Genomic DNA, 44,598 nt, shown 5'->3' with positions numbered 1-44,598 from the left:
CGGGGATGTCAACATATCTGGCGTTGACTTTTGGCACGCTGTTGAGTTCTCAAGGAACGGACGCTTCCTTCGCAGCCACTTCCGTGGCCCCTCCGGGCTTCGTTCTTTCGTGTTTCCAGCTTACCAGATGTTTTCCGTTCCGTTTCCGGCCCCGGCTTCCATCCGACTCGCTTTCGGCGCTTCCGACCCTACCAGGTCCTCCGCACCGCTTCGGCCTCAAGAGGCCTTCGCCGTACCGGACCTGACGGCCCGTCCGACGTGTTGAACTTTAGCCCAACCCCGCTCCGAAAAGCGAATCCAGGCCCACCCGCACCGGAGCAACCGAATTACCGGCACAGCAAAACAGACCGGCTCATAAAGTGCGCGAAAATCCGCGCGCCCAAAGCCGGACGTCGTACCGAGTGGTGGTGTTCCAGGAGAGTGGCCGCCCCGGGACCGTCCGCGCAGACGCGTGTCCGGTGCTCCCTGCCGAGCGACTAGGACACGCTACGCCCTTCGGGGCCGGCATGCAAACGGCGGATGAACCGGTTCCCGCCCGCCGGACACCCTGGCGACAGACGCCGCCGGCCGGTCCCCCTGGTGCGGAGGACCGGCCGGCGGCGCGGTGGAGCGGCGGCTCCCGGTCAGCTGTTGGTCGGGAACCCGAGGTTGATGCCCCCGTGCGAGGGGTCGAGCCAGCGCTGGGTGACCGCCTTGCCCCGGGTGAAGAACTGCACGCCGTCCGGGCCGTACGCGTGGGTGTCGCCGAACAGCGAGGCCTTCCAGCCGCCGAACGAGTAGTAGGCCACCGGCACCGGGATCGGCACGTTGATGCCGACCATGCCGACCTCCACCTCGTGCTGGAAGCGCCGGGCCGCGCCGCCGTCGTTGGTGAAGATGGCCGTGCCGTTGCCGTAGGGGTTGGCGTTGATCAGCTCCAGCCCCTCCTCGTAGGAGGCGACCCGGACCACCGAGAGCACCGGGCCGAAGATCTCGTCGTTGTAGACGGACATGCCCGGCTTCACGTGGTCGAAGAGGGTCGGACCGAGCCAGAAGCCGTCCGCGGTGTCCTGGCCGGCCACGTCCTGGCCGGCGATCGGGTGCTTGCGGCCGTCGACCGCCAGCTCCGCACCGTCCGCGAGGCCGGACTCCACGTAGGAGACCACCTTGTCGCGGTGCTGACCGGTGACCAGCGGGCCCATCTCGCTGTCGCCGTTGCAGCCCGGACCGACCCTCAGCGCGGCCATCCGCTCCTTGATCTTCTCGACCAGCCGGTCGCCGATCGGGTCGACCGCGACCAGCACCGAGACCGCCATGCAGCGCTCCCCCGCCGCGCCGAAGCCGGCGTTGACGGCCGCGTCGGCACTGAGGTCGAGGTCCGCGTCGGGCAGCACCAGCATGTGGTTCTTGGCGCCGCCCAGCGCCTGGACCCGCTTGCCGTACCGGGTGCCGGTCTCGTAGACGTAGCGCGCGATCGGGGTCGAGCCGACGAAGCTGACCGACTTGACGTCCGGGTGCTCCAGCAGCCGGTCGACCGCGACCTTGTCCCCGTGCACCACGTTGAAGACACCGTCCGGCAGGCCCGCCTCCCGCCAGAGCTCGGCCAGGAAGTTGGCGGCCGAGGGGTCCTTCTCGGACGGCTTGAGGACCACCGTGTTGCCGGCCGCGATGGCGATCGGGAAGAACCACATCGGCACCATGGCCGGGAAGTTGAACGGCGAGATGATCGCGACCGGCCCGAGCGGCTGACGGATCGAGTAGACGTCGATGCCGGTCGAGGCCTGCTCGGTGAACCCGCCCTTGAGCAGCTGCGGGATGCCGCAGGCGTACTCCACCACCTCCAGGCCGCGGGCCAGCTCGCCGAGCGCGTCCCCGTGGACCTTGCCGTGCTCCGCGACGATCAGCGCGGCCAGCTCGTCCTTGCGGGCGTTGAGCAGCTCCCGGAAGGAGAAGAGCACCGAGGCCCGCTTGGCCACGGAGGTGTGCCGCCACTCAGCGAACGCCGCGGCGGCCGCGGCCACGGCCTGGTCGACCTCGGCGAGGCCGGCGAAGTCCACCTGGCCGGAGATCCGTCCGGTGGCCGGGTCGTAGAGGTCACCACGGCGCGGGGCAGCGCCCGCGGTCGGCACCGGGGCGCCGCCGATCCAGTGGACGACGTGCTTCGGCCCGGTGGCCGGGCGCTCGGTTGGCGTGCTGCTCAAGGTCCTCTGCCTCCAGGGTCGGGCTCCCGGGCGCTCCCGCGCCCGGCTTCCGTCCCCCAGTCTGGGCCGCCCCCGCAAGCCGCTCAACGAGCACACTGACGGGCATACCCCGATCGGCCTTACACCTCGTCGGGCACAGCACCCGCCGCCCGCCTCACAGGTGCTCCCCCGGCCCCTCCAACCCGGCGGCCGCCTCGTGCAACGCCAGCTCCAGCGCCACCGGATCGGTGAGCCGTCCCGAGCCGTCCGGCAGCACCAGCCAGCGTGGCCCCGGACCGCGCAGCACCGGATGCGGAAGGGACACCCGGGCGCCGGCGCCCACGCCGCGCACGCCGGTGCCCACCCAGCGGGCCGCGGTGCCGACCGGCACCAGGAAGCCGAGCCGGTCGCCGCTGGGGTCCAGGCGCTCCGCGTCCGGGGCGGGGGCGCCGCCGCCCGGTTCCAAGAAGGCCGGCCCGGGTCGGCCCAGCCGGCCGAGCAGGCGCAGCGCCGGGCGGCCGAGCAGCCCGGGGAGCAGCAGCACGTCCCAGCGGCGGCCGGCCGGCAGGGGCAGCAGCCCGGTGGCGCTCCGCTCCCAGTCCCGGCGGCAGGCCTCCGGGTCGGGGGCGGCGGCGGCCAGCCAGGCCAGCGCGGTCACCACCGCGGTGCTCGCTCCGCCCTGCGGGCCGGTGGGTGGGCCGCTCCGGTCCATCGCCCGTCCTCCTCGCTCAGTCCCTCGTCCAGCCGGTCGGCCCTGGGGCCGCCGGTTCCGAGTGGAGAGAGGAGCCGGGACGCCGACTCTTACAGCGAATCGACCGTTGCCGCGGAGTTGCCGGCCACCGATGGGCCGCGGTCGCCGAAGACGGTGCGGTGCCAGTCCTTGCGTGCCACCGCCGTGGTGTCGAACATGACGTGCTTGACCTGCGTGTACTCGTCCAGCGAGTACTGCGACATGTCCTTGCCGTAGCCGGAGGCCTTGTACCCGCCGTGCGGCATCTCGCTGATGATCGGGATGTGGTCGTTGACCCAGACGCACCCCGCGGCCAGTTCCCGGGTGGCGCGCAGCGCCCGGTGCACGTCGCGGGTCCAGGCCGAGGCGGCCAGGCCGTAGGGCGTGTCGTTGGCCAGCCGCAGGCCCTCGTCGTCGCCGTCGAAGGGCAGCACCACCAGCACCGGGCCGAAGATCTCGCCCTGCACCACCTCGCTGTCCTGTGCCACGCCGGTGATCAGGGTGGGCGCGTAGTAGGCGCCGCGGGTCAGGTCGGTGCCGTCGTGGCCGGTCCCGGGCGCCGCGCCGCCGGTGACCACGGAGGCGCCGTAACCGCGGGCCCGGTCGACGAAGCCGGCCACCCGGTCCCGGTGGGTGTGCGAGACCAGCGGGCCCAGGTCGGTCTGCGGATTGCGCGGGTCGCCGAGCCGGACGGTGCCGAAGAGCTCGGCGACCCCGTCCAGGAAGGCCTGGTAGAGGGGGCGTTGCACGTAGGCGCGGGTGGCGGCGGTGCAGTCCTGGCCGCTGTTGATCAGGGCCCCGGCCACCGCCCCGTGCACGGCGGCGTCCAGGTCGGCGTCCGCGAAGACCACGAACGGGGCCTTGCCGCCGAGTTCCAGGTGGGTCCGCTTGACGGTCGCGGTGGCCAGTTCGGCGACCCGGCGCCCGACGCCGGTGGAGCCGGTGAAGGAGACCATCGCGACGTCCGGGTGCGCGACCAGCCGCTCGCCGGCGATCGCCCCGGTGCCGGTGACCACGTTGACCACGCCGTCCGGCAGGCCGGCCGCGGTGCACGCGCGCGCGAGCATCAGCGAGGTGAGCGGGGTGAGTTCGGCGGGCTTGAGGACCACGGTGTTGCCGGCCGCCACCGCCGGCAGGATCTTCCACGCGGCCATCTGCAGCGGGTAGTTCCACGGTGCGATCGAGCCCACCACGCCGATCGGCTCGCGCCGCACGTAGGACGTGTGGTCGGCCGAGTACTCGCCGGCGGCCTTGCCCTCCAGGTTGCGCGCGGCGCCGGCGAAGAAGGCGGCGTTGTCGACGGTGCCGGGCACGTCGAACTCGCTGGAGAGCTTGATCGGCTTGCCGGTCTGGCTGGTCTCCACGTGGGCGAACTCCGCGGCCTGGTCGGCCAGCAGGGTGCTCAGCCGGAGCAGCACCTCGGCCCGGGCGCCCGGGGTGGCACGCGACCAGTCGGGGAACGCGGCCCTGGCGGCGGCCACCGCCGCGTCGACGTCCTCGGTCGAGGCCAGCCGGACCCGCTGGACCCGGCTGCCGTCTGCCGGGTTCAGCACGTCGAAGGGTTCGTAACCGGTCCCGCTGGTGAGCCTGCCGCCGATGTACTGGGCGCCGGCCGCGAAGCTGCTCAGGTCCATGGGTCGCTGCTCCTCCATGTGTCCATTCCACCCGCTCTGGTCCGCCGACGATGCCTGCCCGCCCCGGAGCCGGGCAAGGCTCACTCCGACAGCCGAGCCGCCAAGGGCCTTACACAGTGGCAGGGCCGGAAGGGGGCGACAGGTCGTCATGGGGCTGCATGATTCAGCTGACACCTTGTCCGCCCACGGCCCGAGGAGGCCCCGCCGTGCTGCCGACCGTCGCCCGAGTGCTCGACCTGGACGTGATGCGCCGCGGACTGCCGCAGGTGGTCGCCGGCGCCGACCGGCTGGAGCGCCCGGTGCGCTGGGTGCACGTCAGCGAACTGCCCGACGTGGCCGGCGTGCTGCAGGGCGGTGAGCTGGTGCTGACCACCGGCATCGCGCTGCCCGAGGACCGCGAGGGGCTGGCCCGCTACGTCCGCGAGCTGGTGGAGATCGGCGTGGCCGGGCTGGTGGTGGAGTTCGGCCGGCGTTACTTCGACGCGCTGCCGCGGGCCCTGGTGCACGCCGCCGAGCAGCGCGGGCTGCCGGTGATCGTGCTCCGCCGGGAACTGCGCTTCGTGGCGGTGACCGAGGCGGTGCACGCGTTGGTGGTGAACGCCCAGCTGGAGCAGTTGCGGGCGTCCGAGGCGGTGCACCAGGTCTTCAACGAGCTCGCCGTGGAGGGGGCCGAGCCGGCCGAGGTGCTGCGGCAGATCGCCCGGATGGCGGGCGCGCCGGTGGTGCTGGAGAACCTCAGCCACCAGGTGCTGGCGCACGACCCGGCCGGGTGCACCGAGGCCGAGCTGCTGGACCGGTGGGAGCGCCGCTCGCGCGCGGTCCGCCCGGCCGGTCGGACCGGCCACGACCCGCGCAGCGGCTGGCTGGTGACGGCGGTCGGGGCCCGCGGCGAGGACTGGGGCCGGCTGGTGCTGGTCGGCGACCCCGGGCCGCTGCCGGACCAGGAGTCGCACCCGTGCACCATGCTGCTGGAGCGCGGGGCGGCCACCCTGGCGCTCAACCGGCTGCTGGTGCGCGACCGGGAGAGCCTGGAGCGGCAGACCCACCGCACCCTGCTCTCCGGCATCCTGACCCATGCGCTGACCGTGAGCGAGGTGGCGCTGCGCGCCCACGCGCTCGGGGTCCCGCTGGAGGGGCGGCGGCTGGTCGGTGTGGTGCTGCGGCGGCGCGGCGGGCCGCTGCCGGCCGCGCTGGAGGCCCAGGCCCGGCTGCGCGACTTCACCGAACTGGCGGCTGCGGCGGCCCGGGCGAGCCGGCTGGTGGCGCTGGTCGGCGCGCTGGACGACGAAGGGGTCGGCCTGCTGATCGCGCTCGGCTCGCAGCAGGAGGAGCACTCCGCGCTGGAGGCGTTCGCGGCGGCGCTGCGGCGGCTGATCGCGGACAGCGGCCGGGAGTCGGCCGCGCCGGTGGTGGCGGTCGGCTCCTCGGTGGGGTCGGTGCGCGATGCCCGGCGGACCCTGATGGAGGCGACCCAGGTGGCGGACGCCGCGCTGCACGAGGCGCCCGGCGCCCGCAGCGCCTCCTACTACCGGCTGCCGGACGTGCGGCTGCGCGGGCTGCTCCACCTGCTGCGCGACGACGCACGGCTGCAGACGTACGTGGAGCGCGAGTTGGGTCCGCTGCTGGCGCACGACGCGGAGCACGGCGCGCAGTTGGTCCCGCTGCTGCGGATCTACCTGGAGCAGGGGCGGAACAAGTCGGCCGCGGCGGATGCGGCGCACCTGTCGCGGCCGAGCTTCTACGACCGGCTGCACAAGGTGGAGCGGATCCTCGGGGTGGACCTGGACCAGGTGGAGTCCTGCCTGTCGCTGCACGTGGCCCTGCTGGCGCTGGACGCGGTGCGGCGCTGACCGGCCGCGGGCGGGTACCGGCGCACGACCGGCCGCCGCCGGGCACGGGCCCGGACGGCGGCCGGTCGGGTGCTGCCGGTCGGGTGGTGCCGGTCGGGTGGTGCCGGCCCGTCAGGCGACGTGCGCGTCGGCCACGGTGAGCGCCTCGTCCAGCGCGGCGAGGCCGGCCCGGGCCTCCTCCGCGGTCACGGTGCACGGCGGCACCACGTGGAAGCGGTTCATGTTGGTGAACGGCCACAGTCCGCGCTTCTTGCAGGCCGCGGCCAGCTCGGCCATCGGCGCGTTCGCGGCCCCGCTCGCGTTGTAGGGCACCAGCGGCTCCCGGGTGGCCCGGTCGCGCACCAGGTCCAGCGCCCAGAAGACGCCCAGCCCGCGCACCTCGCCGATCGAGGGGTGCCGCTCGGCCAGCTCGCGCAGGCCGGGCCCGAGCACGGTCTCGCCGATCAGCCGGGCGTTCTCCACGATGCCCTCCTCGGCCATCGCGTTGATGGTGGCCACCGCGGAGGCGCAGGCCAGCGGGTGGCCGGAGTAGGTGAGCCCGCCAGGGTAGGGGCGCTCGGCGAAGGTCTCGGCGATCTTCTCGCTGATCGCCACCCCGCCCAGCGGCACGTAGCCGGAGTTCACGCCCTTGGCGAAGGTCAGCAGGTCGGGCACCACGCCCCAGTGGTCGGCGGCGAACCAGGCGCCGGTGCGGCCGAAGCCGGCCATCACCTCGTCGAGGATGAAGACGATGCCGTACCGGTCGCAGATCTCCCGCACCCCGGCCAGGTAGCCGGGCGGCGGCACCAGGATGCCGGCGGTGCCGACCACGGTCTCCAGGATGACCGCGGCCACCGTCTGCGGGCCCTCGAAGGCGACGGTCTGCTCCAGGTGGGCCAGCGCCCGCTCGCACTCCTGCGCCTCGGTCTCGGCGTGGAAGGCCGAGCGGTACAGGTGCGGGCCCCAGAAGTGGACCACGCCGGTGGCGCCGGTGTCGTTGGCCCAGCGCCGCGGGTCGCCGGTGATGGCGATCGCGTGACCGGTGGCGCCGTGGTAGGAGCGGTAGGTGGAGAGCACCTTCTGCCGGCCGGTGTGCAGCCGGGCCATCCGCACCGCGTTCTCCACCGCCTCGGCGCCGCCGTTGGTGAAGAAGATCTTGTCGAGGTCACCGGGGGTGCGCTCGGCGACCAGCCGGGCGGCCTCGCTGCGCGCCTCGACCGCGAAGCCGGGGGCGAGCGTGCAGAGCTTGCCGGCCTGCTCCTGGATCGCGGCGACCACCTTGGGGTGCTGGTGGCCGATGTTGGTGTTCACCAGCTGCGAGGTGAAGTCCAGGTAGCGGTTGCCCTCGTAGTCCCAGAAGTAGGAGCCCTCGGCGCCGGCCACCGCGAGCGGGTCGATCAGGGCCTGGGCGGACCACGAGTGGAAGACGTGCGCGCGGTCGGCGGCCTTGACGGCCCGCCCGGCAGCGGGATCGGCAGTGGGGATGCTCATGTCTGCCAGGGTAGGCATGCGGATGGCGCTGGTGGAGCGGCATCTTGTCAGATGGTCGCCGAACTGCCCTGACATTGTGGAAAAGGCCCAGGAGGGGATCCTCCCGGGCCTTCTCCTTCAGCGGATCATCAGATCGCGGACCGTCAGATCGCGGTCATCACGTGCTTGACCCGGGTGTAGTCCTCGAAGCCGTAGGCCGACAGGTCCTTGCCGTAGCCGGACTTCTTGAAGCCACCGTGCGGCATCTCCGCGACCAGCGGGATGTGGGTGTTGATCCAGACGCAGCCGAAGTCCAGGCGGCGCGACATCCGCATCGCCCGGGCGTGGTCCTTGGTCCACACCGAGGAGGCCAACGCGAACTCCACGCCGTTGGCGTAGGAGACGGCCTGGTCCTCGTCGGAGAACTTCTGCACGGTGATGACCGGGCCGAAGACCTCGTTCTGGATGATCTCGTCGTCCTGCTGCAGCCCGGAGACCACGGTGGGGGCGTAGAAGTAGCCGACCTCGCCGACCTGGTGGCCACCGGTCTCGACCTTGGCGTGGGCGGGCAGCCGCTCGATGAAGCCGGCCACCTGCTTGAGCTGGTTGGCGTTGTTCAGCGGGCCGTAGAGCACGTCCTCGTCGTCGATCCCGCCGGTCTTGGTGTCGGCGGCGGCCTTGGCCAGCGCGGCCACGAAGGCGTCGTGGATCGACTCGTGCACCAGCACCCGGGTGGCGGCGGTGCAGTCCTGGCCGGCGTTGAAGAAGCCGGCCACCGAGATGCCCTCGACCGCCTCGGCGATGTCGGCGTCCTCGAAGACCACCACCGGGGCCTTGCCGCCGAGCTCCAGGTGGACCCGCTTGACGTCCTTGGAGGCCGACTCGGCGACCTGGATGCCGGCCCGCACCGAGCCGGTGATCGAGGCCATCGCCGGGGTGGCGTGCTCGACCATCAGCTTGCCGGTCTCGCGGTCGCCGCAGAGCACGTTGAAGACGCCGGCCGGCAGCTCCAGCTCGGCCAGCACGCCGCCGACGATCTCGGCCAGCAGCACGGTGGAGGCCGGGGTGGTGTCGGAGGGCTTGAGCACCACGGTGTTGCCGGCGGCGATCGCCGGGGCGAACTTCCAGACCGCCATCATCATCGGGTAGTTCCACGGCGCCACCTGGGCGCAGACGCCGACCGGCTCGCGGCGGATGATCGAGGTCATCCCGTCCATGTACTCGCCCGCGGCCTTGCCCTCCAGCAGGCGGGCAGCACCGGCGAAGAAGCGGATCTGGTCGACCATCGGGCCGATCTCCTCGGACTTGGTCAGCCCGCGCGGCTTGCCGGTGTTGCGGCACTCGGCGTCCACCAGCTCGTCGGCGCGCGCCTCGACCGCGTCGGCGATCTTCAGCAGCAGCTTCTGCCGGGTCGACGGGGTCGCATCGCGCCAGGTCTCGAAGGCGCTCGCGGCCGCGGCCATCGCGGCGTCCACGTCGGCCGCACCGGAGAGCGGGGAGGTCGCGTACGCCTGGCCGGTGGTGGGGTCGACGATCTGCAGGGTGCGGCCGTCGGCCGCATCGACGAACTGGCCGTTGACGTAGTTGCGCAGCGTACGAAGGTCGCTCACGACTCTCTCCTCGGTTTGCGGTCGGCGCGGTGGCGGCCGGCCGTCAGGGGCGGTGCCAGTGGACCGGACGGGTGGTCCGGTACGGCACCGCGGGGGCGCCGGGTGGCCGGGCCCGGTCGGACCCGGTTCCACTGGTGGGGAGCGTACGCCCCGCAGGGACGCGCAGGCGTGACCTCGCCAGACTAGCCGGAACCTTGCCGAGATCGACATAGGGCTGCGTCAATCGCGATGAAATCCGCATTGATTTCTTCGGTCTGCAACGAAATCAGCAGCAGTTCCACTTGCACACCGATGCCCGATCGGGCACAGTGGCCGCGTGGCCAACCGCGACCGGAACAGCAGCGTCCCCCTCGACTCCGTCTCCAAGGCGATCATCGAGCAGCTGCAGGAGGACGGCCGCCGGGCGTACGCGACCATCGGCAAGGCCGTCGGCCTCTCCGAGGCCGCCGTCCGGCAGCGGGTCCAGAAGCTGCTCGACCAGGGCGTGATGCAGATCGTCGCCGTGACCGATCCGCTGACCGTCGGATTCACCCGACAGGCGATGGTCGGCATCACCGTCGAAGGTGACATCGAGCCGATCGCCGACGCCCTGGCCGCCATGGACGAGGTCGACTACGTGGTCTGCACCGCAGGCTCGTTCGACCTCCTGGCCGAGCTGGTGTGCGAGGACGACGAACACCTGCTCGAAATGATCAACAAGCGAATCCGCGCGCTTCCCGGCGTGCGGCGGACCGAGAGCTTCGTTTACCTGAAGCTCCGGAAACAGACCTACACCTGGGGCACCCGATGAGCGCCGACCCGGCACAGAAGGACCTTTCGAAGACCGCCTACGACCACCTGTGGATGCACTTCACCCGCATGTCGTCGTACGAGAACTCCCCCGTGCCGACCATCGTCAGGGGCGAGGGCACCTACATCTGGGACGCCAACGGCAAGAAGTACCTCGACGGCCTGGCCGGCCTGTTCGTGGTGCAGGCCGGCCACGGCCGCGAGGAGCTGGCCGAGGCCGCCGCCAAGCAGGCCAAGGAACTGGCCTTCTTCCCCGTGTGGAGCTACGCCCACCCGAAGGCCGTGGAGCTGGCCGAGCGGCTGGCCAACTACGCGCCCGGCGACCTCAACAAGGTCTTCTTCTCCACCGGTGGCGGCGAGGCCGTCGAGACCGCCTGGAAGCTCGCCAAGCAGTACTTCAAGCTGACCGGCAAGCCGACCAAGTACAAGGTCATCTCGCGCGCGGTCGCCTACCACGGCACCCCCCAGGGCGCCCTGTCGATCACCGGTCTGCCGGGCCTGAAGGCCCCGTTCGAGCCGCTGGTGCCGGGCACCCACAAGGCCCCGAACACCAACATCTACCGCGCCCCGGCCTTCCTGGCCGGCCCCGACGGCACGGTCGACCCGGAGGCCTACGGCCGCTGGTGCGCCGACGAGATCGAGGTCGCGATCCTCAACGAGGGCGCCGAGACGGTCGCCGCCGTCTTCGTCGAGCCGGTGCAGAACGCCGGCGGCTGCTTCCCGCCGCCGCCCGGGTACTTCCAGCGGCTGCGCGAGATCTGCGACCGGCACGACGTGCTGCTCGTCTCGGACGAGGTCATCTGCGCCTTCGGCCGCCTGGGCACCATGTTCGGCGCCGACAAGTTCGGCTACCAGCCCGACATGATCACCTGCGCCAAGGGCATGACCTCGGGCTACTCCCCGATCGGCGCCACGATCATCTCGGACCGCCTGGCCGAGCCGTTCTACAAGGGCGACAACACCTTCCTGCACGGCTACACCTTCGGCGGCCACCCGGTCTCCTCGGCGGTGGCGCTGGCCAACCTCGACATCTTCGAGCGCGAGGGCCTCAACCAGCACGTGCTGGACAACGAGGCGGCCTTCCTGGGCACCCTCAACAAGCTGCGCGACCTGCCGATCGTCGGCGACGTGCGCGGCAACGGGTACTTCTACGGCATCGAGCTGGTCAAGGACAAGGTCACCAAGGAGTCGTTCAACGACGACGAGGTGGAGCGCGTGCTCTACGGCTTCCTCTCGAAGGCGCTCTTCGACAACGGCCTGTACTGCCGCGCCGACGACCGTGGCGACCCGGTCGTGCAGCTCGCCCCGCCGCTGATCTCCGACCAGTCGACCTTCGACGAGATCGAGCAGATCCTGCGGGTCAGCCTCACCGACGCCTGGGCCAAGATCTGAGCCCAGCCCATCACCACCCCGCGGGGCGATCCCGCAGCCTCCTCCTCAGGGCTGCCGGGACCGCCCCGCGGGGCTTTTTTCGACTGATCTGCTGATAGTTCGTCCGGGTTTACCCCGGCTCCGCCCCGTGTGCCGCAACCGCATCGCGACCTTGTCGTTCTAATCTGACGACTGTCATTCCCCTGCACCCGTGCGGAACCCGTGCAGAGACCTCTCCTGGACCGGCGGAGGAATTCCATGTCAGCGGCCCCGCCCGACAACGACGTGCTGTGGGCCCGGGGGATCGTCAAGTCCCACCACGGGACCCCGGCGCTGCGGGACGTGTCGATCGCCGTGCGCGAGGGCGAGGTGCTCGCCATCACCGGCGCCCGCGGATCCGGCAAGTCCACCCTGCTCGGCTGCCTCTCCGCGCTGCTGCCGGTGGACTCCGGGGAGGTCTGGTTCAACAGCTCCCCGGTGCACACGCTCAGCCGGGCCGGCCGCGAGAAGCTGCGCCGCGACCGGTTCGGCTTCGTCGGCTCGCAGCCCCACCTGGTCCCCGAGCTCACCGCCCGGGAGAACGTGGCCCTGCCGCTCCTGCTGTCCGGCGCCGGCCACAAGGCCGCCTACCGCGCGGCCGACGACTGGCTGGACCGGCTCGACGTCACCGACTGCGCCAAGCGCCGCCCCGAGGAACTGGTCGTCGCCCAGCGCCAGCGGATCGCGGTGGCCCGCGCCCTCGCCCCGCTCCCCCGGGTGGTCTTCGCCGACGACCCGACCGCCCCGCTGCACCGCGAGGCCCAGGACCAGGTGCTGCGGATACTGGCCAGCGCGGCCCGTTCCCACCAGCTCACCCTGGTGCTGGCCAGCCACGACCCGGACATCGCCAAGTTCGCGGACCGGACCGTGGCGCTGGTCGACGGCCGCACCCCCGCACCGGCCACCCCGGTGCAGCGCCCGGCCGCGGTGGCCGCCGGCCACTGAGCCCGCGGCCCCGCAGGACACCGGCGCTTCGACGGACCGAAGGAAAACTCAGGTGCTCTATCTCCGCCTGGTCAGGGGGTACCGGGTCCTGGACCTGGGCCGCTGGCTGCTCACCGCCACCGCGGCGGCCGTGGTCGCCGCCTTCCTGCTGCGCGCCCTCGGCCGCGCCCTGAGCGACCCGCCGGGCGCCCCCGCGACCGTGGAACGGCTGCTCTGGTGCCTGCCGCCGGTGCTGGCGATCATCTGGTTCACCGCCCTCGCGGCCCGCGCGCTGCCCGCCCAGCGGGCCGAGCGGATGGCCGGGCTGACCGCCGCCGGCGCCGGGCCGGTGCGGCTGCGGCTGCTGATCGCCGGCGAGCTCGCCCTGGCCTGCGCGCTCGGCGCGCTGGTCACCCTGCTGCTCTTCCTGGTGCTGCGCAACGACATCGCCGGCCCGCGGCTGGCCCCCGAGCTGGGCATGGGGGTGCCGCTGCCGCCCGCCGCGCCGGTGGCGCTGCTCGCCGTGCTGCCGCTGGCGGGCGGGCTCACGGCGGCCGGCGCGGTGCGCCTGCCGGAGACCCTGCCGGGCGATCCCGAGCCGGTGCTGATCGGCCGGTTCGGACCGGCGCGCACCACCGTGGCGGTCGTGCTGGCCGCGGGTGGTGTGCTCACCGAGCTGTACGCGCTGCGCCCGGCGGCGGCCGAGGACTCGCGCCCGCTGGCGCTGCCCGCCGACCTCGGCCACACCAGCGTGCCGCTGCTGGCCGGCTGGGCGGCCGCCGCGCTCGGACTCGGGCTGCTGACCGGCCCGCTGCTGGCCGGTGCCGGCCGCCTGCTGGCGCTCGGTCGGCCCAGCCCGCGCCGGCTGCTGGCCGGGCGCGGCCTGACCGGCAACGCCCGCCGGCTCGGCACCCCGCTGGCGGTGCTGGCCTTCACCATGGCCGTGGTGCTGACCTCGGTGCGGCACTGGGTGGCCCCGGGGGCGGACGGGACGGGGCTGGTGCCGGCCGCCGAGGCGCTGGTGGTCACCGGCTGCGCGGTGGCCGCGCTGCTGGCCCGGCTGACCGAGCTGCGGGCCCAGCGCCGGGCGAGCAGCGCGGCCCTGCTGCGGCTGGGCGCCTCGCCGCGGCTGCTGCTCGGGGCAGCGATGCTGCGCTGGGCGGTGGCCGGCAGCGTGGTGCTGGCCACCGGGGCGCTCACCGCCGTGCTGGGCGCCGGGTTGCTGAGCTGAGCTCCGGACCGGCCTGGCTGGGCTGGGCCGGGCCAGTCCGGTCCCGCTCGGGCTGGCTCAGCCGGTCCGTCCGGGCTCAGCCGGCCGCGGCGAGCTGGCCGCAGGCCCCGTCGATCTCCTGGCCGCGGGTGTCGCGGACCGTGGTGGGCACCCCGTGCGCCTCCAGCCGGCGGACGAACTCGCGCTCGTCCTCGGGCCGCGAGGCGGTCCACTTGGACCCCGGGGTCGGGTTCAGCGGGATCAGGTTGACGTGCACCCGGTGGTTCTTGATCAGCCGGCCGAGCAGGTCGGCCCGCCAGGCCTGGTCGTTGATGTCCTTGATCAGCGCGTACTCGATCGAGATCCGCCGACCGGACTTCTCCGCGTAGTGCCAGGCCGCCTCCAGCACCTCGGCGACCTTCCACCGGGTGTTGACCGGGACCAGCTCGTCGCGCAGCTCGTCGTCCGGGGCGTGCAGGGAGAGCGCCAGCCGGCAGCTGAGGCCCTCGTCGGCCAGCCGGTGCATGGCCGGGACCAGGCCGACGGTGGAGACCGTGATGCCGCGCTGGGACAGGCCGAAGCCGTCCGGCGCCGGGTCGGTCAGGCGGCGGATCGCGGCCAGCACCCGGTTGTAGTTGGCCAGCGGCTCGCCCATGCCCATGAAGACCACGTTGCTCAGCCGGGCCTCGCCACCGGGGATCTCACCGGTCCTGAGGGCCCGCATGCCGGCCGCGATCTGCTCGACGATCTCCGCGGTGGACAGGTTGCGGGTCAGCCCCGCCTGGCCGGTGGCGCAGAACGGGCAGTTCATCCCGCAGCCGGCCTGCGAGCTGATGCACATGGTCACCCGGTCCGGGTAGCGCATCAGCACCGACTCGACCAGGGTGCCGTCGAAGAGCTTCCACAGCGTCTTGCGCGTGGTGTCGTCGTCGCAGGAGACGTGCCGGACCACCGACATCAGCTCCGGCAGCAGCCCCTCGACCAGCTTCTCGCGGCCCGCCGCCGGGATGTCCGTCCAGGAGCCGGGGTCGGTGGAGAGCCGGCCGAAGTAGTGGTTGGACAGCTGCTTGGCGCGGAACGGCTGCTCGCCCAGCGCGGCGACCGCGTCCTTGCGCTCGGCGGGGCTGAGGTCGGCGAGGTGTCGCGGGGGCTTGGCGCCGCGCGGCGCGACAAACGTGAGTTCTCCGGGCTTAGGCATGGTTCGTCCAGTGTCGCAGATGCGGCCGGGCCCCGGACGGCGGTGCCGTCCGGGGCCCGTGCACGGCCAGGAGTGGCCGGGTCGGCTTGCGGTGCGAGGCCGGGAGCGGCCGGGTCAGCTTCCGACGAAGGCTGCCAGCAGCAGCCAGACCACCGGGGCGGTCGGCAGCAGCGAGTCCAGCCGGTCCATGATCCCGCCGTGGCCGGGCAGCAGCGTGCCCATGTCCTTGATGCCCAGGTCACGCTTGATCATCGACTCGGCCAGGTCGCCCAGGGTGGCGACCACGGCCGCGCAGCCGCCCAGGATCAGCCCCTGCCACCACTGCCCGTCCTTGATGATCCACTGCATCAGCAGGGCGCCGGCCAGCATCGACAGACCGATCCCGCCCGCCAGGCCCTCGCGGGTCTTGCCGGGGCTGATGGTCGGCGCCAGCTTGGTGCGGCCGAACTTGTAGCCGACCGCGTAGGCCCCGGTGTCACTGCAGATGGTGACCACCAGGAAGAGCACGATCCGCTGCGGACCGTCGTGGGCGGAGAGCATCAGCGCCACGAAGGTGGCCAGGAAGGGCACGTAGAAGGCGGTGAAGACACCGGCCGTTATGTCCCGCAGGTAGTTCTCCGGCGGCTGGCGCATCCGCCACACCATCAGCGCCAGTGCGGTCAGCGCCAGTGCGGCCGCCGCCCCCTGCGGGCCGATCCAGTACCCGGCGGTCAGCATCGCCACCCCGCCCAGCAGCAGCGGGAGCTGCGCGACGCTGACCTCCTTGCGCTCGGCCAGCCGGCTGGTCAGCTCCCAGCTGCCGACCGAGGCGGCGGCGACTACCACGGCCAGGAAGAGCACCTTGACCACGAAGAGCGAAGCGATGATCACCGCCCCCAGGCCCAGCCCCACCCCTATCGCGGCAGGGAGGTTGCGGCCGCCGCGCTGCTTGCGCGGCTGCTGCTGGTCGGGCTGGGCCACCGGACTCTCCTGCGGGGGTCGGGCCCCCCGCTCCACCAGCGGTGTCACGGGGGTGTGCGGGGAAACGCCCCTCTCGCCAGGGGCCATCGGGGCGTCGTTCATCAGACTTCGAGGAGCTCGGCTTCCTTGTGCTTCAGCAGCTCGTCCACCTGCGCCACGTACTTGGCGGTGGTGTCGTCGAGCTCCTTCTCCGAGCGGCGGCCGTCGTCCTCGCTGATCTCGCTGTCCTTGTCCTTGACCAGCTTGTCGATGGCGTCCTTCGCCTTGCGGCGGATCGCGCGGATCGAGACCTTGGCATCCTCGCCCTTGCCGCGCGCCTGCTTGATGTACTCGCGGCGGCGCTCCTCGGTGAGCACCGGCAGCACCACGCGGATGATGGCGCCGTCGTTGCTCGGGTTGACGCCGAGGTCGGAGTCCCGGATCGCCTGCTCGATGTTGCGCAGCGCGCTCTTGTCGAAGGGGGTGACGACGGCCATCCGCGGCTCGGGCACCGAGAACGAGGCGAGCTGGTTGATCGGGGTGATCGCGCCGTAGTAGTCCGCGACGATCTTGTTGAACATCGCCGGGTGGGCCCGGCCGGTACGGATGGCGGCGAAGTCGTCCTTGGCGACGCCGACGGCCTTCTCCATCTTCTCCTCGGCTTCGAGGAGGATCTCTTCGGTGCTCACACTCTGCTCCCTGTCCGGTTGCCTCGTGGCGTACTGATGGTGCGCGCCGCGAGGCGCGCGGGTGATTGCTGCTCAGACCCGGACGGAATCCTGGCTGATGAGTGTGCCGATCTTCTCATTCCTGACCGCGCGAGCGATATTGCCCTCCGCGAGCAGTTCGAAGACCAGAATCGGCAGGCCGTTGTCCTTGCACAGCGTGATCGCGGTCAGGTCGGCGACCTTGAGGTCGCGGGCGATCACCTCGGCGTACTCCAGCGCGTCGAAGCGGACCGCGTCCGGGTTGGTCTTGGGGTCCGAGTCGTACACCCCGTCGACGCCGTTCTTGCCCATCAGCAGCACCTCGGCGTGGATCTCCAGGGCGCGCTGCACGGCGGTGGTGTCGGTGGAGAAGTAGGGCATGCCCATGCCCGCGCCGAAGATGACCACGCGGCCCTTCTCCAGGTGCCGGATCGCCCGCAGCGGCAGGTACGGCTCGGCGACCTGGCCCATCGTGATCGCGGTCTGGACCCGGGTCTCGATGCCTTCCTTCATCAGGAAGTCCTGCAGCGCCAGGCAGTTCATCACGGTGCCGAGCATGCCCATGTAGTCGGAGCGGGCCCGGTCCATGCCCCGGACCTGCAGCTCGGCGCCACGGAAGAAGTTGCCGCCGCCGATGACCACCGCGACCTCGGTGCCCTGCCGGACCACCGTGGCGATCTCGCGCGCGATCGCGTGGACGACGTCGGGGTCGACGCCGAGGCCGCCTCCGCCGGCGAACGCCTCACCGGACAGCTTGAGCAGAACACGACGGCTTGTGCCGTCCTGCGCGGACTCCTGCGTCTTCTGCATGGGACTTCTCCTCTACACCTGCTGGTTCACAGGCTTGTCACCTGCTGACTCGCGGACCGGGGTGTGCGGCCCCCGAGCCCGGCTGCGCGTTCCGCCGGCCCGGCTGTGGTGCCGGTCCGGTCGCGCATACACGTGAGGAGGCCACTGCCGCGGGAACCGGTACGGTCTCCTGCACGGCAATGGCCTCCTCGTCGTTCTGGTGCCGACTCACTGGTGTCCAGCTGCGGCGGCGGTTCCTACCTTAGGCGGGAACCGAGTGAACGTGGCTCAGGCGCCGACGCGGAAGCGGGCGAAGCGCTTGAGGGCGACGCCGTTCTCCTCGAGGACCTTGGCGACGCTCTTCTTGTTGTCCTTCGCGAAGGCCTGCTCCAGAACGGAGTTCTCCTTGACGAAGCCGGTGACGCGACCCTCGACGATCTTCGGCAGGGCGGCCTCGGGCTTGCCCTCCTCGCGAGCGGTGGCCTCGGCGACGCGGCGCTCGTTCTCGATGTCCTCGGCCGGGATGTCCTCGCGGGACAGGTACTTCGGCGCGAAGGCGGCGATGTGCTGCGCGACGTCCTTGGCGGTCTCCGCGCTCTCCTTGTCCAGCTCGACCAGGACGCCGACGGCCGGCGGCAGGTCGGGGCTGGTCTTGTGCAGGTAGACGGCGACGAAGCCGTCACCGGCGAACTGCGCGAAGCGACGGAAGACGATCTTCTCGCCCAGGGTGGCGTTGGCCTCGTCCACGAACTGCTGGACGGTCTTGCCGGGCTCGATCTCGGAAGCCAGCGCGGCCTCCAGGTCGGCCGGGGCGGTGGCAGCCACGTGCTTGGCGATCGCGTCGGCGACCTCGACGAACTTGTCGCCCTTGGCGACGAAGTCGGTCTCGCAGTTCAGCTCGACCAGGACGCCGGACTTCTGGTCGGCGGCGATGACGGCGGAGACGGCGCCGTTGGAGGCGTCACGGCCCTCGCGCTTCGCAACGCCCTTCTGGCCCTTGATACGGAGGAGCTCGACGGCCTTCTGGACGTCGCCCTCGGCCTCGTCGAGGGCCTTCTTGCAGTCCATCATGCCGGCGCCGGTGAGCTCACGGAGCTTCTTGACGTCCGCGGCGGTGAAGTTCGCCATGGTGTGATCTCTTCTCGCGTCTCGCGTGTCTGCGGGGTTGGTGCACCGGGGCTGGTGGTTCAGCCCCGGCACGTGGAGAGAGGGGCACTCGCCGGTCCGTACCGGCGAGTGCCCCTCACCCTCGGTACGTCAGGCCTGCTCGGCCTCGGCCTCGGCCTCGGCGGCCGGCGCCTCGGCGGCGGGGGCCTCGGTGGCGGCCTCGGCGGCAGGGGCCTCGGTGGCGGCCTCGGCGGCGGGGGCCTCCTCGGCCTTCTTGTCACCGGTGGCCAGCAGGTCCTGCTCCCAGTCGGCCAGCGGCTGGTCGGCACCCGGCTCGGCCTTGACGTCGCCCTTGGCGACACCGGCGCGGGCCTTGAGGCCCTCGGCGACGGCGTCGGCGATCACGCGGGTCAGCAGGGTGACGGAGCGGATCGCGTCGTCGTTGCCCGGGATCTTGTAGTCGACCTCGTCGGGGTCGCAGTTGGTGTCGAGGATCGCGACGACCGGGATGTTGAGCTTCCGGGCCTCGCCGACCGCGATGTGCTCCTTCTTGGTGTCCACGATCCAGACAGCGCTGGGGACGCGCTGCATGTCGCGGATACCGCCGAGGGTCTTCTCCAGCTTGTCGTGCTCGCGCTGGAGGACCAGGAGCTCCTTCTTGGTCAGGCCGGAGCCGGCCACGTCCGAGAAGTCCAGCTCGCCGAGCTCCTTGAGGCGCTGCAGCCGCTTGTAGACGGTGGAGAAGTTGGTCAGCATGCCGCCGAGCCAGCGCTGGTTCACGTAGGGCATGCCCACGCGGGTGGCCTGCTCGGCGATGGCCTCCTGGGCCTGCTTCTTGGTGCCGACGAAGAGGACGCTGCCGCCGTGGGCAACGGTCTCCTTGACGAACTCGAACGCGCGGTCGATGTAGTTCAGCGACTGCAGCAGGTCGATGATGTAGATGCCGTTGCGCTCCGTGAAGATGAAGCGCTTCATCTTCGGGTTCCAACGACGGGTCTGGTGACCGAAGTGGACGCCGCTCTCCAGCAGCTCCCGCATCGTGACGACGGCCATGGCCGTGCTCCTCAGGTGTTGCGCCCGGCGCTCGTTGCTGCCGCGTGGCACTCGGCGGCGACCGGGTCTGCTCGGTTTGTCCGTGGCGGTCGGGTGACCGTCACGCCTGACGCCCCGACGTGCCGAGCCGTCCGGGCCCGGGCGCGGCGGGGCCGCGACAGGCTCGGAGGGACCGAGCGGCACTCGCACCGACGGGGCGGCGGACCGGGCCCGGAAGGGCTTGGTCCACGCGCGGCATCGCCGGTGGCGGGGCGTGCGAAGTCGACCCGATGGTCGGGTCGCGTGTGAAGTGTACGGGAAGCGCCGAGTGACCGGCGACTCTGCGGGGATCGGGGAGGCGGGGTGAATCCGGTCCGCAGTCGGGTGTTCATCAGGTGATCACACGTCGGCGGCGGCCGGACGGGTGAGCGGGGCGCCGGTGGGCGGCCGGGGGCGGTCTGGGGTGGCGGGGCGGCCTGGGGTGGCCGCTGCTCACCCGTTCGCCACACGTGGTTGTCCACAGGGGTGGGGTTGTCCACAGGTTCGCGGCTCGGGGCGGGTGGGGCGGGGGCGAGGGGGCAGGGTCGGGCGCATGGACGTTTGCCGGCGGGGTGGGGCCCGCTTGACCGGTCGGGTGCTGGGGCGCCTGGTGTGGCTCGTGGTGTGTGTGGTGTGCGTGGTGGTCGCCGCGGTGGGGGTGGGTGTGCAGGTGGGGGCGGTAGCTGGGACGGGGGTGGCCGTGCCGGTGGGGGTGGTCACGCCGGTGGCGGTGGTCGTGCCGGTGGCGGCGACGGTGTCCGTGGGGCCCGGTGGCGGGCGGGGCTGGCCGGTGGGTGGGGCGAGCGGGGTGCTGCGCCGCTTCGCCGCACCGCCCGCGCCCTGGGCCGCCGGACACCGCGGGGTCGACCTGGCCGCCCACGAGGGCGAGCCGGTGCGGGCCGCGGCCGCCGGAGTGATCGCCTTCGTCGGCGAGGTCGGGGGACGCCCGGTGGTGACAGTGGTGCACCCCGGCACCGGGACGCCGCCGCTGCGCACCACCTACCTGCCGGTGGTCGACGGGCCACCGCCGGGCACCCCGGTGGCGGCGGGCCAGGAGATCGGGACGCTCGCGCCGGGCGGCGGCCACTGTCCGGCCGCGTGCCTGCACTGGGGGTTGCTCCGCGGGGCGCGCTACCTCGACCCGCTCGCGTTGCTGGGCAGCGGGCAGGCCCGGCTGCTACCGGTGGGCGATCAGCTGCGGGTGGAGTCGGCCAGGCCGTGCAGGGCGAGCGCGACCGCGGTCTCGGCGATCGCGGCGTGCTCGGCGGCAGGCCGGTCGACCGAGCACCTGACGGCGGCCTCGACCACGCCCTGCAACAGGCTCGCCGCCAGCCGCGGCTCCGGGTGGCCCAGCTCGCCGAGCGCGTCGACCACCAGCGCCACCAGGTCGGCGTGGGCGGCCCGGATCCGGCGGCGCGCCGCCTCGTCCAGCTCCACGGCCGAGAGCGCGACGATCGCCCGGTGCCGGGGGTCGCCGGCCAGCGCGAGCTGGCCCCGGACATAGGCCTCCAGGCGTCCGAGCGCGCTCGCGCAGGCGCCCATCCCCGCCTCGATCTCCGCCGCCCAGAGCGGGAAGTCGACCTCGCAGAGCTGCTCCACCACGGCCCCGCGGGACTTGAAGTACTCGTAGACCGATGAGCGGGCCAGCCCGGTTCTGCCGGCCAGCGCGGGGAAGGTCAACGCCTCCATCCCGCCTTCGGCGAGCAGCGCCCGGGCCGCGTCCAGGAGGGCGGCGCGCTGCAGCTGACGGTGCTCGACCAGGGTGGCGGCTCGGATTCTCGGCACCGTCCCACTGTACGGAGCCCGTCTGAACCCCGGGAGGGCGGCGCACCCGCGGCACGCGGCGACGGCAACGGGTGGCACGGCAGGGGCGGGCGTGACGGGGGCGGGCATGACGGGGAGAGGAGGAGAGGCGACCGCGCGAGGACTGAGCCGGGTCGGTCCGGGTCGAGCCGGGTCGGTCGAACTTGGGCGCCGTCCGGTCAGCGCAGGTCGTTGAGCTTGGCCCGGAGCTGCAGCACGGACTTGGTGTGGATCTGGCTGACCCGGCTCTCGGTCACGCCGAGGACCTGACCGATCTCCGCGAGCGTCAGGCCCTCGTAGTAGTAGAGGGTCACCACGGTCTTCTCCCGGTCGGGCAGCGTGTTGATGGCGCCCGCCAGCAGCTTGCGCAGCTCGCGGTCCTCGGCCACCTCGACCGGGTCCTCCGCCCCGGTGTCCTCCAAGGTGTCCATCAGGCTCAGTCGCTCACCGCCCTCGCCGGCCGGGTGGAGCAGTTCGTCCAGCGCCACCACGTTGGCGAGCGAGAGCTGACTGAAGATCGTGTGCAGTTCCTCGACCGCGATCCCCATCTCCGCGGCCACCTCGGGCTCATGCGGCGTGCGGCGTAGCCTCGCCTCCAGCGCGGCGTACGTCCGCTCGACCGCCTTCGCCTTCTGCCGCACCGAGCGGGGGATCCAGTCCAAGGCCCGAAGCTCGTCGATGATCGCGCCACGGATCCGGCTGATCGCATAAGTCTCGAACTTGATCGCCCGGTCGAGGTCGAACTTCTCGATCGCATCGATCAAACCGAAAATCCCGGAGGAGACAAAGTCGGCCTGTTCGACGTTGGCCGGCAGACCGACGCCGACTCGACCGGCGACGTATTTGACCAATGGTGAGTAATGCAGGATCAACTGCTCGCGCAGATGGGGATCACCGCTGTCCTTGTATGACCGCCACAGCGCCTCCAACGCACTCGGCAGCGCCGCAGCCCGCGCAGCGGGCACGGCGGCGGACGTTGACCCGGGAGGCGTGGACCCCGAGGGCGGGGGCGCGGGTGAGCCGGGCGCAGGAGGGGTGGCGGCGGGGACCTGCGGTGGGCCGGAGGCGGGCGAGCGTGGGGCCGCCGGGGCGGGAACGGTCGAGGTGGAGGCGGAGGCTGAAGTGGAGGTGGGGGCGGAGGCGGCCGCACGGCCGGGGAGCGGACCGGCGGCCTCGGGCCCGTCGGAGGCCACCGACCACACCGGAGTCCCCTGGGCCCCCGCCGCCCGCATCAGCACCGCCGGCACTGCGGACGCCGCGACTGCCGAGGTCGGCGGGCAGGGCGGAGCGGCCGGTGCTTCGTCCCGCTGCTCCCGACCCCGGGCCGGCGCGGGTACCGAGGCCAGCGTCGACGACGTGGCCGCCGTACGCACGGCCGTGCCCGAAGGCCGCGGGGCGCTGTTGCCCTGGCCACGCGGGTGACTCCGCTGCCGAGGACGTGGGCCGACCGAAACCGCGGCGCGCCCGGACTCGCCCGACGGCCGCACAGCCGAGGCAGCTCCCGGGAAGACCGGACCCACACCGGGCACACTCCCCTGCCCGGCAACGACGGCCGGCGCGGGCCCTGCGCGGTCTGCATCTCTGGACACCCGCCCCACGGCGGGTGACCCGAGCACGGGCGCCGAACCCTCTGCCTGCTCGGACACCGGCCGCGTCGCGGGCAGACCGGGCGGAGCCTCCGACGAGTCCGCGAGCAGCCGCGATGCAAGCCCCGAACTCTCTGCCCGCATGGACACCGGCCGAGCCGCGGGCGAGCCGAGCGCAGGCTCTGACAGTTCGACGCCCGGGAGCGCCGCTCCGCTTTGTGGGCGGGGTGACCGGGGCAGTGGGGGTGCGGGGCTCGGGCAGCCTGGTGGGCTGTCTGACCAGCCCGGTGGCGGGGTGGCGTTCGGTGGGGGGACGGGACCCACCGACCGGGTGGGACTCGGCGCGCCCACTGCGCCCGTGGCCTCCGTGGTCTCCCGGGGATGCGCCACGATCGGGCCCGACCGGGCGGGCTTCGCGGGCTGGACGCTGGAAGCGGTGAGCGAGTCGTTGCCGGGGCCCCCCGCCGGCAGGCCGGCACTGGTCGCCCGGTGTCCGGGAATGTGTGTGGGCATACGTGGGTCTGCGCCGTTCTGCCGAGTCATGTGCTGATAGGGAAGCCTTGAGCGAGCGTAGCGTGACCGAGTCGATGCGCTGCGCTACCACCACCTGGCCGTCGCCCGTTCCGGTGGCGTTCACTCCGTCGCGGGAGTGGAACGCCGACCGGGCGCCGTACCGAGGTGGTTACCGGGCGTCCGTGACGCACCAACGAGCACCTCCGGCCCGACGATTCGTCAGCGGTCAGCGGATCACCCTCCAGTGCGATCCCGCACGCTGGACAAAACCGAGTGAACAGAGCTCGTAGAGCTGTTTGAGCACCTGCTCGGCGGGCAACGCGGTGCGCAGCGCGAGCGTGCTGACGGGTGCACCGACCCCACCGAGCGGGATCGCCTCCAGCACCTGGGCGGCCGCCGGGCGCAGCAGGTCCCGGGGGCGGGGGTCCGCCCGGGCCGGTGGGGCCAGGTCCGACCCGATCGCGCCGATCTGCTCGATCACCTCGGCCGCGTCGGTCACCAGGGTGGCGCCGCCGCCCCGGATCAGGGTGTGCACCCCGGCGGAGAGCTCGGAGGTGACCGGCCCGCAGACGCCCATGGTGTGCCGGTTCAGCTCCAGCGCCCGCCGCGCGGTGCTCAGCGCACCGCTGCGCGGCGCCGCCTCGACCACCACCGTGCCGCGGGTCAGCGCGGCGAGGACCCGGTTGCGCAGCACGAAGCGGAACCGGTTGGGCCGCTCCCCCGGCGGCAACTCGCTGACCAGCTGGCCCTGCTCGGCGATCCGCCGGATCAGCCCGCTGTTGCCCTGCGGGTAGCAGACGTCCACTCCGCAGGCGAGCACCGCGACGGTCATCCCGCCGACCGCGAGCGCCCCGCGGTGGGCTGCCGCGTCGACGCCGTAGGCGGCCCCCGAGCAGACCACCCAGCCCCGCTCGGCGAGCGCGGCGGCCAGCTCGGTCGCCACGTGCGCGCCGTAGGAGGTGCAGGAGCGGGCGCCGACCACCGCGACCGAGCGCAGCGCGAGCAGCCGCAGCGAACCGGTGCCCAGCACCCACAGACCGATCGGCGCCACATCGGCCAGGTCGGCCAGTTGGCTGGGCCACTCGGCGTCGGCCGGCGCCAGGAAGCGGCCGCCGAGGGCCTGCACCCTGGCCAGGTCGGCGGCCGGATCGGTGAGCGCCAGCCGCTGGCCCAGCACACCGAGCCGGTACTGATCGATCCTCAGCTCCCGGTGGGTGTCGCCGCGGCGCAGCAGCTCGACCAGCTCCACTGCCGAGTGCGCCCGCAGCCAGCGGCCCACCGCCGCGGTGCCCGGCTCGACCACCCGGGTCAGCGCCATCCGGGCCAGCCGTTCCGCCTCGAGCTCGGGCGGGCGGACGACGGGCTCCGGCCCCGACCCCGGCCCCGACTCGAACCCGGACTCGAACTCGGACTCGGGCGAGGGAAGAACGCCTTCGCGATCGGACTCGGGCGAGGGGCCGGCAGCCCCGGCCTCGGGCTCGGGCACGACCGCGACGGACTCCGCCCCGGGCTCGGGCACCCCGGTCATGACCCACCGCCGGTTCCGGCGAGCGAGCGCACCCCGCTGGGGAAGCCCCGCCGCAGGGCCAGCGCCGTCCGCACCTCGGCCGGCCCGGGGAGGTCCCGCCCGGCCAGGTCGGCGATCGTCCAGGCCACCCGGAGCACCCGGTCCAACCCGCGGGCCGTGAGCAGGCCCCGCTCCATCTCTCGCTCGGCGTCGGCGAGCGAGCCTTCGGCCGGGCGCCACCGGGTGCGCAGCTCCCGGCCCGGCACCTGGGAGTTGGTGCACCAGGGCGTACCGGCGAGCCGGGCCAGGGCACGCTCCCGGGCGGCCCGGACCCGCGCCGCCACCACCTCGGTGCGCTCGGCCCCGTGCTCCCGGCCGAGCAGTTCGGTCCGGGTCACCGGTTCGACCTGGACCCGGAGGTCGACCCGGTCCAACAGCGGCCCGGAGAGCCGGGCCTGGTACCGGCTCACCATGCTCGGGGTGCAGTCGCACCCCTCACCGCGCCGGGAGTACCGGCCGCACGGACAGGGGTTGGCCGCCAGGCAGAGCAGGAACTTCGCCGGCAGCCGCAGCGAGCCGGCCGAGCGGGCGATCACCACCTCGCCCGACTCCAGCGGCTGGCGCAGCGCGTCCAGCACCCGGACCGGGAACTCCGGCGCCTCGTCCAGGAAGAGCACCCCGCGATGGGACAGCGACACCGCCCCCGGCCGGGGCAGACCGCTGCCGCCGCCCACGATGGCCGGCATGGTGGTCGAGTGGTGCGGGGCGCAGTAGGGCGGCAGGTCGATCAGCGGCCGGCCGGGCGGCAGCAGGCCGGCCACCGAGTGCACGGCGGTGACCTCCAGCGCCTCGGCCCGGGTGAGCGGCGGCAGCAGCCCGGGCAGCCGCTCGGCGAGCATCGTCTTGCCGGCCCCCGGCGGGCCCTTCAGGTAGAGGTGGTGGGCCCCGGCGGCGGAGATCTCCAGGGCCCGCCGGGCCTCCTCCTGCCCGGCCACGTCGGCCAGGTCGGGACCGAACTCCGGATCGACCCCGCCCCGGCGGATCGCCGCGCCGGGCAGCAGCAGCCCGGACATCAGCGGGTCGGGCCCGCCCACCGCGGGGTCCGGCGGCTCGTCGGGCACCGGAGCGTCGGTGAGCAGCGCGATCAGCTGGCGCAGGCTGCGCACCCCGAGCACCGAGACGCCGGGGACCAGGGCCGCCTCGGCCGCGGTCTGCTCGGCCACCACCACCTGGCGGTACCCGGCGTCGGCGGCGGCCAGCACCGAGGGCAGCACCCCGCGCACCGGCCGGACCCGGCCGTCCAGCCCCAGCTCGCCGATGATCAGCAGGTCGGCGATGGCCGGCGGCGGCAGGCGCTCGGCGGCGGCCAGCACCGCGCAGGCGACCGCGAGGTCGAAGCCGCTGCCGCTCTTCGGCACCGAGGCCGGGCTGAGCCCGACGGTGAGCTTGCGCTGCGGCCAGCTCTCGCCGGAGTTGACCACCGCGGCCCGGACCCGGTCCCGCGCCTCGCTGAGCGCCTTGTCCGGCAGGCCGACCAGGGTGAAGGCGGCGACGCCCGGCTCGAGGTCGGCCTGCACCTCGACCACCACGCCGTCCACCCCGAGCAGGGCCACCGAGCAGGTGCGGGCGAAGGCCATCTCAGATCACCCCCCGCAGGTGCTCGACCAGCGCGGCGCCACGCGCCCGGCTGATCACCGAGACCAGGTCGATCCGCACCCCGTCGGGCGGCAGCGGCACCTCGGCGGCGGGCAGCACCGGCAGGACCGGATCACCCGGGCCGGGCCCACCGGCCACCCCGTCACCCGCCGCAGCCGGGCGGGCCGGACTCGGTTCGCCGCCGCCGCGGCCGGGCACGGCGGGGCCGGCGCCCGCGAGGGCCGGGACGGCGAGGTGCGCGAAGTGCGCGGGCCAGCGCTCGACCAGCCAGCGCTCGGCCAGCCGCCGCAGTCGCTCGGCCTTGGCCGGCCCGAGCGCCTCCGTGGGCTGTTGGAACCCGTGCTCGGACCGGGTCTTGACCTCGCAGACGGCGAGCGTCCGGTCGTCCAGCGCGACCAGGTCGAGCTCGCCCTCCGGACACCGCCAGTTGCGTTCCAGGACCCGCAGGCCCTGCTCGGTGAGCCGACGGGCGGCCACCTCTTCGCCGTAACGGCCCAGGGCCGTCTGTGCGTGTCGCACGGCAATCACCTCCGGACACGGAGGTTGCCGCCGGACGGCCACGGCGGCGAGGGGGTGTCGTCAGGCTGTGGACAACTCGGGGGTTGTGGACGGCGGCGATCCCCCACACGGACCAACCGTGAGGAGGATCATCGGACGAACCAGGCTCGGCCCCCGAAGCGGGATCGCGTCCCGAAGCGGGCCCGCCTCCCGAACCGGGATCGCCTCCCGAACCGCCCTCAGCTCCCGAAGCCGGCCTCGTCCGAGGGCAGCTCCAGGTCGCTCTTGGCCAGCTCCTCGATGTTCACGTCCTTGAAGGTCAGCACCCGCACCTTGCGCACGAACCGGGCCGGCCGGTACATGTCCCACACCCAGGCGTCGGCCATCGAGACCTCGAAGAACACCTCGCCCTGCACCGAGTGCACCTGCAGCTCGTAGTCGTTCGTGAGGTAGAACCGGCGCTCGGTCTCGATCACGTACTTGAACAGGCCGACGACGTCCTTGTACTCCCGGTAGAGCTTGAGCTCCATCTCGGTCTCGTACTTCTCGAGATCTTCGGCACTCATGCAGGCGTCCCCTCAGCTCGTCGAGTCCCTCACCATTGTGGACCACGCCACCGCCGCTCAGAGGCGGACCGGCGGGACCGGCGGTCCCTGGCTCAGCACCAGGTCCAGCAGCTCGGCCAGCCGCTCCGGGTAGACCTGCTCGGCCGTCCGGCGCAGCTGGTCCGTCGTCCACCAGCGCGCCTCGCTGAGCTGGGCGCGCTCGTCGGCCGGGCTGCCGGAACTGTCCAGCTCGGCCGGCCCCGCGCCGGTGGTCCGGGCCAGGTAGAAGGACTGGTGCTGCCGGTAGCGCTCGCCGTCGTAGCAGAACTCGGCCAGGTCGACGGCGACCACCGGGCCCAGCTCGACCCCGGTCAGCCCGGTCTCCTCGGCCAGCTCGCGCAGCGCCGCCGTGCGCCCGTCCTCGCCCGGTTCCAGCCCGCCGCCCGGCGTGAACCACCAGGTGCGCGCCGGTTCCGCCGGATCGAAGCCGTGGAACAGCAGCACCCGGTCCGCCGCGTCCAGCAGCAGCACCCGGGCGGCCTCCCGCCGCCGCACCGCCGGTTCGTCCGCCGCCATCCCGATCACCCGCTCGACCCCGTTCCCCGCGCTACCTGCGCAGCCGCCGGCCCAGCGCCGCCACCGGCCCGGCCAGCGAGGTCAGCACGATGAGCACCACCCCCGCCGGCATCGCCGAGACCAGCCAGCGCACCGGACCGGGCCCGCTCGCCGCCGGACCGCCCAGCGCGTCGAAGGCCACGGTACGCCCGAGCAGTCCGGCGTGACCGGCCGGCCAGACCGTCGCCTCCACCCGGCCCTTCACCACGCCGACCGGCACCGTCCCGTCGAAGTCGCCCAGGTGCACCCGGGAGTCCAGCGAGCCGGTGCGGTTGTCGCCGAGCAGGAACAGCCGGCCGGCCGGCACCTTGGCGCTGAAGTCCGCGCTCGGCGGACCGCCGGCGGCCAGGTAGGGCTCGTCGATCGGCGTGCCGTTGACCGTGATGCGGTGCTGCGCGTCGCAGCAGGCCACGGTGTCGCCGCCGATCCCGATCACCCGCTTGACCATGGTCTCGTTGCCCCAGGTCGGGTCCTGGAAGACCACCACGTCGCCGCGCCCGATCTTGCCGCCGTCCACCGCGCGGGCGAGCACGGTGTTGCCGACGGCGATGGTCGGCTCCATCGAGCCGGTGGGGACCGAGTAGACGCGGTAGAGGAAGGCGGTGAGGCCGAAGCCGCCGAGCAGCAGCACCAGGCCGAGCGTCAGCGCGATCCCCTGCAGCACCCCGCCGACGGTCGGCCGGCTGCGGCCCAGCGGGTCGTCGACATCGGCGGAGGCGCTAAAGGAGGCGCCGGAGGAGGCGCCGGGGGCGGGCTCCGCGGCGGCGGCCGGAGCCGGGTCGGGACCGGGGGTGTCTGCGGCGAGCCTGCTCATCGGGACCGTCCTGGTGGCGTGGGGGTGCCGCCCGGCCGCGGGCCGGGGCGGGCCGGACACGGCGGCGGGCCGTGGTACGTCCGAGCAGATTACTCGTCGGTACCACGGCCCGCGCAAGAGCCGGAGCGGCCGGAACCCGGCCGGAACGGCGGGAACTCAGCCGCAACGGCGCCGAACCCGGCCCTCAGCCACGCCGACGCCGCCGCCGCATCCACCAGGCCACCGGCAGCGTCCCCACGGCCCCGAGGGTCGGCGGCACCAGTCCGGAGGCGGCCGAGATGCCCTTCTGGCTGAAGGTGGACGGCACCGGCAGGGTGGACCAGTGGTTCACCGGCCAGGCCACCACGAAGGCCCGCCCGACCACGTCGTTGACCGAGACGAAGCCGCCACCGGGCTCGCTCTTGGTCGGCGGCTGGTCCTGGTGGAACCGGGAGTCCAGCGAGTCGTTGCGGTGGTCGCCCATCACCCAGATCGCGTTCTGCGGCACCTTGACGGGCCCGAACGGCGTGCCGCCGCAGGGGTTCGCGGGCACCATGCCGGGGGTGTAGACGTACGGCTCGTTCAGCGGCACGCCGTTGACCTTGAGCGGACCGTTGCCCTGGCACTCGATGGTGTCGCCGGACACCCCGATCACCCGCTTGATCAGGTCCTTCTCGTTGGCCGACGGCATCAGCCCGATGAAACTGAGCCCGTCCTGGATCCCGCGGAGCACCGCGTTGGAGCTCGGCTGGGAGGTCTCGCCGTCGCCCAGCCAGCCGCCCGGGTCGTGGAAGACCACCACGTCGCCGCGTTCCGGCTTGGAGCCGAACCACGGGGTGAACTTGTCCACCAGCACCCGGTCGCCGATCTGCAGGGTCTGCTCCATCGACGCCGACGGGATCGAGAAGGCCTGGACGAAGAAGGTCTTGATGACCAGCGCCAGGACCAGGGCGATCCCGATCAGGATCGGCAGCTCCTTCCAGAACGAGCGCTGCTTGCGCTCGCCGGACGGCTTCTTCTCCTTGACGTCCTCGTCGGTCCCCGTCGGCTGCGACGGACCGTCCGCGGCGGAGTCGGGCTGGCCGCCGGCGGCGGGGCCGCCGGGCTCACCCGGGCCGGTGGGACCGCCCGCGCCGGCCGCACCACCGGGGCCTGCGCCCGGGCCGCCCTGGCCGTCGGCGGGATCCGCTGGCTGTCCGGATTCGGTGGACTGGGCCGTGCGGCCGCCGGAGCCCTCAGGCTCACCGGCCCCGCGGGCGCCGATCACCAGATCCCCCACGACTTCTCCTCCCTGCTGTGCGGACGGCTCTCGCCCGCGTACACGGTGCCGGGCGGTGGGCACCTCCCGGTGCCCGACCGCAGACTGGGGCCGGGCCGCCCAGGCACGGGCGTCCCGACTCCGGCACAGCCTTCGGATCAAGCCCCCGCGGCCCGGCCCCGGGGACTTCTGCACTTCTCTATCACTCCGAGTGGTCCACCCGGGTCCTCCCACACGGCACCCGGTCGGACCCGGGGCGGACCGTCAGTCGGCGCCGGCCGACCTGCGGGCCGCCCGCCAGCGCCGCCGGGCCGCCGGTGAGCCGCCACCGAGCGGTCCGCGACGGCGGCGCAGCAGGGCAGGCGAGACACCCAACATCCCCATAACGAGTGAGGGTTCCAGGGGATCCGGGCTGAGCCGGGGGGATTCCCGACCGCCGGACGGGCCGAGTGCCGCGGGCGTGCGGTAACCGGGCGCACCGAGTGCCGCGGGCGTGCGGTACGTGGGCCGGGACAGTCCGTGCAGCCGGTCGAGCGGCCAGCCGATCATGAAGGCCCGGCCTATCACGTCGTCCACCGGCACGGTGCCCTGGCCGGGGCCGTTCATGTGGTAGCGGGAGTCCGCCGACAGGTCGCGGTGGTCGCCCATCACCCAGAGGTGCCCGGGCGGAACGGTGACCTGGAACGGGATCCGCGAGGGCGGGTTGCCCGGGGCCAGGTAGGGCTCGTCGATCGGCGTGCCGTTGACCGTGACCCGGCCCTGGGCGTCGCAGCAGGCCACGGTGTCGCCGCCGACCCCGATCACCCGCTTGATCAGGTCCTGCTCGTTCGAGGAGGGCAGCAGCCCGACGAAGCTGAACGCGTTCTTGATCGCGCGGCCGACCGGTCCGCTCCGGTCCGCGCTCGGCGAGCCCTCCAGCCAGCCGCCGGGGTCCTTGAAGACCACCACGTCCCCGCGCTGCGGGGTGGCGCCGAACCAGGGGGTGAACTTGTCCACCAGCACCCGGTCGCCGATCCGGATGGTCTGCTCCATCGACCCGGACGGGATCACGAAGACCTGGACGAAGAAGGTCTTCAGGGTGAGCGCCAGCAGCAGGGCGACCCCGGCGATCAGCGGCAGCTCGCGCAGCAGCGAGCGCCGGCCGCGGCGGGCCGCACGTCGCGCGGTGCGCCGGCGCTCCGCCCGGCCGCGGGGCACCGCCGGTGCCTGCTCGGCGGCCTCGACCGGCTCGGCGGACGTCCTACCGCGACTGCCCACGGCCACCGCCCTTCGCCGCCGCGACGGCCGCGAAGCCGGGCGGGGTGTCCAGCGAGGACCAGTGCCCGACCGGGAGGATCACCCAGTCGGCGCGACCGATCACCTTGCGGACCGGCACGTAACCGCCGCCCGGGTCGCCCAGGTGGTTACGCGAGTCGTTGGAGTCGCTGCGGTGGTCGCCGAGGACGAAGAGCTCTCCGGGCGGCACCTGGATGTCGAAGCCGACCGTGGAGGGGGTGTCGCCGGGGAACAGGTAGTCGGACTCGGCCAGCGGGACGCCGTCGACGGTCAGTGCGTGGTCGCCGGGGTGGTAGGTCACCCGGTCGCCGCCGACCCCGATCACCCGCTTGACGAAGATCGAGCCGTCCGAGGAGAGGCCCAACATGGCGCCGAGCTCGCTGAGGTCGGCGCCCAGGCCGCTCCGGTTGTCGCCGCCCGGCACCAGGGAGTCGGTGGCGTCGAAGACCACCACGTCGCCGCGGTGCACGGTGCCGCCGAACTGGTAGGCCAGCTTGTTCACCAGCAGCCGGTCGCCGGGCCGCAGGGTGTTCTCCATGGAGCCGGACGGGACCACGAAGGGCTGCACGACGAAGATGTTGACCAGCAGCAGCACCAGCAGGCAGATGCCGCCGAGCTTGGCCAGGTAGCCCAGCGACCAGCCGGGCTGCGGCGGCTCGTCGACACCGGTGTCAGTGTCGACACCACCATCGGCCTCGACACCGGCGCTGACGTCGGCGACGACGCCCTCGCCCCCGCCCCCGCCCGGCGCAGAAACGGCCGCGGACCGCGACGGACGCCCCGCACCTTCGGGTGCCAAGGCGCCGTCGCGGTCCGCGATCGGTTCATGCGTGCTCATCGGGCTGAGCTTAGCGGCCAACCCTGAGCGTGCCGCACCCCACGGGCGCGGCGGAGGCGACTCAGCGGTCGCGCTTCTCCTTGATCTTCGCGGCCTTGCCGCGCAGGTCACGGAGGTAGTACAGCTTCGCCCGGCGGACGTCACCGCGGGTGACGACCTCGATCTTCTCGACGACCGGGGTGTGCACCGGGAAGGTGCGCTCCACACCGACGTTGAAGCTGACCTTGCGGACGGTGAAGGTCTCACCGATGCCCGCACCGTGGCGGCGGATCACGACGCCCTGGAAGACCTGGACACGGGAGCGGTTGCCCTCGATGACCCGGACGTGGACCTTCAGGGTGTCGCCGGGGCGGAAGGCCGGGATGTCGGTGCGCAGCGAGGCCGCGTCGACAGCAGCGAGCTTGTTGCTCATGATGCTCTCCATCGCAGGCGCCACGGGCCGCCCACGGAAATTCGTCTCGACAGGGTGCGTTGCGGGTCGCGTCGGCCCTCGGCGATCCCCCCGTGGCGGGGGCGCCGGACCACCGGTCTCCGTGGAGGAGGCCCGGCGACAGACAACAGCGGCCTATTCTTCCACAGCCCCGGCGGCACGGAGAAATCGGCCGTGCTCCGGGTCCCAGCCGAGGCCGAGCACGCTGAGCGCCTCCCGCTCCTTCTTGTCGAAGGCCTCCGGGCGCCACCGCTCGACCAGGTCGGGGCGGTTGGCCAGGGTGCGGGCGAAAGCCTGCTCGCGCCGCCAGCGGGCGATCCTGCCGTGGTTGCCGCTGAGCAGCACCTCGGGCACCTCGCGGCCGCGCCACTCGGCGGGCTTGGTGTACACCGGGCCCTCCAGCAGGTCGGCCATCGCGCCGGGGGCGAAGGAGTCGTCGCGGTGGGACTCGGCGTTGCCGAGCACGCCGGGCAGCAGCCGGGCGATCGCCTCGACCATCACCAGCACCGCGACCTCGCCGCCGGCCAGCACGTAGTCGCCGATCGAGGCCTCGACCACCGGCATCCGGGTGGCCGCCTCCTCGATCACCCGCCGGTCGATGCCCTCGTACCGGGCCGGCGCGAAGGCCAGCCAGGGCCGGCCGGCCAGCTCCTGGGCCAGCTCCTGGGTGAACGGCACCCCGCTCGGGGTGGGCACCACCAGGGTGGGCAGCTCGCCCGCGGGGCCGGCCGCGCAGACCGCGTCCAGCGCCTCGCCCCAGGGCTCGGGCTTCATCACCATGCCGGGGCCGCCGCCGTAGGGGGTGTCGTCCACGGTCCGGTGCACGTCGTGGGTCCAGCCGCGCAGGTCGTGCAGGTGCACGTCGAGCTGGCCGCGGGCGCGGGCCTTGCCGACCAGCGAGACGTTCAGCGGCTCCAGGTACTCGGGGAAGATCGTGACGACGTCGATCCGCATCCCGTGCTGCGGGGTCCCCGACTCTGCGGTCCCCGGCTGCTCGGCGGCCGTCACCGGTCGCCCTCCGGGCCGCCGTCCAGCTCGGCCTCGACCTCGTCGATCAGCCCGGGCGGCGGGTTGATCACACAGCGCTGCTCCGCGAGGTCGATGGTGGGCACCAACTGCTCGACGAAGGGCACCAGCACCTCCTTGCCGTCCGGCCTGGTCACGGTCAGCAGGTCCTGGTAGGGCAGGTGGACCACCTCGGTCAGCTCGCCGACGAGGGTGCCGTCGAGCAGCACCACGTCCAGGCCGATCAGCTGGTGGTCGTAGTACTCGTCGTCCTCCTCGGGCCGCTCGTCCGGGTCGACCTCGGAGATCAGCATGGTGTTGCGCAGCGCCTCGGCGGCGGTGCGGTCCTTGATCCCGGCGAAGCGGACCAGCAGCCGGCCGCTGTGCACCCGACCGGACTCGACGGTCAGCGGGCCGACCCCGGCCGGGTCGGTGAGCAGCACCGCACCCGGGCCGAGCCGCAACTCCGGCTCGTCGGTGCGGACTTCGACGAAGACGTCCCCCCTGATGCCGTGGGCACGGCCGATCCGGCCGACGACGAGCTGCACGCGGTACTCCTGAACACGAGAGAACACGAGAGAAGTGCGCACTCGGTCAGCACGCACCGGAAAAACAAAAGATCCGGCCGGAACGCGTCACGCGTCCCGACCGGATCCCAAGCGACGGTGACCGTCAGCGCAGGTTGTCCACGTCGACCAGGTCGACCCGGACGTTGCGACCGCCGAGCGCGCCCACCACGGTGCGCAGCGCACGCGCGGTGCGACCGCCGCGGCCGATCACCTTGCCGAGGTCATCGGGGTGCACCCGCACCTCGATGGTGTTGCCCCGACGCAGGTTGCGCGAACGCACCTGCACGTCGTCGGGGTGCTCGACAATGCCCTTGACCAGGTGGTCGAGGGCGTCCTCGATCACGCTCAGGCCTCGCTGGCGGCGTCGGTCTCGGCCTCGGCCTTGTCCGACTTCTTGGCCTTCGGGGTGATGGCGACACCGGTGGTGGCGTCCTCGAAGCCGGCGACGGCCTTCGCGAACAGGTGCGAGAAGTCCTCGACCTTGGGCTCGGCGACCTTCAGCGGCTCCGGAGCCGGCAGGCCCTTGAACTTCTGCCAGTCGCCGGTCAGCTTGAGGATGGCGAGCACCGGCTCGGTCGGCTGGGCGCCGACGGACAGCCAGTACTGGGCACGGTCGCCGTCGACCTCGATCTTCGAGGGGTTGTAGGTCGGCTGGTAGATGCCGATCTCCTCGATCGCGCGACCGTCACGCTTGGTGCGCGAGTCGGCGACGACGATGCGGTAGTGCGGGGAGCGGATCTTGCCGAGACGCTTGAGCTTGATCTTGACTGCCACGGGAGTGGGTTCTCCTGGAGTTGACGTGGGTGAGGGGCCGCGCTCCGCGTGGGGTTGCGGGGTCGGCCTCCCGAATGACACGCCAGCCGTAGGAGAGAGGGGTCCTGTTGGCTGCCGGGTATCAGCTATCGATTGTGCCACACGGGGCAGCGCTCCCCCGACCGGGGCAGACCCGGTCGGGGGAGCGCTGCGGAGGTGCGGGGGTCAGGAGATCTTGAAGGGCTGCTGGCAGGCACCGCACACGATCGACGCCTGGGCCAGCACCGAGGGCACCACCCGGACGTTGCGGCCGCAGCCGCAGACGGCCTTGACCCGGACGCCGCCACCGGACGAGCCGTGCCGGGCGGCCGGACCGCGGAAGGCGCGGAGCACTCCGCCGTCCGGGCTACCGGCCACCGCCTGCTGGTGGGCGCCGAGGGCGCGCTCCAGCCGCTCGATGGTCGCGGCGTACTTCTCCTGGGTCTCGACCAGCATGGTCACCTGGGAGAAGCCGCTGCTGGCGTGCGGCTCGACCGGGTGGGCGAGCCCGAGTTCCGAGGCGAGCAACAGGAAGCGGCGGTTGTGGTAGCGCCCGGCCCGGGAGGTGTCCCGGATGTCGCGGGCGGCGGCCAGACCGTGGGCGGCCTCGTGCAGCAGGCGCTCGAAACCGAGCTGGGTGCCGCAGGCCGAGGACGACTCGCCGATCAGCGCCTCGGGCGAGGCCAGGTCGGGGAGGTCGCGGTGGTAGGCCTGGATGTCGCTCCAGGCGGCGGCCAGTTCGGCCGCGAGAACGAGAGGCTGTGTCGTGCTCACGCTATGCCAACGAGGGAGTCGGTTCCGGCGTTCCATTCTGCGGCGCTCTCCAGGAATTCCCGGAGAACTCTCAGCTGGGCGTGACATTCACGCCGGTGAGCGTTCGAAATCTGACGCAAGACCAACCCCCTCGGTGTCTGCACCCGGTGTTCATCACCGGGTCGCCCGATTCCCAGGCACGGCAGATGGCCGCGCCGAGTTGTTTCGGCCCGTGTCCTGTCGTGATTTTGACAGGGCCACGGGCCGTACACCGTACCGCTAGTTCGCCCGCACTGGGAGTTGACCGGCCAGTAGACGAGACAGTGTCACCTGTTGGTTACTCAATCGGCGAGGGCATAAGGCATTTAGTACGCCCGAGCAACGATCGCGACATTGCCTTCCTGATCGTCGGCGGTCGGCACCGAACCGTCCGCGGCGACGATGCAGCGCACCGAGACGCCCTGCTCGGCCAGCTTGGCCTCGCCCTGCGGGCCGAGGTCCGCCCAGGAGATCCGGCCCCAACCGGTGACGGCCGCCTCGACCGCCTCGTCGATCGTCGTCACGTCGACGGTGCGGGCCTCGCGGCGCTCCCGGGACGCGGCCAGCAGCAGCGCCTGGTCCTCCTCGAGGATGCCGGGCAGCAGGGCGGCCAGGGTGTCGATCGCCACCGGCTCCTTGCCGCCGGCGATCCGGCGGACCAGCATCGCGGTGCCGGCCTCCAGGTCGCGCGGGCCGACCTCGATCCGCAGCGGCACGCCCTTGAGCTCCCAGTCCACCGCGCGGCGGCCGAACGGGGTGTCGGTGCGGTCGTCCACCACGGTGCGGATGCCGGCGGCCTCCAGGGCGGCGCCGATCTCGCGGACCTTGGCGATCACCGCGTCCTCACCCTTGATCGCCAGCACCACGGCCTGCACGGCGGCCAGCCGCGGCGGCACCCGCAGGCCGTTGTCGTCGCCGTGCGACATGATCAGGCCACCGAGCATCCGGGTCGAGACGCCCCAAGAGGTCTGCCAGACGTACTCGCGCTCGGCGCCCTGCAGCTGGTAGGTGGTGTTGAAGGCCTTGGCGAAGTTCTGGCCCAGCTCGTGGCTGGTGCCCATCTGCAGCGCCTTGCCGTCGCCCATCATGCCCTCCAGGGTGAGGGTGTTGATGGCGCCGGCGAACCGCTCCTTGGCGGTCTTGCGGCCGAGCACCACGTCGATGCCCAGCACGTTGCGCATGAAGTCGCCGTAGACCTCGGTGTGGATCATCGAGGCGTAGTCGCGGGCGTCCTCGTACGTGGCGTGGGCGGTGTGGCCCTCCTGCCAGAGGAACTCGGTGGTGCGCAGGAAGACCCGCGGGCGCAGCTCCCAACGGACCACGTTGGCCCACTGGTTGATCAGCAGCGGCAGGTCGCGGTGGCTCTGCACCCACTTCGCGAAGTACTCGTTGATGATCGTCTCGGAGGTCGGCCGGACCACGACCGGCTCCTCCAGCTGCTTGCCGCCACCGTGCGTGACCACGGCGAGCTCGGGGGCGAAGCCCTCGACGTGCTCGGCCTCCTTGGTCAGGTAGGACTGCGGGATGAACATCGGGAAGTAGGCGTTCTGCGCGCCGGCCTTCTTGATCCGCGCGTCCATCTCCTGCTGCATCCGCTCCCACAGGCCGTAGCCGTACGGTCGGATGACCATGGTGCCGCGCACCGGACCGTTGTCGGCCAGCTCGGCCTTGTTGATCAGGTCCTGGTACCAGCGGGGAAAGTCATCTGCCTGGGGGGTGAGAACGGGAGCCTTAGCCATGGCCGAATCGTACGGCGCGCGACGGTCCTGGTGTGAATCGTCGCCGCCGGGCGAGACGCGCCGTCGGCACCTCCCGGGGGAACGCCGGGACGCCCGGCGTCCCGGCGCCGACCGCAGGGGGGCGCACGACCGCCGGGTCCGCGTGCCCCGGCGCGCTCCTCTGGACGGCGCGCCCGCGCCGCTGTTCGCTTGAGTGGGCCCGACAGTGGGGGGAGCACGCCGAGCACTGGGGGAGCAACCGTGGGGGGAGCATCCGCAGCACGTCCGACCCGGACCTGATGGGAGGCCACCAGATGGCTTCAGCGCACGGCACGACCCTGGCCGCACCGATCCAGCCGACCAGTGCGGCGCGGGCCCGCGACTGGGCCGAGATCCAGGAGCGCACGCTGGTCCCGCTCTACCAGGCGGTGCACGAGCGACTGGCGGTCGGCCCGGCCACCAGCCTGCTGGACCTGGGCTGCCGCTCGGGGCTGGCGCTGCTGCTCGCGGCGGGGCGCGGGGCGCAGGTGGCCGGCCTGGAGCCGGACCCGGAGCTGCGCGACCTGGCGCGGGCCCGCCGGCTGCCGGTCGCGCACCGCCCCGCCACCCGGTCGGCGCACGGGGTGGTCACCGTCTTCGAGCCGCTGCGACTGACCGGCGACCCGCTGCGGGCGGCTCGCGAGGCGGCGCGCCTGGTGCTGCCGGGCGGGCTGGTCGCGCTGGCGGGCTTCGGGCCCCGGGGGGCCTGCGAGAGCGACGCCGTGCTGGAGGTGGCCCGGCGCCGGGCGGGTGCGGCGGCCCGCGGGGTCGACCCGTTCCGACTGGACGGCACGGCCGAGCTGGCCCGGCTGGCGGCCGCGGCGGGGCTGCGGGTGGTCACCGAGGGGCAGGCGGACTGCCCGTTCGGCTACCCCGACCTGGACAGCGCGGTGCGCGGGCTGCTGGCCACCGGCTGGTTCGACGCTGCGATCGCCTACGCGGGCGCTGCGCCGGTGGCCAAGGAGGTCGCCGAGGCGCTGCTGCCGTTCACCCGCACGGACGACACCGTGCGGATGGCGAACGCCTTCCCCTACGTCGTGGCGAAGCGCAGCTGAACCGGGCAGCGCAGCCGAACCGGCCGACCGCGCGGGACCCGACCGGGGCAGGCGCTCCCCTGCCCACCGCTCACTGCGCGCTCCGCTCGACGCCGGCGGCCCGGTAGGCGGCCTCCTCGTCCAGCGTCTCGTGCTCCAGCAGCGCCGCGGCCAGCGCGTCCAGCCGGTCGCGGTGCTGCTCAAGCTTCCGCAGCGCCTCCTCGTAGCACTCGGCGACGATCCGGCGCGCCTCCTCGTCCACCGCGTCCAGGGTGCTGGGCGCGGCGGAGAGCGCGTAGGCGCCCTGGGCGTCGTCGGGGATCGCGGTGAGCCGGCCGACCCGCTCGCTCATCCCCCAGCGGCCAGCCATCCCGCGGGCCAGGTTGCCGACCTGCTCCAGGTCGCTCTCCGCGCCCGTGGTGACCACCCCGTAGACCACCTGCTCGGCGGCCATCCCGCCGAGCGCGCCGATGATCCGCCCGCGCAGGTACTCCTCGGTGTAGGAGTAGCGGTCGGCCTCCGGGGTGGACATGGTGACGCCCAGCGCCCGGCCGCGCGGCACGATGGTGACCTTGCGGACCGGGTCGGCGCCGGGCTGCAGCATGCCGAGCAGGGCGTGGCCGCTCTCGTGGTAGGCGGTCCGGCGGCGGTCCGCCTCCGGCATCACCAGCGGTCGCACCGCGCCCAGTTGGACCTTCTCCAGGGCGTCGGACAGGTCGCGCTGGTTGACCGCGGGCTGCTTGCGCCGGACCGCCAGCAGGGCCGCCTCGTTGACCAGGTTGGCGAGCTCCGCCCCGGTCATCCCCGGGGTGCTCTTGGCCACCTCGGAGAGGTTGGTGCCGGTGGCCAGCGGCACGTCGCGGGCGTGGATGGCGAGGATCGCGGTGCGCCCGTCGCGGTCCGGCGGGCTGACGTTGACCACCCGGTCGAACCGGCCCGGGCGCAGCAGCGCCGGGTCGAGCACGTCGGCGCGGTTGGTGGCGGCCAGCACCACGACGCCCTCGGAGCCGGAGAAGCCGTCCATCTCGGTGAGGATCTGGTTGAGCGTCTGTTCGCGTTCGTCGTGCCCTCCGATCGCGTTGCCGCCGCCGCGCTTGCGGCCGATGGTGTCGATCTCGTCGATGAAGATGATCGCCGGGGCCACCTTGCGGGCCTCGGCGAACAGCTCGCGCACCCGGCTGGCGCCGACCCCGACGATCATCTCGATGAACTCCGAGGCGGAGGCGGAGAAGAACGGCACCCCCGCCTCGCCGGCCACCGCGCGGGCCAGCAGCGTCTTGCCGGTGCCGGGCGGGCCGGCCAGCAGCACCCCGCCGGGCATCTTGGCGCCCAGGCGGCGGTAGGCCTCCGGGTTCTTCAGGAAGTCCACCACCTCGGTCAGCTCGGCCTTCACCTCGTCGATGCCGGCCACATCGGCGAAGGTGGTGCGCCTGCCCTCCTCGGGGACCACCGGCTTGGGCGGGGCCTTGCGGCCGAGCGGTCCGCCGCCCAGGCCGCCCGCCAGCCGGCGGGCCAGCAGCATCCAGACCAGGATCAGCAGCAGCATCGGGGCCAGCGAGATCAGCAGGTTGGCCAGGAAGCTGCGCTGCTGCACCACCGGCTCTGCGGTGACCTCGACGCCCTGGCCGAGCAGGGTGCTGTAGAGGTTGTCGTTGGCGAAGGAGGGCCGCTGGGTGGTGAACTCCGAGTAGTTGCCCTTGCCGCCGTCGGGTTTGGGCGCGGCGGACTTCAGGGTGCCCTGGATGCTGTCGCCCTTGGAGTAGATCTTGGCGATGTTGCCCTTGTTCAGCTCGTTGTTGAACTCGGTGTAGGACACCGTGGTGCCGGCCCCGTTGCCGAAGAAGCTCAGCAGCAGGTCGCTGATCAGGAAGACCGCGAGGGCGGTGAGGATCAGCCCGGTCCAGCCGCCGGGCATCCGGCGGCGCGGCGGCACGGGCGGCGGCGGGGGCGGGGCACCCTCGGAGCGCCAGGGCTGGTCGGGGCTCTGACGCGGCGGCACGGGTTCGGTCACGTTTCGGACCATACGGGCCGAAAAGCTGACAATCCATCAGCAACGCCGCCGCGGCCGCTCCCCCGTGGTCAGCCCGTGGGCCACTCCTCCGCGGTCAGCGCGAACCGCTCGTGGTCGCGCCAGGCGCCGGTGAGGAAGAGCATCCGCGGGGTGAACCCCTCGTGCCGGAAGCCGAGCCGGCGGGCCAGGGCGATCGAACGGTCGTTCTCCGGCTGCACGTTGATCTCCAGCCGGTGCAGACCGAGGCCGCCGGCGCTCAGGTCGGCGAAGCAGGTGTCGATCACCAGCCGCATCCCCTCGGTCATCCGCCCGGTGCCCGCGTAGGGGAGGTAGCTGTCGTAGCCGAGCGCGGCGTTGCAGAACCGGCCCATCACGATGTTGGAGACGTTGCACTTGCCGACCAGGCCACCCTCGGCGGTGTCGATGATCAGGTAGCTGCGCAGTGCCGGTCCCTGACGCTGCAACAGGTCCGGCAGCCCGTCCGGCTCCACCGGGTTCCAGCGCCCGATGTGCTCGGCGGAGCGGCGGACCGCCGCGGCGTAGCCGACGACGTCGGAGGGCCTGGGGGCGCGGATGGTCACTCGGCTCATCCGGACATCATCGGGCATCGAACCGGGCCGCGATCAGCGGGCGTGCCGAAGGGCCGGTCGCGGCGACCGGCCCTTCGGGGTGCCTCGTACGGAGCCCGCCCGACGGCGGGCGGCGGACCTAGAGCAGGTCCTTGAACTCCTTGGGGAGCTCGAAGTCGGCCGGGCCCTTGCCCGCGCCGAGGCCGAAGGCGCCGCCCTCGGTCGGCTGCTGCCCCGCGCCCGGGCCGAGCGCCCGGCGCTCGGCGGCGGCCGCCTCCTCCTGGGCCCGCTTCAGCGGGTTGCCGCTCTTGCGCTTGCCCTTGGCCTGCGGCGCCTTCTTGGCCGACTTCTTGCCGCCGCCCATGCCCGGGATCCCCGGCATGCCCGGGATGCCCTTGCCGGAGGCCATCGCGGTCATCATCTTGCGGGCGTCGAAGAACCGCTCGACCAGGCTGCTCACCTCGCCGACCTGGACGCCCGAACCCTTGGCGATGCGCAGCCGGCGCGAGCCGTTGATGATCTTGGGGTCAGTCCGCTCGGCCGGGGTCATCGACTTGATGATCGCGCCGACCCGGTTGACGTCCTTGTCGTCGATGTTGTTGATCTGCTCGCGGATCTGGCCCATCCCGGGCAGCATGCCGAGCAGCTTGGAGATCGAGCCCATCTTCTGGACCTGCTCCAGCTGGCCCAGGAAGTCGTCGAGGGTGAAGTCCTTGCCGCCGCCCTGCAGCTTGGCGGCCATCTTCTCGGCCTCGGCCTGCGAGAAGGTCTGCTCGGCCTTCTCGATCAGGGAGAGCATGTCGCCCATGCCGAGGATGCGCGAGGCCATCCGGTCCGGGTGGAAGGCGTCGAAGTCGTCGACCTTCTCGCCGTTGGAGGCGAACATGATCTGCCGGCCGGTGACGTGCGCCACCGAGAGCGCGGCACCACCACGGGCGTCGCCGTCCAGCTTGGAGAGCACCACACCGGTGAAGTCGACGCCCTCGAGGAAGGCCTGCGCGGTGGTGACCGCGTCCTGGCCGATCATCGCGTCGACGGTGAAGAGCACCTCGTCCGGGTTGATCGCGGCCCGGATGTCGGCGGCCTGCTGCATCAGCTCGGCGTCGATGCCGAGGCGACCGGCGGTGTCGACGATGACGATGTCGTACTGCTTCTGCTTGGCGTACTCGATCGAGTCGCGGGCGACCTTGACCGGGTCGCCGACGCCGTTGCCCGGCTCCGGGCCGTAGAAGGCCACGCCGGCCCGGTCGGCCACCACCGACAGCTGGGTCACCGCGTTGGGGCGCTGGAGGTCGCAGGCGACCAGCAGCGGGGTGTGCTTCTGCTGCTTCAGCCAGTGGCCGAGCTTCCCGGCCAGGGTGGTCTTACCGGCACCCTGCAGACCGGCCAGCATGATCACGGTGGGGCCGGTCTTGGCGTACCGCAGCCGGCGGGTCTCGCCACCGAGGATGTTGATGAGCTCCTCGTTGACGATCTTGATGACCTGCTGGGCCGGGTTCAGCGCACCGGAGACCTCGACGCCGAGCGCGCGGTCCTTGATCTGCTTGATGAAGGCCCGGACGACCGGCAGCGCGACATCCGCCTCCAGCAGCGCGATCCGGATCTCGCGGGCGGTGGCGTCGATGTCCGCCTCACTGAGGCGGCCCTTGCCCCGGAGGTTCTTGAACGTCGCTGCGAGGCGGTCGGAAAGAGTGTCGAACACGTCGGTCGCGGGTCCCTTGCGGCATCGAGGTGAGTACGGTCGTCGCCCACCAGGGTATCCGGACCGCCCGCGGACGGACTCCACCCGGTCAGCGCAGCGCCTCGCGGACCCGTTCGGCCACCTCCGCCGCGACCGCCCCGGCCAGCCGGGCGCCCGCCGCGTCGGTCAGGTAGAAGGCGTCCACCGCCTCCGCGCCCAGGGTGCTGACGTGGGCGGTGCGCACCCGGACACCGGCGGCGTCCAGGGCGCGGCCGATCCGGTGCAGCAGGCCGGGGGCGTCGTGGGCGCGCACCTCCAGCACCGTGGCGGTGGCCGAGGCGTCGCCCGGCACCACCGCGACCACCGGGGGCGGGGTGCTGATGCCGCGGCGGTGCGGCACCGCGGCGTCGCGTTCGGCCAGCCGCCGGGACGGGTCCAGCGAGCCGTCCAGCGCCCGGCGCAGGTCAGCGCGGAGCCGGGCCGCCTCGGGCAGCTCGCCGAACTCGGCGGCCACCCGCCAGGAGAGCAGCAGCACCGGACCGGCCCCGATCGGGTCCAGCTCGCGCAGGGTGAGCGCGCGCACGGTCAGCCGGTTGAGCGCGAGCACCCCGGAGACCGTGCCGAGCAGCCCGGGACGGTCCGGGATGGCCAGCGCCAGCTCCACGCCCATCGGCTCGCCGGCCGTGGGGTCCTGCGCGTCCGCCCGCAGCGCCAGCGCGGGCTCCCCGGTCCGCGCGGCCTCCACCGCGAGCCGCTCCTCGGCCGCGGTGACCGCCGCCACCGCGGGCACCGGGCCGGCCCCGGCGAGCTGCGCGGCGGTCCGGTCCACCAGCGCGGCCACCAGCGAGGCGCGCCAGGCGCTCCACGCGGCCGGGCCGGTGGCCAGCGCGTCGGCCTCGGTCAGCGCGTGCAGCAGTTCCAGGTGCCCGGCGGTGCCCACCGCCTTGGCCAGCAGTTCGACGGTGGCCGGGTCGTCCGGGTCCCGACGGGTGGCGGTGTCGATCAACGTGAGGTGCTGGCGGACCAGCAGGGCCAGGCTCTCCGTGTCGTCCTGGTCGAAGCCCATCCGGGCCGCCATGTCCCGCACGATCACCTCGCCGGCCTGCGAGTGGTCCCCCGGCCAGCCCTTGCCGATGTCGTGCAGCAGGGCGGCGACCAGCAGCAGGTCCGGGCGGGCCACCCGGCGGGTCAGCGCGGCGGCGGCGATCGCGGTGCCGACCAGGTGGCGGTCGACGGTCCAGGTGTGCACCGCGTTGCGCTGCGGCCGGCACTGCACCCGCTCCCAGTCCGGCAGCAGCCGGGTGATCAGCCCCTCCGCGTCCAGCGCCTCCCAGACCGGCAGGCAGGCCTCGCCCGCGCCGAGCAGGGTGACCAGCTGTTCGCGGGCCTCGTCCGGCCAGGGCACCGGCAGCGGCCCGGTCTCGGCGGCCAGCCGGCGGGCGGTGGCGTGGCCGAGCGGCAGGCCGGCCTGGGCGGCGGCGGCCGCGGCGCGCAG

Annotated in this window: 39 protein-coding genes and 1 pseudogene; 7 read left to right on the top strand and 33 right to left on the bottom strand. The window is 73.0% G+C overall.

Going from position 1 to position 44,598, the window contains the following annotated elements; genetic code table 11:
- Positions 1-623: 623 nt before the first annotated feature.
- From ACQRUO_RS19040 to ACQRUO_RS19030, 3 genes are all read right to left on the bottom strand, one after another.
- Complete coding sequence (locus ACQRUO_RS19040) at positions 624-2,180, bottom strand: CoA-acylating methylmalonate-semialdehyde dehydrogenase (protein WP_428317157.1); 1,557 nt, start codon at positions 2,178-2,180, stop codon at positions 624-626.
- A gap of 154 nt (positions 2,181-2,334) precedes the next feature.
- Complete coding sequence (locus ACQRUO_RS19035; protein WP_428317156.1) at positions 2,335-2,871, bottom strand: hypothetical protein; 537 nt, start codon at positions 2,869-2,871, stop codon at positions 2,335-2,337.
- A gap of 89 nt (positions 2,872-2,960) precedes the next feature.
- Positions 2,961-4,523 (bottom strand): gamma-aminobutyraldehyde dehydrogenase, encoded by a 1,563-nt coding sequence (locus ACQRUO_RS19030; protein ID WP_428317155.1) that lies wholly within the window; start codon positions 4,521-4,523, stop codon positions 2,961-2,963.
- Positions 4,524-4,729: 206 nt separating this feature from the next.
- Between ACQRUO_RS19030 and ACQRUO_RS19025 the strand changes: the two genes are divergently transcribed.
- The gene (locus ACQRUO_RS19025; RefSeq protein WP_428317154.1) at positions 4,730-6,373 is read left to right on the top strand and encodes a PucR family transcriptional regulator; all 1,644 of its coding nucleotides are present in this window, start codon (positions 4,730-4,732) and stop codon (positions 6,371-6,373) included.
- A 111-nt stretch (positions 6,374-6,484) separates the two neighbouring features.
- Here the strand turns inward: ACQRUO_RS19025 and ACQRUO_RS19020 are convergent, their stop codons facing one another.
- The gene (locus ACQRUO_RS19020) at positions 6,485-7,843 is read right to left on the bottom strand and encodes an aspartate aminotransferase family protein (RefSeq protein ID WP_428317153.1); all 1,359 of its coding nucleotides are present in this window, start codon (positions 7,841-7,843) and stop codon (positions 6,485-6,487) included.
- A 143-nt stretch (positions 7,844-7,986) separates the two neighbouring features.
- Complete coding sequence (locus ACQRUO_RS19015; protein ID WP_428317152.1) at positions 7,987-9,432, bottom strand: gamma-aminobutyraldehyde dehydrogenase; 1,446 nt, start codon at positions 9,430-9,432, stop codon at positions 7,987-7,989.
- A gap of 316 nt (positions 9,433-9,748) precedes the next feature.
- Between ACQRUO_RS19015 and ACQRUO_RS19010 the strand changes: the two genes are divergently transcribed.
- The 4 genes from ACQRUO_RS19010 (at position 9,749) to ACQRUO_RS18995 (ending at position 13,786) form a co-directional block, all read left to right on the top strand.
- Positions 9,749-10,222: an Lrp/AsnC family transcriptional regulator gene (locus tag ACQRUO_RS19010; protein ID WP_035846077.1), complete on the top strand. Its 474-nt coding sequence runs from the start codon at positions 9,749-9,751 to the stop codon at positions 10,220-10,222.
- Complete coding sequence (locus tag ACQRUO_RS19005; protein ID WP_428317151.1) at positions 10,219-11,613, top strand: aspartate aminotransferase family protein; 1,395 nt, start codon at positions 10,219-10,221, stop codon at positions 11,611-11,613. The genes ACQRUO_RS19010 and ACQRUO_RS19005 overlap by 4 nt, the downstream gene beginning before the upstream one ends.
- Positions 11,614-11,850: 237 nt before the next feature.
- On the top strand, positions 11,851-12,576 hold the full coding sequence (locus tag ACQRUO_RS19000; RefSeq protein WP_428317150.1) for an ABC transporter ATP-binding protein: 726 nt from the start codon (positions 11,851-11,853) through the stop codon (positions 12,574-12,576).
- Positions 12,577-12,628: 52 nt separating this feature from the next.
- Positions 12,629-13,786, top strand: coding sequence for a hypothetical protein (locus ACQRUO_RS18995; protein WP_428317149.1), 1,158 nt, complete (start codon positions 12,629-12,631; stop codon positions 13,784-13,786).
- A gap of 76 nt (positions 13,787-13,862) precedes the next feature.
- Here ACQRUO_RS18995 and rlmN read toward each other — a convergent pair whose 3' ends face one another.
- The 6 genes from rlmN to rpsB all read right to left on the bottom strand — a co-directional run bounded on the left by rlmN (position 13,863) and on the right by rpsB (position 19,558).
- Positions 13,863-14,963: a 23S rRNA (adenine(2503)-C(2))-methyltransferase RlmN gene (gene rlmN / locus ACQRUO_RS18990; RefSeq protein ID WP_428317148.1), complete on the bottom strand. Its 1,101-nt coding sequence runs from the start codon at positions 14,961-14,963 to the stop codon at positions 13,863-13,865.
- 114 nt (positions 14,964-15,077) lie between these two features.
- On the bottom strand, positions 15,078-16,025 hold the full coding sequence (locus ACQRUO_RS18985) for a phosphatidate cytidylyltransferase (RefSeq protein WP_428317147.1): 948 nt from the start codon (positions 16,023-16,025) through the stop codon (positions 15,078-15,080).
- On the bottom strand, positions 16,025-16,552 hold the full coding sequence (gene frr, locus ACQRUO_RS18980) for a ribosome recycling factor (protein ID WP_428317160.1): 528 nt from the start codon (positions 16,550-16,552) through the stop codon (positions 16,025-16,027). The genes ACQRUO_RS18985 and frr overlap by 1 nt, the downstream gene beginning before the upstream one ends.
- Positions 16,553-16,663: 111 nt before the next feature.
- The gene (gene pyrH / locus ACQRUO_RS18975) at positions 16,664-17,419 is read right to left on the bottom strand and encodes a UMP kinase (RefSeq protein ID WP_428317146.1); all 756 of its coding nucleotides are present in this window, start codon (positions 17,417-17,419) and stop codon (positions 16,664-16,666) included.
- Between the two features lie 267 nt (positions 17,420-17,686).
- A complete protein-coding gene (gene tsf / locus ACQRUO_RS18970) occupies positions 17,687-18,526 on the bottom strand; it encodes a translation elongation factor Ts (RefSeq protein WP_428317145.1) in 840 nt (279 codons plus the stop codon).
- Positions 18,527-18,655: 129 nt separating this feature from the next.
- The gene (rpsB, locus tag ACQRUO_RS18965) at positions 18,656-19,558 is read right to left on the bottom strand and encodes a 30S ribosomal protein S2 (protein ID WP_428317144.1); all 903 of its coding nucleotides are present in this window, start codon (positions 19,556-19,558) and stop codon (positions 18,656-18,658) included.
- 571 nt (positions 19,559-20,129) lie between these two features.
- Between rpsB and ACQRUO_RS18960 the strand changes: the two are divergent.
- Positions 20,130-20,708 (top strand): annotated as a pseudogene (locus ACQRUO_RS18960) (peptidoglycan DD-metalloendopeptidase family protein); the annotation flags it as partial.
- Between the two features lie 59 nt (positions 20,709-20,767).
- On the opposite strand, the gene ACQRUO_RS18955 reads toward ACQRUO_RS18960, so the two are convergent.
- From ACQRUO_RS18955 to proS, 18 genes are all read right to left on the bottom strand, one after another.
- A complete protein-coding gene (locus ACQRUO_RS18955) occupies positions 20,768-21,337 on the bottom strand; it encodes a TetR/AcrR family transcriptional regulator (RefSeq protein WP_428317159.1) in 570 nt (189 codons plus the stop codon).
- Between the two features lie 221 nt (positions 21,338-21,558).
- Positions 21,559-22,344, bottom strand: a complete 786-nt coding sequence (gene whiG, locus ACQRUO_RS18950; RefSeq protein ID WP_428317143.1) for an RNA polymerase sigma factor WhiG — start codon at positions 22,342-22,344, stop codon at positions 21,559-21,561.
- Between the two features lie 1,360 nt (positions 22,345-23,704).
- Positions 23,705-25,006 (bottom strand): DNA-processing protein DprA, encoded by a 1,302-nt coding sequence (gene dprA / locus ACQRUO_RS18945; RefSeq protein WP_428317142.1) that lies wholly within the window; start codon positions 25,004-25,006, stop codon positions 23,705-23,707.
- Positions 25,003-26,622, bottom strand: coding sequence for a YifB family Mg chelatase-like AAA ATPase (locus ACQRUO_RS18940; protein ID WP_428317141.1), 1,620 nt, complete (start codon positions 26,620-26,622; stop codon positions 25,003-25,005). Before ACQRUO_RS18940 ends, dprA begins: the two co-directional genes overlap by 4 nt.
- Position 26,623: 1 nt before the next feature.
- Positions 26,624-27,160: a YraN family protein gene (locus tag ACQRUO_RS18935; RefSeq protein WP_428317140.1), complete on the bottom strand. Its 537-nt coding sequence runs from the start codon at positions 27,158-27,160 to the stop codon at positions 26,624-26,626.
- A 218-nt stretch (positions 27,161-27,378) separates the two neighbouring features.
- Entirely contained in the window at positions 27,379-27,705 is a 327-nt protein-coding gene (locus ACQRUO_RS18930; RefSeq protein ID WP_110669769.1) for a DUF2469 domain-containing protein, read from the bottom strand.
- A gap of 57 nt (positions 27,706-27,762) precedes the next feature.
- Positions 27,763-28,260 carry an NUDIX hydrolase gene (locus ACQRUO_RS18925; RefSeq protein ID WP_428317139.1) on the bottom strand — a complete coding sequence of 166 codons (498 nt, stop codon included), beginning with the start codon at positions 28,258-28,260 and terminating at the stop codon, positions 27,763-27,765.
- Positions 28,261-28,291: 31 nt separating this feature from the next.
- Positions 28,292-29,113, bottom strand: a complete 822-nt coding sequence (lepB, locus tag ACQRUO_RS18920) for a signal peptidase I (RefSeq protein WP_428317138.1) — start codon at positions 29,111-29,113, stop codon at positions 28,292-28,294.
- Positions 29,114-29,297: 184 nt separating this feature from the next.
- Positions 29,298-30,371: a signal peptidase I gene (gene lepB / locus ACQRUO_RS18915; RefSeq protein WP_428317137.1), complete on the bottom strand. Its 1,074-nt coding sequence runs from the start codon at positions 30,369-30,371 to the stop codon at positions 29,298-29,300.
- Positions 30,372-30,614: 243 nt separating this feature from the next.
- Complete coding sequence (lepB, locus tag ACQRUO_RS18910) at positions 30,615-31,607, bottom strand: signal peptidase I (RefSeq protein WP_428317136.1); 993 nt, start codon at positions 31,605-31,607, stop codon at positions 30,615-30,617.
- On the bottom strand, positions 31,591-32,463 hold the full coding sequence (lepB, locus tag ACQRUO_RS18905) for a signal peptidase I (protein ID WP_428317135.1): 873 nt from the start codon (positions 32,461-32,463) through the stop codon (positions 31,591-31,593). The genes lepB (ACQRUO_RS18910) and lepB (ACQRUO_RS18905) overlap by 17 nt, the downstream gene beginning before the upstream one ends.
- Positions 32,464-32,524: 61 nt before the next feature.
- Positions 32,525-32,875 carry a 50S ribosomal protein L19 gene (gene rplS / locus ACQRUO_RS18900; protein ID WP_428317134.1) on the bottom strand — a complete coding sequence of 117 codons (351 nt, stop codon included), beginning with the start codon at positions 32,873-32,875 and terminating at the stop codon, positions 32,525-32,527.
- Positions 32,876-33,028: 153 nt separating this feature from the next.
- Positions 33,029-33,847, bottom strand: coding sequence for a tRNA (guanosine(37)-N1)-methyltransferase TrmD (gene trmD, locus ACQRUO_RS18895; RefSeq protein WP_428317158.1), 819 nt, complete (start codon positions 33,845-33,847; stop codon positions 33,029-33,031).
- A 50-nt stretch (positions 33,848-33,897) separates the two neighbouring features.
- Entirely contained in the window at positions 33,898-34,446 is a 549-nt protein-coding gene (rimM, locus tag ACQRUO_RS18890) for a ribosome maturation factor RimM (protein WP_428317133.1), read from the bottom strand.
- A gap of 124 nt (positions 34,447-34,570) precedes the next feature.
- Positions 34,571-34,810 carry an RNA-binding protein gene (locus ACQRUO_RS18885; RefSeq protein WP_230049857.1) on the bottom strand — a complete coding sequence of 80 codons (240 nt, stop codon included), beginning with the start codon at positions 34,808-34,810 and terminating at the stop codon, positions 34,571-34,573.
- A 2-nt stretch (positions 34,811-34,812) separates the two neighbouring features.
- Positions 34,813-35,241, bottom strand: a complete 429-nt coding sequence (rpsP, locus tag ACQRUO_RS18880) for a 30S ribosomal protein S16 (RefSeq protein WP_428317132.1) — start codon at positions 35,239-35,241, stop codon at positions 34,813-34,815.
- Between the two features lie 204 nt (positions 35,242-35,445).
- Positions 35,446-36,033 carry a hypothetical protein gene (locus ACQRUO_RS18875; RefSeq protein WP_428317131.1) on the bottom strand — a complete coding sequence of 196 codons (588 nt, stop codon included), beginning with the start codon at positions 36,031-36,033 and terminating at the stop codon, positions 35,446-35,448.
- Between the two features lie 344 nt (positions 36,034-36,377).
- Entirely contained in the window at positions 36,378-37,790 is a 1,413-nt protein-coding gene (gene proS / locus ACQRUO_RS18870; RefSeq protein ID WP_428317130.1) for a proline--tRNA ligase, read from the bottom strand.
- Positions 37,791-38,083: 293 nt separating this feature from the next.
- On the opposite strand from proS, the gene ACQRUO_RS18865 reads away from it, so the two are divergent.
- Complete coding sequence (locus ACQRUO_RS18865) at positions 38,084-38,863, top strand: class I SAM-dependent methyltransferase (protein WP_428317129.1); 780 nt, start codon at positions 38,084-38,086, stop codon at positions 38,861-38,863.
- Between the two features lie 70 nt (positions 38,864-38,933).
- Here the strand turns inward: ACQRUO_RS18865 and ftsH are convergent, their stop codons facing one another.
- From ftsH to ACQRUO_RS18845, 4 genes are all read right to left on the bottom strand, one after another.
- Positions 38,934-40,853: an ATP-dependent zinc metalloprotease FtsH gene (ftsH, locus tag ACQRUO_RS18860; RefSeq protein WP_428317128.1), complete on the bottom strand. Its 1,920-nt coding sequence runs from the start codon at positions 40,851-40,853 to the stop codon at positions 38,934-38,936.
- Positions 40,854-40,921: 68 nt separating this feature from the next.
- On the bottom strand, positions 40,922-41,443 hold the full coding sequence (locus tag ACQRUO_RS18855; protein WP_428317127.1) for a GNAT family N-acetyltransferase: 522 nt from the start codon (positions 41,441-41,443) through the stop codon (positions 40,922-40,924).
- A gap of 118 nt (positions 41,444-41,561) precedes the next feature.
- A complete protein-coding gene (gene ffh, locus ACQRUO_RS18850) occupies positions 41,562-43,124 on the bottom strand; it encodes a signal recognition particle protein (RefSeq protein ID WP_428317126.1) in 1,563 nt (520 codons plus the stop codon).
- 88 nt (positions 43,125-43,212) lie between these two features.
- The coding region (locus tag ACQRUO_RS18845; protein ID WP_428317125.1) for an ACT domain-containing protein at positions 43,213-44,598 on the bottom strand (1,386 nt) is incomplete at its 5' end.

The organism is Kitasatospora sp. LaBMicrA B282, from assembly GCF_050325825.1.
Taxonomy (GTDB): domain Bacteria; phylum Actinomycetota; class Actinomycetes; order Streptomycetales; family Streptomycetaceae; genus Kitasatospora.
The sequence above is the reverse complement of the archived record's forward strand: the minus strand, read 5'-3'. Positions and strand labels throughout refer to the sequence as shown.

Coding starts and splice junctions, on each gene's coding strand:
- ACQRUO_RS19035 (WP_428317156.1), bottom strand. CDS start 2,871: ATGGACCGGAGCGGCCCACCCACCGGCCCGCAGGGCGGAGCGAGCACC.
- ACQRUO_RS19030 (WP_428317155.1), bottom strand. CDS start 4,523: ATGGACCTGAGCAGCTTCGCGGCCGGCGCCCAGTACATCGGCGGCAGG.
- ACQRUO_RS19020 (WP_428317153.1), bottom strand. CDS start 7,843: ATGAGCATCCCCACTGCCGATCCCGCTGCCGGGCGGGCCGTCAAGGCC.
- ACQRUO_RS19005 (WP_428317151.1), top strand. CDS start 10,219: ATGAGCGCCGACCCGGCACAGAAGGACCTTTCGAAGACCGCCTACGAC.
- ACQRUO_RS19000 (WP_428317150.1), top strand. CDS start 11,851: ATGTCAGCGGCCCCGCCCGACAACGACGTGCTGTGGGCCCGGGGGATC.
- rlmN (WP_428317148.1), bottom strand. CDS start 14,963: ATGCCTAAGCCCGGAGAACTCACGTTTGTCGCGCCGCGCGGCGCCAAG.
- ACQRUO_RS18985 (WP_428317147.1), bottom strand. CDS start 16,025: ATGAACGACGCCCCGATGGCCCCTGGCGAGAGGGGCGTTTCCCCGCAC.
- frr (WP_428317160.1), bottom strand. CDS start 16,552: ATGGAGAAGGCCGTCGGCGTCGCCAAGGACGACTTCGCCGCCATCCGT.
- pyrH (WP_428317146.1), bottom strand. CDS start 17,419: ATGCAGAAGACGCAGGAGTCCGCGCAGGACGGCACAAGCCGTCGTGTT.
- tsf (WP_428317145.1), bottom strand. CDS start 18,526: ATGGCGAACTTCACCGCCGCGGACGTCAAGAAGCTCCGTGAGCTCACC.
- rpsB (WP_428317144.1), bottom strand. CDS start 19,558: ATGGCCGTCGTCACGATGCGGGAGCTGCTGGAGAGCGGCGTCCACTTC.
- dprA (WP_428317142.1), bottom strand. CDS start 25,006: ATGACCGGGGTGCCCGAGCCCGGGGCGGAGTCCGTCGCGGTCGTGCCC.
- ACQRUO_RS18940 (WP_428317141.1), bottom strand. CDS start 26,622: ATGGCCTTCGCCCGCACCTGCTCGGTGGCCCTGCTCGGGGTGGACGGC.
- ACQRUO_RS18930 (WP_110669769.1), bottom strand. CDS start 27,705: ATGAGTGCCGAAGATCTCGAGAAGTACGAGACCGAGATGGAGCTCAAG.
- ACQRUO_RS18925 (WP_428317139.1), bottom strand. CDS start 28,260: ATGGCGGCGGACGAACCGGCGGTGCGGCGGCGGGAGGCCGCCCGGGTG.
- lepB (WP_428317138.1), bottom strand. CDS start 29,113: ATGAGCAGGCTCGCCGCAGACACCCCCGGTCCCGACCCGGCTCCGGCC.
- lepB (WP_428317135.1), bottom strand. CDS start 32,463: ATGAGCACGCATGAACCGATCGCGGACCGCGACGGCGCCTTGGCACCC.
- rplS (WP_428317134.1), bottom strand. CDS start 32,875: ATGAGCAACAAGCTCGCTGCTGTCGACGCGGCCTCGCTGCGCACCGAC.
- trmD (WP_428317158.1), bottom strand. CDS start 33,847: ATGCGGATCGACGTCGTCACGATCTTCCCCGAGTACCTGGAGCCGCTG.
- proS (WP_428317130.1), bottom strand. CDS start 37,790: ATGGCTAAGGCTCCCGTTCTCACCCCCCAGGCAGATGACTTTCCCCGC.
- ACQRUO_RS18865 (WP_428317129.1), top strand. CDS start 38,084: ATGGCTTCAGCGCACGGCACGACCCTGGCCGCACCGATCCAGCCGACC.
- ACQRUO_RS18855 (WP_428317127.1), bottom strand. CDS start 41,443: ATGAGCCGAGTGACCATCCGCGCCCCCAGGCCCTCCGACGTCGTCGGC.